Below are 57,671 nucleotides of genomic sequence, written 5' to 3'. Positions count from 1 at the left end.
ACACGGTTATTCTGCCTTATTTTCGACACGCCGATCCCCGCCAACCTTTTGAAGGGTCAACAACATAAGCGGAAATTGGAAATTAATATCAGGGAGTGGAGACCCACCCCCTACAAATTATCTGCTTAATACTGTGCAATGCACAAAGCGCTGAGCTTACGAATATTAAGCGCTAAGCGTGCTGCTTAGATTTTGCCTACTAGGTCAAGTGAAGGTGCTAGTGTTGCTTCGCCTTCTTTCCACTTAGCTGGGCAAACTTCACCTGGGTTGTTTGCAACGTACTGAGCAGCTTTAACTTTACGTACTAGGTCATCTGCGTCACGGCCGATACCTTCAGAAGTGATTTCCATCGCTTGGATGATGCCTTCTGGGTCAACAACAAATGTAGCGCGGTCAGCAAGACCCATGGTTTCACGCATACAATCGAAGTTACGAGTGATTTCGCCTGTTGGGTCGCCAATCATTGCAAATTTGATCTTGTTGATCGTGTCAGAAGAATCGTGCCATGCTTTGTGAGTGAAGTGAGTGTCAGTAGATACTGAAAATACTTCTACGCCACGTGACTGAAGTTCTTCGTATTTGTCAGCGATGTCGCCAAGCTCAGTTGGACAAACAAATGTGAAGTCAGCTGGGTAAAATACGAAAACTGCCCATTTACCTTTGATGTCTTCGCTGCTTACGTCTACGAACTCGCCGTCTTTAAATGCAGTTGCTTTGAAAGGTTTGATAGCAGTATTAATCAATGCCATGTTTAATTCTCCATTTGGTTTAAATTATTTTCGCACGTTAAATACATGCGAATACAAACTTTACGTTTATTGTGTCGACATGGTTTTGCAGTTTTGTGAATATAATCACTTGTCGCAAAATTCATGTCTCTTGAAACTGGTGATAAGAATAGCGCGCACAATCACAAAAAACTAATTGGTAAAAATGAATCGCTTAATCAGGTTATTGAATTGAACGATGAAAATTGAGTCAAAATAGATTGATTGCATTGCAATACGGTTTCAAGGGCTAAACCCTGCTGAATGAGAAAACTATGACCCATTCCCGACTACAGCGCATCTCAGACGAACTAATGCTAATCGATGGACACTCGCCATCTCGCACTTTGGCAAAGCATGCAAAAATGGAAGCCAGCCCCTTTGTTTTCTACAGAGGCAGTGCGCAGTTGTTTTACGCAGATATAAAATCTGGCCTTATCAATTTTCCTAAAGAATGCGAGACAATTCCCCTCACTAGCGTGATGGGAGACTGTCATACCTCTAATTTTGGTTTTCTCACAGAAGAAGGGTCTCACGGAGATACAGTGATCTTCTCACCCAACGACTTTGATGATGCGTGTGTCGGCAAAGCACATTGGGATGTGCTCCGTTATCTCACTTCATTGCACCTTGCCCAGATACATTGCCTGGGCACCGTTGATGGAAAGTATGCGTGCGATAACATAGACATCACTAAACCTGTTGTCAGCCACCAGCAGGTTATTAATGCGCAATACGCATTTATTGAGCGTTATGTAGAAACCTGTAGCAAGGTAGTAGAAAACGCTATGGTGATTAACGAAGCCATAGACTATTGCCCAAATGCGGTGCCAAGCAAGCTGACCAAACTATATAAAAAAGCCAAAGCCCGCAGTGCAGGAGGAGAAGACTTCACGGTTAAAAGTGCGCTGGCTAAAGCCGTTCATTTTGATGGCAAGGCCTTGGGGTTTAAGGCCAACAGTGAGAAATTTTCTACCCTAAGCCCACAAGAATACGCCACGCTACTAGAAGCTTTTGCTCCCTACATGGACGATGCGGTAGTCGATATAGTGAAACGCCTTGATGCGGGCACTGGGTCGGTAAATATGGCGCGCTACTACTTTTTAGTAGGACCAGCAAAACCACATAATTCAGCAAGCTTTGCGCATTGTCATATTGTAGAAGTTAAGCAACAACGTGTTGCGGCGCCTATTTATTACTTCCCCGATATTAATCCAGTTAATAAATTAAACGCTGCGCATCTTACTGCCCGCTGCCAACGTAGAATGCAACGAAAACCCGACTTAGTGCTTGATGAAGTTAAGTTTGAAAACGCCCATTATCTGGTTCGCTCCAGACATCACGCCAAAGTGGGAGTCGACCCTCAAGACATTGCAATGGGTAATAAAGCAATAAATGGCGGATTTGAATATTATGCTGAATTGTGCGGATACAGCCTTGCGTTAGCCCATTGCCGTGGTGATAGAAGAAGCACACGATTTGCTTCATCAGCGTCTACATCCTTTTCTCAAGTAAAAAGCCTGCTTGTGAAAATAGCAAATCTTTATACAGAACAAGTAGTTGATGATCATGCGCTGTTCGCTCGTGCGCTGAAATAAAGATATCAACAAAAAGCGTATTTTTTACCAGGCGAACTGTTGTCATAGACGTGTCGTTAGCATTATTTAACACCTATATTAGCTTTTGGTTAAGAGTTAAAGGCATGAGTAAACTTACCTGTAGATGATAAGAACCTGATATTTAAGCAATATTTTAAAAACAGCTTGAATAAGGTTAAGTCATTCCTATCCATTACAAATGCCCTTAGTGTAGTTCAAGCAATAAGAAAATTGCGCTTCACATATCACTCTGTTTTTTCTATTTCGACAAAAGCAGAAACAGTAATTATGTGAATTAAAAATAATGAAAACTACAAAGGGAAAATGACGTGAAAACATCATTAACTTTACTATCTGCAGGAATCATTTCTGCACTTTCTTCAACCGCCATCCAAGCTAACGATTTAGTCATTAGCGGTGTTATCGATGGACCGTTAAGCGGTGGTGTTCCAAAAGCCGTAGAACTATTCGTTGTCAACGATATTGCTGATTTATCTGCCTATGGCATAGGCAGTGCAAACAATGGTGGCGGCACAGATGGCGAGGAGTTTACTTTTCCAGCTGGAGTTTCTGCAAGCGCTGGCAGCTACATCTACGTCGCCTCAGAGGTTGAAGGTTTTACTGCGTTTTTCGGTTCAGCGCCAGACTACGACACATCGGCAATGGGTATTAATGGTGACGACGCAGTTGAGCTTTTTAAAGATGGCAGCGTTATTGATACATTTGGTGACATCAATACCGACGGTAACGGCACTGCATGGGAATACCTTGATGGGTGGGCGTACCGTACGTCAGGCCAAACCGCAAACGGCGGCAGTTTCGAAGTAGCTAACTGGTCTTACAGTGGTGTTGACGCGCTGGATGGCTCAACCACTAATACAGACGCTGAAACGCCTTTTCCTGCTGGTACATTTACCACTGAAGGTAGCGATGACGTTGTTGAAGTGCCAGAAGAGCCCGCTGTTGAACTAGGCATTTGTGGCGCAGAGGCAACACTAATTAGTGCTATTCAGGGCAGTGAAAGCAGCTCTGCTGAGGTAGGCAACAGCGTTATAATTGAAGCTATTATAACCGGCACACGCGCTGGCGGCTTCTTTGTCCAAGAAGAATCGTCTGATTACGACGCTGACGACGCTACGTCTGAAGGCTTATTTGTAGAAGGTTCCGTTGACGTTGAAACAGGTAACCTGGTTCGCCTTTACGGTGAAGTAGAAGAAAACTACGGTATGACCACACTTGCTATGGATAGTGATGTGGCTGCACTTGACTGTGGTACAGCGGATGCTGTAGCAGCGGTAGAACTTTCTATGCCGTACGAACTTGACCTTGAAACCGTTGAAGGAATGGTTGTTAGCGTGACTGATGCAACAGTGACAAGTACAAACAACCTGTGGCGTTTTGGTGAAATCGTTGTTAGCGATACAATTAAACGCCAACCAAGCGACGTAGCTGCGCCTCTGTCAGAAGCTTATACTGCGGCAGAAGAAGCGAGCGAGACAAGCCTTCTTACCATCGAAGATAACAGCAGCTCGCAGTACCCAGATGCTCTTAATTACTTCCCTACTTTCAGCTACGCTAATGCCATTCGCATTGGTGATTCGGTTTCTGCTGCTGGCCCACTAAACTACAGTTTTGGCACTTACAGAATTAATCCAAGCGACGTTATCGAAGTAACGTCTTCTCGCGAAGCAAACCCAGTGGTTGCAGAAGGTAACCTATCTATTGCTACGTTCAACGTGCTTAACTACTTTAATGGTGAAGTAGATGCAAATGGCGACGTAACTTTCGATTATGACGAAAACCGCGGCGCAGACGATGAAGTGGCGTTTGAATTGCAACAGGGTCGTATCGTTGAAGCTATCGTTAACCTCAACGCAGACGTTGTCGGTTTAATGGAAATAGAAAACGATGGTTTTGGAGAAGATAGTGCTATCCAATCTTTAGTTAATGCTATTAACGCTGAACTTGGTGAAACCGAACAATACTCATTCATCGCTACCAGTGATGGCAGTGAAATTGGTACGGATGCGATTACTGTTGGCTTGTTATACAAAGCTTCAGTAGTAACCCCAGAAAACGACGCTATGATAGTCGCTATGCCAGAGCAACAAATTGATGAAGATAGCCTGGCACGCATGCGCCCAAGCCTTCTTCAATCGTTCGTGCACACTGAAAGCAGCAAGTCCTTCCTTGTGGCCGTGAACCATTTTAAATCAAAAGGCGGTCAATGCGCCGAAGACTTGGTAGAAGCGCCGTCTGAAATCACGACCATTCAAGGCAGCTGTAACGCACTTCGTGTATCGGCAGCTATAACGCTTGGCAACGCATTAAGTGATGAGAGCTTACCCGAGCGCAAGGTTATCTTAGGCGACTTAAACGCGTATAGCGCTGAAGATCCAGTAGCTGTACTTACCGATTACACACCTGAGTCTCGTGGATACACTATTACGACTGCGGTCAATACCGGTATGGATGAAGGCTCGTCAGTGGACGTAGAGTCTAGCTTCGGCTATCACAACTTGGCTGAAGAGTTTGATGCAGAAGGCTTCTCATATTGGTTCTACGGAACTGAACAGGTAGGTAGTTTAGATCACGTACTAGCAAGTGAAGCCATGCTTGAAGATGCCATTGACGGTGCTCACTGGAACATCAATTCAGTTGAAGCTTACCAGTTGCAGTACGATCAAGCGCTTCGCTATTACGCGGATGAAGACGGTTACGCTTTCACTGACGTTGGTCCATTTAGAAGCTCAGACCACGATCCCTTCATCGCCACCTTCGATTTACAAGCAGATGTCGTTGAAGAAGAGGAAGAAGCAAGCAATGATAGCTCAGGTGGAGCAATGGGAGGAATCCTTGCTCTGCTAGCTGCAGCGATTGGCTTTCGTCGTCGCACTTCTGCTGCTAATAAATAAAAAAAGAAAAGTTTAACTTCTTTTAAACGTTAAAGCTGCTCTGGTATCAGAGCAGCTTTTTTAGTTTTTGTCTCACAATTATTATAGAACTATGACTATAGGACGATTGAAAATGAATGTCAGGCGCTGCTCTGTTAAAAAGGTCCGCACACAGTGAACATGCAAAAAGTTAGACTTTTGCTACAACCATACCAACTAAATCAGCAGCATTAGTATCGTCGATTTCAATGCCAATACGAGCGATATACTGGTCGCGTTTATCTGCCTGAGTCGCCGATAGCTCTTCTGCACAGAGTAGTTTGGCCGCTCGCTGCGCTGACTTCATTTGCTCTTCACTTAGCCCACCATCAAGATGCATTTGAGTAATGACTTTAAGCAAGCTTAACGCAATTTGCTTGTCTTTTGGTGATAGCGTTAGCGCCTGCTGCAAATTGTTATACGCAGGGATAAGACGGTTTTCTTTGTAGTTCACTGCCGCCATTTGTTTTAGTTCTTTCGTGGTAAACTGAATTTCGGTACGCTCTATCGATTCTTGGTTAAGGTACTCATTTACCACTTGTGAAGTAAATGTATCGCCCTCAATCTGTTTTCTCAATTTATCCAAAATGCTGACACAGTGCTCACGCATGCCCAGCTCATGAAACGCTTTCATTTTGTCTAAACTGTCTTCCATCGATAGCCCATCGGTAGATGCAGTGCGCCCCTCCATTAATTTTTCAGCTTCACGCTTCTGGTCTTTTAGGCATAACACTCGCGATTTAACTACATCAATCTGCTCGGCGAGCTGATTTTGCATACCTTTTTGCTGCCTAAGTTCTTCCAGTTCATACTCTGCGCGCTTTAAGTACTTTTCACCTTCTGCATTACCTAAGCTTGTGGCCAAATCAATAGTTGAGCGAATAACATTAAGTGTTAGTTGCGGCGAATCGTGAATTGAATTTTTGGCAAACTTGGCCATATTTTGCACGGCAGAAAGCTGACCGGCTTTGTCGTGATTAAGTCTGGCGAGATCCCATAAACGCTTGTTGCGTTCAATGTTTCGGGGAGCAAGTCGACTTGCTTCTTTCATTTGCTCGTAAGCAATATCAAACTGCTCTTTTTCAATAAAGTATTGTGCGAGCAAATCAAAAGTTAGGAATCGCGTGTCGGGTCGCTGGAGCAGATCGTCAACCAGTAACTGTGCTTCTTCGAGTTCATCTTGACGCAGTAGCGAACGGGTAAGACCAATGTGAACCCATGCGTGGTCCATACTTTGTAAGAGTGTTCTAAAGTAATCCTCTGCCGTTTCATAATCGCGAAGCTGCAGCAAACAATCGCCAATAAGCCGCTTTATTCGGGTGTGGTATTCAGAAAGCGAGGGGTCTTTCAACTGTCGCTGCGCATAGTACATTGCGGTGGAATAGTCACCAGCATGCATACAATGCAACATTTTATGAAGCTTTAGTCTAACTTGAATAAGGTATTCCAGACGAGATTCAATCTTGTTGCGTTGTAGTGGCTTAACCCAAAAGTCATCGGGCTGTAGCTCTACAATACAGTTAACGAGTTCTGGGGAGGTCTCTGCACTGAGAAAAATTACCGTCGTGGTGTCATTGATGTGATTGAGGTGTTTTAATTCTTCGAAAAGGTGAAAACCATCTTTATCGTGACTTACGTTAAACGCGAGTAAAACAAAATCATATTGTCTTGCCGAACAAAGCCTTTTGGCATGAAATGCATTAAATGCACTACTTACGTTTTTAATCCCAACTTCATGTAATGCTGATGCAACAACATCGTGCACTAGCCCTTGGTTATCAATAACCAGCACGTGTAGCTCTTCTCTTGGGGTGGGGGCGGGTATTTTTTCCAGCATTAGCCAATCACTTCTTACATCTTTTCCCTAAGCAACACAATAGCGTAAGTGCAGCCTATTGTGGATAACACTATGCATCTGTGAAACATGGCTTCTAACTGCACAGTCAGCGCGTAACTTGCCAGCGCTTATGCCACGCGTTGATTTTAAGCCATGCTTCATAACAACAGATATATAGCAAAACCGTATTATACATAAGTATTGTTTTTTAGATACTAGCGTGGTGGGTCGATGTTATCGTTAACACTACCATTTACCCTGAACCACCCTGCAACAGAATGACGCGGTCTTACCGCAGGCAATACTTCGTGGGGAAAGGCTTCACTGAGAAACACCACGAATGTGCCTTTATTTGGTAAAATTTTTGTGCCTGTTTCGTCATTATCATTAGCATAAAGCACCAATTCTCCACCGTCGTCTTCTTGCCATTTATCATTTAAGTAAGCAACGATTGACAGTACACGATTGCCCTGCCCTTTAAACGCATCTACATGGCGTTTGTAAAATTTACCGGGTTCATAACAGGCAAAATGACTTTCAAAAGAAAAAAGCCCCATAAAAAGCGAACGATTTATGTATAGTTGCATGGCTTCACACCACGAAAGCCACAAGGCCCCTTCTTCAGAAGACCCTGTGATCCAGCAAATTTCGTCTCCTCGCACTTTTTCAGCTTGTTGATAATTTTCTGCTCGACCAATGCCTGCTCTTTTGTATTCAGCTTCGGAAATTGATTTCTGGCAAGACAAAAGTGCCTGAGTAATAAAATCAGGTAAACCATTCTCTTGAATAGAAAAGCCTTTAGTGACTAAGTCATCAACGACATTTTCAAATATGGCTTCATCGAAAACATGTAGAGGCTGATAGGACGCAAGTTGTTCTCTATTCATCAGAGTATCTTTACCTTTAAGCGGTTGACTAACCGTGCAGTTAGGGTGCTTGTATTCGTTAAAAAGTTTGCGAACTTATACTCGGGGTTGAGCCCTATGACAATTGCATCGCCACTTATTTTCTGCGCTATTTTTTTATCGATAGAAGAAAATTTTTTTGTCGTTCGACTTGACGATGAAAAGTCGCACGATTCTTGCTTGATTCATATTCATTGATGCACCAGTAAATTCCATAAAAGGTGAACTAAATCAATAAGTAATCCGAGGTATATATTTTAAGAATGTTGAGTGAAAGCGCTTTTCACGTTTCCTCGTCACCTTTGTCTCATTCTTTGAAACACGCGGCTGCATTTAACAGTTGAAAAACCACTTGCAAGGCGTTTAAGTAGAAATATACAAATTACGTATCAGAATTTTTTAGCAAAAAGAGTAACCCATGAGTCAAGATCAAACACAGATAGAAGAAACAGAGCATCATCTAGACTTAAGAAACTTGAGGTTGGACGACTACAACGACGTAAAAGCGTTAATGGATAAGGTATACGCTAACGTTGGAGGCGCATGGCCTTATTCTAACTACAAAGCGCAAGTTACCACATTTCCTGAAGGGCAAATATGTATTGAAGATAAAGGGAAAGTCGTTGCTTTTGCCATTTCAGTTATTGTTGATTACGACCAGTTCGGTGATAAACATAGTTACGATGAAATAACCGGTGATGCCTATCTAACAACGCACGATCCGAATGGTGATGTGCTTTATGGCGTAGAGGTAATTGTTTGCCCAGAATACCGCGGCCTTCGCTTAGGCCGGCGTCTTTATGAAGCGCGCAAAGAACTATGTAGAAACTTAAATCTAAAATCAATTATGGCTGGGGGCCGTATACCCAATTATAGAAACTATGCGGATGAACTGTCGCCTTATGAATACATTGAGCAAGTTAAACTCAAGGATATTTACGACCCCATTTTGACATTTCAACTATCAAACGGTTTTGAAGTTAAGCAAGTAATGACCGCCTACCTCCCTGAAGATGAAGCATCGAAGGGTTATGCCACGCTGCTTCAATGGCACAACATTTACTACGAGCCTGGCACGCCGTCATTGATCGCTAGTAGAAAATCAAGTGCGCGCATAGGATGTATTCAGTGGCAAATGCGTTATTTTAATAATGTTGAGGAGCTGTTACAGCAGGTTGAGTACTTCGTCGACGCACTGTCAGATTATTCTTGTGATGTCGCCCTTTTCCCCGAATTTTTTAACGCGCCATTAATGGGTCTAAGTCCTTCCGATTCGTCCATCGATGCTATTTGGCATTTGGCTACTTACACTGATGAAATTTTAACTGCCGTATCGCATTTAGCGGTGTCATACAATATTACAATTATCGCGGGTTCAATGCCTGTGGTAGAAGATGAACAGCTCTATAACGTTAGCTATATTTGCAAACGGGACGGGACCATTGAGAGCCAGTACAAACTTCATCCAACACCTCATGAAAAAGAGGACTGGATCATGAAGGGTGGAAACAGCCTCAAGACATTTGATACCGACTTTGGAAAAATTGGCGTGTTAATCTGTTATGACGTAGAGTTCCCAGAGTTGGCGCGCATTCTTTCCGACCAAGAGATGCAAATCTTGTTTGTCCCCTTTTGGACGGATACAAAAAATGGCTACCTGCGTGTCCGTCGATGTGCACAAGCAAGAGCTATCGAAAATGAATGTTACGTAGCAATTGCAGGAAGTGTAGGAAATCTGCCCAAAGTTGATAACGTGGATATTCAATATGGACAGACTGCCGTATTTTCCCCTAGTGATTTTGCTTTCCCTCATGATGCTATAGTGTCAGAGACTACACCCAACACTGAAATGACGCTGATTGTTGATTTAGACCTAGACAAACTGACTAAATTGCAAAATGAAGGTTCAGTTAGAAACTACCTAGACCGACGTCGCGATTTATACCGTGTGGAGTGGATTGGCGATAAAAATTAACAAGATGTTTTTTCGCTAATAAAGCGGCTTAATCACTCGAATTTTAAATTCTTTGGCTTATGTTTATTGACATTCAACATAAGCCGTAGAATTTCCCTTAATTTAGCGATAACATGAATTCGTGCGCAAAGAAAAATGTGCTCTCTTGAACATATAGAAGATGTCGACACCATTAAGAGAGCGCTACATAAAGAGATTACAAATTTACTATGGCAAATAATTCTAAAAGCGATGAGTTTCCAACCATTAGATTGGATGAAGAAGACCGTCGAGACTACCAGACGAAAAGACAAGCGGCTCCAACAAAGGCAGCCACGTCCTCATCTCCCTCTTCGGCTAACCGTCGGGCATCAAGCAACGGCAGCAGCAATGGGCTTTGGATTGTATTAGTTGCTCTAATTGCGCTAGTGGCATGCGGAGGATGCTATTACTTGTTTACCATGCTTGAACAACAAAAAGCTGTGGCTGAGCAGGCCGAAAAGCGAATCATGCAGTTAGAGAACAAACTTTCCGCCACAGGCGAAGAAATTGGCGAGTCTACTGTTGCTTTGCAGGTTAAAGTGACCGAGTTGACTAACAAGACAAACGAGCTTTGGGAGCAAATGGATAAGCTATGGGCTTCAGCATGGCGTCGAAACCAACAAGAAATCGCTGATCTTGGCGACCGTGTAGGAAATGTTCAAACAGCACTTAATAAAAACATCAATGCCGTTTCTGATGATGTAAAGACGCAAACAGCGGCTATAGGTTCAGTTAAAAATCAATTAGCTTCATTGGCTGATGAGTTACTGGCTGTTAACGTTCAGTTAGAACAAGCGGCAAGCGACAAGCAGAGCGCGCAACAAAGCGTTCGTAACTTAACCGATAAGTTATCCGTATTAGAACAACGCAACACAACCTTGTCTGGACGCATCACCAGTTTGGAAAATGAAATCCGAGATATAGCCACCAAAGTTGTTTCAAGAAGCGGCTCAACGGGTGGCAGTGGGTCCGCCCCTTCTCCCTCAGGTAACTAATAACGCTTAACGTACGTGTTCCAAGAGTAACCAACTTAGCACAACAAGCGATGTACAGCGCATAATAAACAAAGGGGCGAATCGCCCCTTTCTTGTTGTCGTGGTAGAATTGCCCTCTTTTCAAAATCAATAGGACTTAATGCGCAATGAGTGAACAAGCGCCCAAACGTTTAAATAAATATATCAGCGATACTGGCCTATGCTCTCGCCGTGAAGCCGATAAACTCATTGAGCAAAATCGCGTTACCGTTAATAATCAGCCGCCGGAATTAGGTACTAAGATAGGCCCTAGCGATACAGTAAAAGTAGATGGTAAGGTTGTAGGTGCGGTAGCGTCAGACAAATCAGACCGCGTATATATTGTTTATAACAAGCCAATAGGTATTACTTGCACCACCGAACGTCATGTTAAAGGCAATATTATTGACGCTATAGGTCATAAAGAACGCATATTCCCCGTAGGCCGATTAGATAAGCCTTCTGAAGGGCTGATTATTCTTACGAGCGATGGCGATATCGTCAACAAGATCCTTCGCGCTGAAAACGCGCACGACAAAGAGTATGAAGTAACGGTAAACCAGCCAATAAGCGAGCGCTTTGTAAAACGAATGGCGCGGGGCGTTCCTATTTTAGGAACGGTAACAAAACCTTGCATCGTTAAACCTACCGGCAAAAACAAGTTTACTATCATTCTCACCCAGGGGCTTAATCGCCAAATACGCAGAATGTGTGAGTTTTTGGGTTACGAGGTCACCAAACTAAAACGAACGCGTATTATGCATTTGGAACTCAGTAATTTAAAGGCCGGTCAGTGGAGAAACTTAACTGAGCGTGAGTTGAAAATAATGCAAAATGCAGTTCGTTCCTCCACTAAAACAGCAGAGAAGGTCGATTCGCGTCATTAAACGCACGTCATCACACTTTGTGCGCAATGAGTGAACAAGCTCAAGAGCAGACGAAAAAAAAGCGCCCATTGGGCGCTTTTCTTGAAACCTAGTCTTATCGACGTAGACCTAGACGCTTGATAAGGTCAAGGTAACGCTCAGCGTTCTTGCCTTTAAGGTAGTCTAGAAGCTTACGACGTTGGCTAACCATACGTAGAAGACCACGACGTGAGTGGTGATCTTTCTTGTGATCAGCAAAGTGACCTTGAAGCTTGTTGATGTTGTGAGTAAGCAAAGCAACTTGAACTTCTGGTGAACCAGTGTCGCCTTCTTTAACGCCGTACTCAGCAATAATTTTCGCGGTTTCTGCTTTAGTTAGTGACATATCATTCTCCTAATATTAATGCTTCGCCGATCACTAATTCAGCAAAGCGGAATGAGCGCCGTATTATAATGACGTTTACAGACTTAGCAAGCCATAAACTGTCTTTATTTACCGGCGCAGCTACAATGGATAAACAACTCGACGTTTTGGGTTAACAAACACTTCTTGTTTAGGGATACCTTGGTCTTTCGGGTCAAGAACCCCTTCCCCTACGCCTAAGAAAAGACCACTGGTATCTTCGCCGTGGTAAACGCGGTAAGACGTACCTTCAATAAGTGATTCGCTACATACCCCTTTTACAGATTGACCGTTATCAAAGCGGTTTCTTTCCGCATCGTTAATAGTCACAAATGGTAAGCGACTTACAGCCGTATCCATAGGAATCAGTAAGTCATCGAGAGCTTTGAAGTCGCCTTCTTCCAGTGATTCCTGAATTTCAATCAACGTATCCAGCGAGACCATTTTATCAGTAGGATAGTCTGCTACTTCCGTACGGTGTAAGCGTGTCACGTAGGCGCCACAGCCAAGATTCTGACCTAAATCATCTACGATAGAGCGAATATAAGTGCCTTTGCTGCATTTAATGCGCATTTCTACAAACGGCAGTTCAACACGCAGTACATCTAATTCATACACTTCAATATCACGGGGTTCACGCGCAATTTCTATGCCCTGACGTGCATAGTGATAAAGCGGCTTACCTTGATGTTTAAGCGCTGAAAACATAGACGGGATTTGTTTGCTCTTACCTAAGAACGCCAAACATGCATCACGCACTTGTTCTTCGCTTACTTCAACAGGTTTTTCTTCAACTACTTCACCGTCCGCATCAGATGTGGTTGTGCGTACGCCTAATTGAGCAGTTACCTCGTAGGTCTTCTCAGCATCCAGAAGAAACTGAGAAAACTTGGTGGCTTCACCCAAGCAAAGGGGCAACATGCCACTGGCAAGGGGATCAAGTGCGCCTGTATGACCAGCTTTTGCCGCTTTGTACAGCCAGCGCACCTTTTGTAGCAATTGGTTAGATGACCCACCAAGCGGTTTATCAAGCAATACTATGCCGTTAATCTCACGGCCTTTACGACGTCTTGCCATCTACTCCTGCTCTTGTGATTCGTCTTTATCGCGCTTTGACTCATCTTTTGCGATGGTCTGTGACACAAGATTAGAGATACGCATACCTTCAACAATCGACTTATCTTCAAAGAAGTGAAGATCTGGTACTGAACGCATGCGAATACGTTTAGCTAGAATACTGCGGATAAACTTTTTGTATTCTGCCAGTTGTTTAATTTGCGCCTTACCTTCTTCTTCGGTGCTGTTGTAGATAGTCACAAAGATTTTTGCATGCGCTAAGTCGCGCGATACATCTACGTCAGAAACCGTGATCAAAGGCATATCGCCAACGCGGTGCTTGTATTCGTTTTGCAGAATGCTCGCCACTTCTTTGTGGACTTGCTGAGCGACTCTGTCGGTACGTGAAAATTCACGGGCCATTGTACTCTCCTTTCCTTATTTAACGCAGGGCATGCGTGAAATCTGTTTACTGTATACAGACAAAAACGGGAGCACTCGGCCCCCGTTTTTCACATGCCGAATTAACTAAGGCAATTAAATTTCGCGCTTAACCTCAACGATTTCGAAGACCTCGATTTGGTCGCCTACTTTCACGTCGTTGTAGTTCTTAACGCCGATACCACATTCCATACCGTTACGTACTTCTTGTACGTCATCTTTAAAGCGACGTAGTGACTCTAGTTCACCTTCGTAGATAACTACGTTGTCACGAAGTACACGGATTGGATTACTACGCTTAACGTTACCTTCAGTGACCATACAGCCCGCAATTGCGCCCAGTTTCGGCGACTTAAACACATCACGTACTTCTGCAAGACCAATGATTTCCTGCTTGAATTCTGGTGCAAGCATACCACTCATGGCTGCTTTCACTTCATCAATTAGGTTATAGATAACGCTGTAGTAACGTAGGTCAATTTCTTCAGCTTCTAGTACGCGGCGCGCTGTAGCATCGGCACGAACGTTAAAGCCTAGTACGATAGCGCCTGATGCAGCCGCAAGGGTTGCGTCAGTTTCAGTGATACCACCTACACCACTACCTACAATGTTCACTTTTACTTCAGAAGTAGAAAGCTTAACAAGTGATTCAGAAATTGCTTCTACAGAGCCCTGTACGTCAGCTTTAAGTACGATGTTAAGTTCGCTAACGTCACCCGACTCCATGTTCGCAAACATGTTTTCAAGTTTCGCTTTTTGCTGACGAGCAAGTTTAAGTTCGCGTTTCTTCTGATGACGCTTCGCTGCTACTTCACGCGCTTTACGCTCGTCTTTAACAACGGCTGCGTCTTCACCCGCTACCGGAACACCTGAAAGACCGAGTACTTCTACAGGCGTAGAAGGACCAGCAATCTTAATTTCATTACCGTTTTCGTCGCGCATTGCACGAACACGGCCGTACTCTTCACCACATAGTAGAATATCACCAGCGCGTAGTTGGCCTTCTTGAACCAATACAGAGGCTACTGGACCACGGCCTTTATCAAGGCGAGATTCAATAACTATACCGCGACCCGGGCCTTCAGCTACCGCTTTAAGGTCAAGAACTTCAGCTTGTAGAACGATAGCTTCAAGCAGTTCGTCTACGCCCATACCTGTTTTCGCAGAAACATTACAGAACTGATGCTCACCGCCCCACTCTTCTGAGATAACTTCTAGTTGAGATAGCTCAGTTTTAACGCGATCAGGGTCAGCTGTTTCTTTATCCATTTTGTTTACTGCAACGATAAGAGGTACGCCTGCAGCGCGAGCGTGCTGTACCGCTTCTTTCGTTTGAGGCATTACGCCATCGTCTGCAGCAACTACAAGAATAACGATGTCCGTCGCCGTAGCACCACGAGCACGCATTGCAGTAAACGCGGCGTGTCCAGGTGTATCTAGGAAGGTGATTTCGCCGTTCTCTGTTTCTACCTTGTATGCACCGATGTGCTGGGTAATACCACCGGCTTCACCGTCTGCTACTTTCGCGCGACGAATGTAGTCAAGCAGTGACGTTTTGCCGTGGTCAACGTGACCCATGATGGTTACAACAGGTGCACGTGTGGTTTTTTCACCGCCAGTGCCATCTGCCAACAATTCATCTTCTAGTGCATTGTCGTTCACAAGCTCAAATTTGTGGCCCATTTCTTCAACTACTAGGACTGCAGTATCTTGGTCTAGTACTTGGTTAATGGTGGCCATTTCGCCCATCTTCATCATCGTTTTGATAACTTCGTTAGACTTAATTGCAAGTTTGCTTGCAAGTTCGCCTACTGTGATGGTTGCGCCAAGCTTAACGACACGCTCTACAGGTGCAGCAGGCTTGTTAAAGCCTTGTTTTAGATGCTCACCCGCGTTTTTCTTTGACTTGCGACGACGGCGTGAAGAACGCTCAACCTGCATGTCTTCTTCGTCTTCTGCTTCTTGAGCATAGCGGTTAGAGTGCAAATGAACTTCTTCAGCTTCTGCTTTCTTACGTCGCTCTTCTTCTTCTTTCCAACGACGCTCGTTTTCTTCAGCAAGTTTACGTGCTTCATCAGCCGCTTTCTTCGCGTCTTCTTCAAGCTTCTTCTGTGCTTCTTCTTCTTGCGCTTTACGCAAACGCTCTTCTTCCTGACGAGCCGCTTCTGCTTCCGCTTTCTCAGCTTCAGTTAGTTCTGGTTCGTCTTTCTTGCGTGCTTCAGCTTCTTTCTTCGCTTGTTCAGCACGACGTGCGCGCTCTTCTTCAGCAGCTTTCTTCGCTTCTTCAGCTTTACGCGCTTTCTCTTCAGCGGCTTTTTTCGCTTCAGCTGCTGCTTTTTCTTCCGCTTCGCGCTTCAGACGTGCTTCTTCTTCAAGACGCTTCGCCTCTTCTTCCGCTTGACGCTGCTGCTCTTCAACGTCGCTGCGCTTAACGTATGTGCGCTTCTTGCGTACTTCCACTTTCACTTCTTTAGACTTACCAACACTTAATGTGCTGGTTGTCTTACGCTTAAGTGTCATACGCGTTGGTTCAGCTGCGCTGCCGTGTTGCTTACTTAAATGATCCAATAGTTTCTGTTTCTCGTCTTCGTTTACCTGATCGCCGGCACTCTTAGAGATACCCGCGTCTTTAAACTGGCCAACCAATCGGTCAACGGTCGTACCAATGTCGCTGGCGAGCTTTTCAATAGATACATCTGCCATTACGTAATTTTCCCCCTGTTGACCTTACTCTTCTTCACTGAACCATACAATATTACGAGCCGCCATGATTAATGCACCGGCTTTCTCTTCGTCTAGTTCATCGATATCACTGATATCATCGGTACCTTGTTCTGCTAATTCTTCCAGGTCGGTAACACCGCGGCTGGCCAACACATAGGCCACGTGTTTACTCATACCTTCAAGATTTAATAAGGCTTCTGTAGGCTCTGCACCTTCAAGCGATTCTTCGTTCGCCAGTGCACGCGTGGTTAGGAAAGCTCGCGCTCTGTTGCGCAGCTCTTCAACCATTTCTTCATCTAACCCTTCAACCGCTAGAAGTTCACTTGCAGGCACGTATGCCACTTCTTCTAACGTTGTAAAGCCCTCATCTACCAGGACAGACGCAAACTCTTCGTCAATGTCCAAACCAGCAGTAAATAGATCAAGTACCTTCGCGTTTTCTTCTTCGTGTTTCTTGTTGAGGTCGTCAACCGTCATCACGTTAAGTTCCCAGCCTGTAAGCTGGCTAGCTAGGCGAACATTTTGACCACTGCGGCCAATTGCCTGAGCTAGGTTGTCTGCTTCAACCGCTACGTCCATGCTGTTGCTGTCTTCGTCAACAACAATTGACGCAACTTCAGCAGGTGCCATTGCATTGATAACGAATTGCGCTGGGTTTTCATCCCATAACACGATATCAACACGCTCACCGCCAAGTTCACCAGATACAGCTTGGACACGTGAACCACGCATACCAACACACGCACCTACTGGGTCTAAGCGTTTGTCGTTAGTTTTAACCGCAATCTTTGCACGAGAGCCTGGGTCACGAGCAGCAGATTTAATTTCTAGTGTTTCTTCCGCAATTTCTGGCACTTCTAAGCGGAATAGTTCAACTAGCATGTCTGGGTGCGTACGGCTAATAAATAACTGTGCGCCACGGGCTTCTGGACGGATAACGTATAGAAGACCACGTACACGGTCGCCCGGACGGAAAGTTTCACGAGGAAGCATGTCATCGCGATAGATAACGCCTTCAGCGTTGTTGCCTAAGTCGATGATGATGTTGTCGCGGTTTACTTTCTTAACCGTACCTGTAACCAACTCACCTACTTTGTCTTCGTACTCAGCAATCATTTGCTGACGCTCAGCTTCACGTACTTTTTGTACAATCACTTGCTTTGCGGTCTGCGTAGTTATGCGGTCGAATTTAATAGATTCAATCTGTTCTTCCACATAATCGCCGAGTTGTATCTCTGGTTCGTCGATTTGTGCAGCAGAAATCGTAATTTCAGCAAATGGGTTTTCCTGTTCTTGATCATCAGGGATAACCAACCAGCGACGGAATGTATCAAAGTCACCAGACGTTCTGTCGATGCTTACACGAACTTCAATTTCGCCTTCGTTTTTCTTTTTTGTTGCACTAGCGATCGCAAACTCTAGCGCTTCAAAAATTTTCTCTCTAGGCACTTGTTTTTCATTTGAAACGGCTTCCGCCACTAACAAAATTTCTTTATTCATTTTCGCCTCTCTTTTGCTTTCGTCGATGAAAGCAGAGCTGTTCCGTTAATCGAACGTGGGAACAACGTTACCTTTTTCGATATTCGCCACAGCTAACTGGAACTGCTGGCCATCCACTTCAATACTTACGATGCCATTTTCGCACGCGAGTACTTTGCCTTTAAAATTACGTCTGTCATCCATTGGCATAGACAAACGAATTTGAACCACTTCACCCACAGACTCGATATAGTGCTTCTCTTTGAAAAGCGGTCTGTCCATACCCGGTGATGACACTTCCAAGTTGTATTCAGTGCTAATTGGATCTTCTACGTCCAAAATTGCGCTAACCTGATGACTTACATCTGCACAATCATCAACGGTAATACCGTTTTCATGATCAATAAAAACGCGAAGAATAGAATGCTTCCCCGCTCGTACAAACTCGATCCCAACCAACTCAAAACCCAGTGCTTCAACACCTGGCTCTAGCATTTCGGTTAGTTTCTCTTCAAGTTTTGCCAATGCAAACCTCCAAAAACGAAAAAAGGGCCTAAAGCCCACCTGTCATCACCCGGCTCAGCGAGGCTGACTCCAGGTTTTAATACAACAAAAAGCCCCGGACTAGCGGGGCTTTTATTAAAATTCTGAACCCATACCTGCCAACAAGGGCAGTTGCAAACTTATGGGTAAAACCACCGATAGGTGATAGCTTGCTAATGGTGAGTGCGTTACTTTCCTTTAATGAGGGAGCCCGCTCTCATCACTTGATGGACACATTATACGTTTAGGCGGCGCATTAAGCAACAGCGAAAAGGCATACGCGTTAGTCCTCATCCTTAAACTTGGCTTTTATGTCGAGAATTTTGGGCATAATTTCTATCATCAACTCGACCAGTTTTGGCTCAAAATGTTTACCCTTCTGACTTTCCATAAAATCGATGGTTTTTTCGATACTCCACGCGTCTTTGTACGGACGTTTACTCGTGAGCGCATCGAACACATCAGCAATGGCGCAAATACGCCCCTCAATGGGAATATCTTCACCGGCAAGCCTATTGGGGTAACCCGTCCCGTCCCATTTTTCATGGTGGGTTAGCGAAACAGACTTTGCAACTTTCAACAACAAAGAATCGCCGCAATCACCAATGATTTCCGCACCAATCTCAGGGTGGTTTTTCATGGTGGCAAACTCTTCGTCAGTGAGCTTCCCTGGTTTCAACATTATACTATCAGCAATACCAATTTTGCCGATGTCGTGCATCGGTGCAGCATGAAGCAGAATTTCAGCCTGTTTATCTGTCAGTCCATATGCTAGCGCTAGTTCTCGAGCATAGTGACTCATGCGCATGACATGCATACCCGTTTCATTATCTTTGTATTCTGCCGCCCTTCCTAAACGCTGAACAACTTGCAAGCGGCTATCCAGTAGTTCGTCTGCCTGTACCAAACTGAGGTGAGTTTTAACCCGTGCTTTTACAATGGCCGGAGATATTGGCTTAGTGATATAGTCCACCGCACCCGCCTCGAAGCCTTCAGTTTCTTCGTGTTCATCGTTTAAGGCGGTTACGAATATAACGGGGATGTGCTTTGTATCTGCTTGCTGTTTAAGCTGGCGGCATACTTCAAAACCCGTCAGTCCTGGCATCATAACGTCAAGCAATATCAAATTTGGCTGTCTAGTCTCAGTGAGCTTTAACGCTTCTTCGCCATTTCTCGCAAAAATAAGCTGATAATCATTAGCGAGAAGTTGCTTTAAAACCCTTAGGTTTACTGGCTCATCGTCAACGAGTAATAAAGTAGGTTTTGTGATTTCAATGTTTAACATGCCGCGTCTCTTGGCTACTTTAATTCTTGTATCAATGTAGAGATGCGCTCATGCGCCAACTCGAACTCAAAATCATCGATATCTAAGAGAATTTGAGTTATCTGTTCTTTGTGACTAGAACACCCAACCTCGCGTAAAAATGACAATTCATCTTCATCTACCATGTTTTGCTCTACACTATCGAGCATAGCCTCCAAATGACTCAGCAGCAATGCATTATCGATACTTTCATTAATGGCATTTTCGGCATACAGTGGCGATTCGCTAAGCATCAACTCGATTTTATCTAAGGAATCACGAAGACGGTTAACGTCTTCAATATTCACCTCTGATTTTACAGCCTGAGCTTCAATTTCCCTGGTCGTATGATAGAAGGTGGTTAAGCAGAGGTTACCCGATGTACCTTTTAAACCGTGTGAAAGTGTAGCAACCGCTTTATAGTCTTCACGAATTGCCGCCCCCATTAAGTCGTCGACTTTGTCCCTGCAGGTAGTAGAAAACTTATCCACCTCTTGTAGGACGGCCTCTTCACTCCCCCATAAATCGACGGCCTTCTTTAAATCCAACACGTTTTTATCAACTTTAAGCGTAGATGCTGGGGCATTTACTTCTAATGTGTCTGGCACCGAGTCGATCTGAAGCGTATCAATGTTAAGCACGCGAGCAATCTCGTCCATCAATTGAGGGAAATCGACGGGCTTATTGGCGAACCCTTCCATTCCCGCCTGCTGCGCGGCATGTTTGTCCTGTACTAATACGCTAGCAGTCAGCGCAATAATGGGCGTAGGTGGTAAGCTATTTTCTTTTTCAAACTCTCGACGCTGTTTGGCTGCCTCTAGGCCATCTAACTTAGGCATCTGTAAATCCATCAGTACCACGTCAAACGGCTTAGCGCGCATTTTGTCTAATGCAATCTGTCCATCTGTTGCCGTTTCTACACTGTGGCCAGCGCGTTTTAGCAGCAACGAAAGCAACTCAAGGTTTTGCTGCACATCGTCAACAACCAGTGCGGTTAACGAGGTTTCAATGCGTGCAGCTTTCGATGAGAACTCACTAGATACGTAATCATCAATTTCTACAACTTCTAAAGGAAGTCTGAAAGTAAAGGTCGTTCCTTTATCTTTTTCGCTAGTTGCAAAAATATTACCGCCCATCAGTTCAACTAACTGCTTGGAAATAGTTGTTCCCAGCCCCGTGCCGCCGTACTTTCGACTCATCGATGCATCTGCTTGAGAGAACGGGTCAAAAACGCTTTCTACTTGCTCTTGCGTCATACCAATGCCGGTATCTTTCACGTCAAAATACACATACTTTTCATCACTTTTGACATTGATAGTCACTTCACCCTCGTGAGTGAATTTAACGGCGTTGCCTATAAGATTGTTAAGTACCTGACGCATTCGCTCCGGTACACCTCTGTATCCGTTAGCTACCGAATCATCGACATTAAGTACAAGTCCAACTTTTTTGCGTTTGGCCTCCAACCAAAATGTTGAAATTACCAAATCCAACTCTTCGCGAATAAGAAAATCGCGATAATCTAAATCAAGCTTACCTTTATCTAACTTCGCACTATCAAGTATGTCGTTAAGAAGATGCAGCAATGAACGCGCGGAACGGTTTATTGTAGTTAGATGAGATTTTTGCTCTTCGCGTAGCGCTTCTCCTAACATAAGGTCGCTAAAACCTATTATTGCATTCATAGGCGTACGGATTTCGTGACTCATATTAGCAAGAAATGCGGTACGCGCAGCGGCAGCTTGCTCTGCTTTTTCCTTTGCCGCTTTTAATTCATTTTCCATCACTTTTCGATGTGTTATATCAGATATGAAGCCGTCAACATAAAGCACCATGCCATCATCGTCTTTGACCTGTACTCCATGCTCAATAACCCACTTCACCTCTCCGGATTTTGCGACGATTCTATATTCATATGAAAAGGCGCCTTCATCAGGACTAATAGATGAAAGGCGCTCTACGTCATCAGGATGGTAAAGATCTGTGAAAGAGCGCTTAGGATTGGGCAGTATGAAATCTTCAGGCGGGTATCCGGTTACTTCTGTTACAGCATCACTAATAAACACCATGGGCCACCCTGGCATACTTAAACAGCGATAAGCCATACCAGGAATATTTGAGATAAGGCTCCTAAACTTGGCTTCACTCTCACGCAGCGCATCTTCCATTTCTTTTCGTTTTCTAAGATCTGATGCAAAAGATACAAATACCGGCTTACCGTCTATTTTCGTGTACCCCACTCCTAGACGAACAGGAATTCGTTCGCCCCCTTTACGAAGCACCTCAACTTCTCTACCAGCACCTATTATTTGTTCGGTCGGTACCACACGCTGACTAAAGAAGTCATCACCATATAAGTGCCGCCTTTCATGGGGGACCATTTCGGCGGCGTGCATCCCAACTATTTCCTGTTGCGTGTATCCATAAATTTGCTCGACAGCAGGATTAGCCGTTTTAATAATACCTTTATCATCTACTGTAAGGATGGCATCGACGGCAGTGTCGGTGATAGCACTTTGAATTCTTTCACTTTCAATGGCGCGTATCATTACATCGCGGTACTTGAATAGTAGGCTAATGCCTAAAACAAGAATAATCAGTGCCAAGGTAACAATAGCGATTGAAATAGCGAGAAAAACAGCGATACCTGGTGACTGATTTGACGTCTCCAGCCCAGGTGGCAGAACGAACCTAGCAGCTGCCATACCTGTATAATGCATACCAGATATCGCTCCCCCCATAACAAGACTTGCTAGTAATACATGCTTGCCGAGCATCTTTCTGCTTTTGATTGCAGCTGTTATACCGAACTTGATCCACAGCGATAGCATTGCCAAGCCTACGGCAACCACAATAGACAGTGCAAACATACCAATGTCATAGCGAAGAAGTGGCGCCATCTCCATTGCGGCCATACCACTGTAGTGCATGGTACCTATGCCAGCCCCCATCAATACACCGCCTAATATTACTTCCGCGATACTTATACGTGTTTTAACTAAAAGATTAAGCGCGACCCAAGCTGCAGCGATACCTGGAATGGCAGAAAGTGTGGTAATTAAAGGGTCGTAATCTATCGGCAAGCAAAGATCAAACGCTGTCATACCTAAAAAGTGCATTGACCAGATGCCACCACCAAGCGCGATACTTCCTGTTCCTAATAACGTATTTCGTCGAAGTGCGTCGTGAGTAACAGAAGCTTGCCCCGCAACGTTAAACGCCATAAATGACGCAAACACGGCTACCAATAAAGATAAAACAACAAGAGGAAAATGATATGCCCCCTGAATTAAAGTGGCGTGCTCTTCGAACGTAAAAAAACGAGAAATCATAACGCGGCCAAACTACCTGTTAATTTAATTTTTAATAGAGGCGTGATCTTAACTTAGCACACTCGTTTGTTGGGTGTTCTAATTAATTCGTAGAAATTGATTCAAATTGCCGTGCAAATCAGCAAATGTTTAAGTGCATTAGCGCTAGAAAAGAAAAAACCCAGCTAATGCTGGGTTCTAAATGTGGTTGCGGGAGCAGGATTTGAACCTACGACCTTCGGGTTATGAGCCCGACGAGCTACCAGACTGCTCCATCCCGCGACTGTACGGCTTAGTTTTTGTTAACAAAACTTTTTGTTCTGGTTTTTCTAAATTGGTTGCGGGAGCAGGATTTGAACCTACGACCTTCGGGTTATGAGCCCGACGAGCTACCAGACTGCTCCATCCCGCGACTGTACGGTAAAGCCTGCATTTGCAGCGCTTTGAAATTCTGGTTATTTTCTGTGGTTGCGGGAGCAGGATTTGAACCTACGACCTTCGGGTTATGAGCCCGACGAGCTACCAGACTGCTCCATCCCGCGCCAGAAAATATACGCTTTAAACGTGGCGTTTAGTGCCTCGCTTCAACGTGGGGCGTATTATACATAGAGACTTAGTCAACACAAGTGCCAAGATAAGAAATATTTCATTTTTCTGACTGTTAGCAGTTTAATTAACCAAGATGCGCAAAGTTAGTACAAATTCCCCCCGCTTAAGGTCCTTTATTTTCAATTTCTAATTCGGTCTATTTGAATTTTTCCATTTTTTCAGCCAATGAAAAGTCTAATTCAGTGAGCCCATCAGCATCATGCGTGGTCAATGTCACCTCTACTTTGTTATAAACGTTGAACCATTCAGGGTGATGTTTTAGTTTTTCCGCCCAAATCGCGATTTGCGACATCCATCCAAATGCACGAATGAAGCTTTTAAACTTAAACGTCTTTTTAATGGTATCTCCACTTTGTTCCCAAAGTGCGTCATCACAGGCCAACGCATTGAGCGCATCTAATTTTTCACTAATTTCTTTTGCAGATAGCTTCGTTGCCATTCTTTTTTCCTTGATAAATATATGTGAGTTAACCGATTTGTAGATACTGTCTACGCGATAATGTAATAAATTGGTTTTAAGAATGGAAAATTAAGAGAAATAAAATAAGAAATGCTGTGGAGGCTATCCTTTACAAAAAAGCCTGCCTTTGGGGCTATTGCCAAAGGCAGGCTGCATGTTGCATTAAACGCTTAATTAAAACTCAATTGCTAAGCGTGCATAGATTTGACGGCCGCGAGGGTCGTGAACCTTAGAGTCAAAACCACTGTTGGTGAACAGTTGTGGAGGCTCTTCGTCAAAAAGGTTGATCGCGCCCAACGTCAGTACGTAACTTTGCTCGGTGTCATACAAACCACCTAAATCAATGTTGTATTGCGCATCTACCGTTAAGTGACTGTCAACCTCGTAAAAGCCACTAGAACATCCTCCAACGTTTGCTGTGCCGTCTGCGCAGTTTTGGTCATCGTCGTATGATGAAATATAGCGAAGGAATATATTCGCAGCATGAATATCATTTTGCCACGCTAACCCTAAATTAGCTCGTAATTCAGGTGAAGAAACACCAATGTTGTTGAAGTTGCGACGTCCAGCGCCATCAATGTTGCCCGCTTGTGGGTCCATCAAGTCATATTTCGTAATATAAGTTGCATTTAATGTAGGCGTAAAGTTACCAAAGTCTGTTTCAATTTTGTAACTGGTAACGAAGTCTAAACCTGACGTTTCCAATGAACTTGCATTAACGTAGGTGTTATTAACCTGAAGTACCGGACCTGACACCGGGTCACCCGCTCGAATTACTCGGTCAGTGTTAGTCGGGTCTTCATTAAGGACAGCTTGTGCGTTTTCTTGAATGATCAGGTCTTCAAACTCAAAGTTCCAATAGTCCAGCTCAACAGAAAAATCTCTGAACGGTTCATACGAGAAACCAATATTGTATGCCGTCGACTCCTCTGGCTTCAGGTCTTCATTACCAGATGTTCTTACCGCCACAAACGCCGTCGCTCCTTGCACAGGATCAATAAGCTGCTGCAATGATGTTGCGCCACCTTGCGCTAAGAATACCGTTGGCGCTCTGAACGATGTCGATATTGAACCGCGTAATGAAAACTCATCAGTAGCGCGCCATGATATAGCCAGTTTAGGGTCAACTGTACTGCCGATAGCGCCGCCGTAGTCTTCATAACGTACAGCGAGCTGTACGTCTAACTCATCGTTAATGGGCAATGCAAGCTCACCGAAAGCTGCCCATACATCTTGGCTACCATCTATATCGGGGTTACCAATTACGAAGGTGAAGCTGTCTTGGTTGGCCAAATCATCATAGTCTTGACTAAGCTGATTTTCACGATATTGAACCCCAAGTGCCAATGCCGCAAAGCCTCCGCCCATTTCAAATACATCGAACGATGTGAAGGCTTCGAATACTTCAAGATCTGCCTTCGAGTCAATAACCTCAGTGCCGGTAAAAGAACTGACTACGTACTCAGAGTTTGGTGCGGATGTATAAGATGTCGCAAATGGGTTGAAGAACTGACAGTCACCTACACCTGGAGAACCAGCAATTGGGTCACAATTTGAACCACCAAGGCCATAAAGCGCAAGCTGGAACTCAGTATTGAGTACATCAGGTACTCTAAATACAAAATCATTCACCGCACGCGTATAGCTCACTTCCCAGAAACCTGAGTCAGTGACACCCTGTAAACTTGTGCTAAAGCGTAAGGTATCTGATTCTGTGTTAGCTGGGTCACCAGGGAAACCGTTACCTTCAGCACGACCAAAAAATGCCACTGACTGGCCAAAAGGGTTCTGAGGGTGATAGTCAGGAACGATGGGCGAAGTCAGAATAGGAAAGCTCGGCGCGCCGCCGCGCTCGGCACGGTTTCTGGCCGTACTGAATTCAGCAGTCCAAGTAATGTCATTATCAAATTCATAGTCGGCGCGCACGTAGGCATTTGTTCTACTTTCATCAGCTACGTAAGAATAGAACTTACCGAAATCAAAACCACAAAAACCAACCTCTAAACCTGGAATTGTGCCGCTTGGCGCTAGCAAGTTTGGTGCGCCACCAAATTCTTCACAGCCATAAGGGTCAATTATTGGCAAAGGACCTGCGCCGGGAATATTTAAAAAGAAAGAGCCAGGGTTACCTAATGCACTGGTGTCGTCTTGTGGACGGCTCAGGCGTCTATCGCTAAGAAATAATGGTGAACGATTGGTGTAACTGATAGCAGCGAGCACGCTACCATTATCCCCTGTTGCACCCCATAGACCTTGTAAAATATATTCTTTGTTATCGCCGTGCGCGCCATCTTGATAGTCGACCGTTACCATTGCGCCGTCATAGTTACGTTTCGTTATGAAGTTAACTACACCCGCCACGGCGTCTGAGCCGTATAAAGCAGAAGCACCGTCTTTTACCACTTCCATTCTATCGATGGCTATCATGGGTACAAGTGAGCTTGTATCAACGAAATTTAAGCCTTCGTTGGTTGGCTGTGCAGTAACAACTTGACGTTTGTTATTGAGAAGAACCAAGGTTGATGCCACGCCTAAACCACGTAGGTTGATATTGGAGGTTCCCGCGGTGGCATTTTGCGTGAAGGCATCGGGGTTGTTCTCAGCACCTGTATTGATGGTTAGCGTCTGTGTGATGTCGGCGATATTTTTAGCGCCGATCGCGTCAATTGCAACGCTGTCAACAACCGCTAGCGGCGAAGGAGATTCAAAGTTTTCGCTTCTGCGAACAAAACTTCCGGTAACGAGAATAAGTTCAACGTCTTTCTTGGCATCTTGCTCAGATTCAACGTCAGATTCTTGGGCTGATGCGATAAAAGGAGAGCAAAATAACGCAGTACCGACCATAGCGGCAACTGCTGTCTTACGCGTTTTTAATTTCATAGTGTGATTCCAAATCTGGGCTTATCACTACCGGCACTACTACCCACACTTTCCGCTAGCAACAGGCTGTTCGATTTCGTGTTGTTATTGTTTGAAGATGACAGAATGTCTACCTACATGATTGATACTATGCTCGAATTTTATTTTTGTAAATTTATTGTGAATAATATGTTTACATTAATTTTACACATGGTCAGACCAGATAGACTTAAGGCTATAGAATCCAATGCCTCAGTCAGAGTTTCTAAAAAGCGTAGTGAGAAGATGTTTCTCTGTGTGCGTAATTTATTCACTTTTGCATTTTCAGCAAAGGCCACATTAAAAACTTAATTTATAAAAATCAGTAACTTGAGAATTTTGTTTTACGGAACAATTCTTGAATCAGCTTAGTTATAACTAAGTAAATGGTAATGAGGGTTATGGATTTTCCAAAGGTAGATGAGGTGTATAAGCTGCTAAGTTCGAAGCTTGAAAGCTGGATAGAAGGTGCAATCACTCTCCTTCCTAATCTAGTCGTCGCCTTTCTAATTGCCATATTGTTCGGCGTTATCGCAAAGGTGGTAGGTAACGTTGTTGGCAAGTTAATGCGGCGCACGTTTGAGTCGCGTCAAATTGCCGGTCTCCTCACTTCAATTATCAAATCCATTGTACTCTTGGCCGGCATATTTATAGCGCTAGATTTTGTCGGGCTCAAAGGCACAGTTACTTCATTGCTTGCAGGTGCGGGTATTGTTGGACTGGCCGTCGGTTTTGCTTTCCAGGATATGACAGAAAATTTTATAGCTGGGATAGCAATGGGGATCAGAAAGCCCTTCGAAATCGGCGATGTCATTGAGGCGGAGGGTGTCTTTGGAAATGTGAAAGAAATTAATCTTCGAAATACTCTCGTCGAGACCTTCTATGGCCAACTTGAAGTTATCCCTAACAAAATTTTATTCCGAAATATACTGACAAATTACTCCAGTTTAGGGTATCGAAGGATAGAGATCCCAGTCGGGATTTCTTATGCCGACGATATCGAGACAGCAGCTAACGTTATTACCAACGCAATGAACGATAAAGATTATGTGATCAAAAAAGATGAAACTGCCGTGTATGCAGAATCATTTGGCGACTCTAGTATTAATTTATTGCTGTGGTTTTGGATCCGCTACCCAGGCGAGCCAGGTTTTATGATGGTTAGACACGACGCCATCAATACAATCAAAACGGTGCTTGAAGACAACGATATTCTTATTCCGTTCCCAATTAGGACTTTGGACTTTAATGCCAAAGGCGGAGACAAACTTAATGCCATGCTGAAAGATCACAATGCGAAAAGTACTAGCAACAATTCAAATTCATCAAGTCAGCAGTCTGATGTAAAAGCAGGTGACACCCCAGATCAACCTGGGAACGAGTAAAGTAAAAGGAGATACAAATGAAAATATTAGATTCAAAATCACTTAAACACGCTTTCTTAGCTATGATTATCACAGCAAGTTTTGGAATCTTAGGCGGCTGCGCAACCATTGAAGGCGCCGGCAAAGATATCCAAAGCGCTGGTGAAGCAGTAGAAGAAGGTGCTGAGGAAGCGTCTAATTAAGCTTTAATTTGCTTATGTAAGATTAGCCTGATGCTTTTTAACAGAGTAACGCATCAGGCTTTTACATTTCTGTAGGTTACCACTTACAACAGCACCTATTTTTTAGGGTGATACTTGCTCTGTCTTTTGTGTAACGCATAGCAATAGACATGCTCTCACACTGCTAAACGTTATCCCGTCATTAGGGCTTGAGCACCGCTAGCATGAGAAACCCTCCAACCAGCGCAGGGTTACCACTTGACTTCAACAAACAACTCGCCTCAACTTTAAACAGCTTGCCTTGTGGCTTTTCGCTAACATCGACGAGTTTAAATTGATACTTAACTGCGTCGTTACTCTTGACCGGTTCAAGAAAGCGTAGCTTATCTATTCCATAGTTAATCATTGATGCGATGCGTTCACTTGGGGCAATAACCTCTGCGAATGCTTTAGGCATAAGACTGGCAGTGAGAAAGCCGTGAGCAATAGTCGTTTTAAATGGACTTTCATTTTCGCTCCTAACCGAATCTAGATGAATCCACTGATGGTCGCCTGTTGCATCTGCAAATTGATTAATCATGTCCTGTGTTACTGTTAACCATTCGGGTTGCGCAAGTGCATCACCTATCGCTAAATCTAAAAGTGTCTTCATAATTTCAGTCCAATCTCCGTTTATTAACGACAAAACTACTATTATTTAGTTGAATACTTCAATTAACTTTTAATAATAGGTATTTATAAATATTCTTGTTACACTAACGTAAATTATTCGTAGATGCTATGTAGCATGTCATCAAAGTGTTAGCCAAAAGCACTGTGGTGCAAACTAGTGCCTCTTCATCTATTGGCTATGTTCAGGGCACTCGCTCTTAAAGGATTAGTTATGAATCTCAATAGAATCGATTTGAACCTTTTTGCAGTATTCGACGCCATTTATACGGCAGGAAGCTTAACCAAGGCAGCAGATGTCTTGTGTATTACTCAACCAGCAGTAAGCAACTCTCTCGCAAGACTACGAGAAATGTTAAACGACCCCTTGTTTGTTCGTACTGGTCACAGCATGACACCAACACCTGTAGCCCAAAACATTATTGTGCCTGCGCGTCAAGCATTGGCATTGTTGCGTAAAAGCGTTCAGGAAAGTCACACGTTTGACCCTTTAACTGCCGAGAAGTCTTTCAATTTTGCAAGCAGAGATTTACTTGAAGCTAGTATTATGCCCCGATTGGTTGCTCGCCTTCAGAATCTAGCGCCCAACATTGGCTTGACCAACTATGAGATACCTAGAAGCCAAGTAGTATCTGCTATGGCAGCGGGTACATTAGATTTTTTTGCTGATGCATCTACGTTCACTGACCCTCACCTTTGCAAAGAGAAAATCGCACAAGACAGGTTTGTAGTACTTGCTCGCAAAAACCACCCTGCTCTAAAAAACGGCTTAGACTTAGATACATTTTTGCGCTTGGGTCATATTAACGTGTCTCAACGTAAATCAGGTGCAGGCCCTATTGATATAGCGCTAGACAAAATGGGCAAAAGAAGAAAAGAGGTAATGCGTGGTCAACACTTTTTAACGGTGCCGAGTACCATTGTTAAAACAGACTTAATAGCGTGTTTACCATTTCACTTGGCAAAACACTACGACCTTGCCATTTATGAAATGCCATTCGATCTACCTGCAGTAGAGTACTATTTGTATTGGCACGTCAGTGCAGACCACGACTACGCACACATGTGGATGCGCGAACAAATAATGGAAGTAGCAAGTAACTTCAAGCCTCACTAGCTTAAAAAGAACGCCCCATTAGGGCGTTCTTTTTGAATCAAACATGGTTATAAAACCTCATACCTAAGTATCACTCCCATCATTTCCAAAAATTAATTTTTTGCGTTTAATTAAGCCCGAACGAGCAAATAAACATTTAAAATACTTGAGGAATTAACCATGTTGAAAATCGTTAAAGCTTCTCTTGTTATCGCGGCGACACTAGGTGTATCGGGCGTGGCACAGGCTGATGTGAGCGAGGCGCTTGCAAACATTTGTACTATTGTACAAGCCGACGATAAAGGCGAATTACGTAAAAAAATGCGTTCTGTAGAGTCAGACTACCGCATGAAGCTAAAAGACTATTACTCAGGTATTAGCTGCAGTGGAAATAGCCTTATCCGCACGGCTCTTTTGAACAATGCTGTAGAAGCAGGTGAATTGCTGGTTAAGAAAATGCCAAAGAGCGATTTACAGGCACCTGAAGCTGACGGTAAAACGCTACAGGCTTGGGTTGCCGAAAACGGCTTACAGGATAACCCAATTGCAGCGGTGCTAAACGACCGACTGTAAAACAATTTCACACCATGTGAACCAGTTCAACATGGTTGCAGAGAAATCTGCACTTTAAGAAGCGACCTTCGGGTCGCTTTTTTCTTTGTGGCAGACACAAAAAAAGAGGGTAGCGCACTACCCTCTTTTCATTTCAGCTAACTTTGACTGACTAACTGGCTTTAGCCATAGCAAGCTTGGATTTAGCAAGTTCTTCACTTAACAAAAGCACAGGCTCGCTTTGATATATGCGCTCTAAATGAGACTGGTAGCAACCTGCAAACACTTCATTTTTAGCTAATTCACCAAACACCTCATCTATTTTAAGAAAGCTAAGCGCATTAACTTCATTTTCTTTTGCTGCTTTATGTAGCTTGTCAGCTAGAACGTCGTTGATTTCCAGAGGTTTCCCATCTTGCGACGCATGCTTGTCAGAGTAATATGCCCAGCAGGCTACGACTAGCGCACTAATGCTTACGTCACGCCCCGCAGCTAGGTTATCTCTTACTGTTGGCAGTAGAAATACCGGTAATTTGGCAGAACTTTCAAGGCAAATACGTGCCAGCGTATCTTTTATGAAAGGGTTTGAAAATCGCGAAAGTAACTTATCGCGGTAATCAAATACATCAATCCCTTCAACCTTATCTAACGTCGGCATGACTTCCTTTTCCATGAAAACAGACAGTAGCTGCTTAAGCTGCACCGCTTCTACGCTTTCATGAATAGTACTAAGGCCAGCAACCGAACCAACTAGTCCCAACACAGAATGCCCCGCATTAAGCATGCGTAGCTTAAGCTTTTCGTAAGGCGCCACATCGTTTACGAATTGTGCGCCAACAATGTCGAAAGAAGGCTTGGTGTTACAGAAGTCATCTTCAATAACCCATTGGTCGAAAGGTTCACATACCACTGGCCAACTGTCTTTTACGCCATGAGCTTCTAAAGTAGCGATATCCTCGCTGGTTGTTGCTGGCGTTATTCTATCTACCATCGAGTTAGGAAAACTTACGTTTTCATTTACCCAGGTCGCAAACGATTGATCGAACAACTCTATGTATGCAAGCAACATCTTCTTAAGCACATGACCGTTATGTTGGATATTGTCACACGACATAACAGTAAACGGCTTAATATTGCTTTCCTTACGCTTTTTAAGCGCAGCAACTAGATAACCAAAAACCAACTTAGGTTGTTTGGGGTTTTCAATGTCGTGAATTACATCGGAGTTCGTGGTAATGAACTCCCCTGTAGCCCCATCAAAGTTGTATCCACCCTCTGTAATAGTCAAAGATACGATGCGTACTTCAGGCGCAGCCATTTTTTCAATGACTGTTTGCGGATCGTCCGGCGCCATTAAAAAACCTGTCATTGCGCCAATCACTGATGCACTGCGAGCGCCGTCATTGTGCTTTTCAACCAAGGTATACAGGTTATCTTGGTCGTCGAACACTTTTTTCATGGCACGGTCATTTTCGCGAAGGCCGACACCGCAAATACCCCACGACAAATCGCCGGTTTTTGCCATCAATCTGTCTACGTACATGGCTTCATGCGCACGATGAAAACCACCCACACCAATGTGAACAATACCTGTTTGAACATTCTCCACATCATAAGCTGGACGCTTAACGTCATTGGGTAACAACGATAAGTTTGCTCTGTTCAATAAAATAGACGTTTGAGATTGCATAAGAACCTTATTAGCTTTGTAGCGCTTTTTGGCGACGCATCGCCCAATAAGCAGTAACGAAATAGATAACCGTGCACGCGAAACCAATGTTGAAGAATAAATCTCGGTTCCACTCATACACAGTGAGCGTGTCACTAAAAGAAAATGTTTTAAATGCCAGTGCTATAGAAACAACCAAGCTAGCCAATGAAGTTAAGCGCAATAGTTTAGAAACGGCGCTGATATCTTCAACGTGATCACTTGCTAAATCTGCTTCTCGCTGCTGATGTGCTTCAACACGGGCATCAAAAGCATTTAATTGTGCTTCTTGCTCGGGATATGTTTTCTTTGCGCCATATTTCGCGGCAAGAGCGATATACACAGCGATGGTAAAGAACCACGTAGGTATAAATAAATAGTAGAAAGACATAGCATCTAAAGCATTCAGACCAAAACCGAACACAAGCCCCAGCCCCCAGCTAGCTACCGCTGGTGTACTGTGAGTAAGGCTTTGGTAATGCGCCCAATAACGTGTAAACCCAATACGAGGGAAAATCATGTGTTCAGCAAACACAATTGCGCCTACGGGAACCACCAGTAACCCTGCATATGTCAACAGCGGCAATAATTTAGTGAATACGAATGGGAAGCACGCAATGACAACTGTAACCATACCAACAATCGCAGTGGTTTTAGTGCGTGATTTATCTTTAAAAATAGCTTGTGCCGCAAGCCCAGCACGGTAAAGGTTAGCATTTGCCGTAGTCCAGCCGGCCACGATAACGATGACGAGCCCAGACAAACCTAATGCATGGAAAGCCACGTCACCTGGGTCTAACTCAACGATAGATTTTTGTACAATAACCGCTGTTCCTGCGCCCATGATACCTGCTGAAATCCAAGCAACATAGTGACCGAATAACATGCCCGCAGATGTGCAAAGACCGTAGCGTTTGCGCTTAGCAAAACGCAGCAGCGCCATATCAATAAGACCAAAATGCGTTATGGTATTTGCTGCCCACGAGAAGCCAATAACTTCTAGTAAACCAATACCTGGTTCACCGCTTTGGGTTAACCCCGTCCATACCGATGTACTACCGATATGCATAAAGTCATCCCACGATGTTAAAAACGTTTGCCCTATTACAGACTCAGCAAGCGCAGGCATAAGAACAAGCGGACCGCAAATGAACATGGTGAACAACCACGGTGCACAAATACGAGAGAAATCGGATACGGCGTTAAACCCATACATGGCGACAAAAACAACAATGACGCCCACAGCAAATACCACGGCAACAAAGGCTAGATTTGTTGGATACCAATTTAACTGTGCAGGTATATTTAACGCAAAACGCACGGCTGTTGCCGATACAGTTATCATTGCGGCTGATATCACTGTAAAAATAACCACATTTGCCCAGTTATAGAGCTTGGTCATCGAATCGCCGGCTATTTTCTGAAGGTAAGAATACAGGCTTAAACGGGTTTCTACTGCGATAGGCGTAGTAATTAGCGTCCAGCTTAAAACGGCGAGTAAGTTACCGATGAGTAAGCCCAACAAAATGTCGGTCATGGATGCGCCAAGTGCAACAAAGGTTGCACCGAACACAAACTCAGTGGCGGCAACATGCTCACCGGCATATAAGCCCATGAAATGTTTCCAGCCTTTTAACTTATGTTTAGCGACGGGCAATTGTTCATCGCTTACTTGTGAAATATCAATATCGCTCGACGTTGACTTCATCTTCAAATCTCGTGTTGTAGGTGTTAGCCCCTTAGTCAAATCACTTACATGGGCATTCGCTCATGCTCTGGGACATTACTCATTTGCGTGAATATTTGCATAGGGAAATGGAATTGTAAACACCTATTAACAAAACAATGTGTCGTTTAGGCATACTTTTAACACTTATAGATTTGCTATTTCTTGCCACGATTGCGCATTAGGACGGGTATGATGTAGAACTTACGGGGGTTGGCACTTACATGATTGTTAATAAATTGGACGCCTAGACGGGTTCTTTTAATCATTCCTAATGAATCTTTCTCAAAAGGTAGAAAGTAAAGCATCAATTACTTTACACTTAGGCAAATGTTCACGTTACTTCACTGTAAACGTATAAACCTGACGTAGAGAGGTTTATTCGGGTTTGCCACGGATACCCTCTACTTAGTAGCAGTCATTAAAAGGAAAAACACTCTTTGCAACCAACTACCGTGGAACTCGTAATCTTTGATTGTGATGGTGTGCTTATTGATAGCGAAGTGCTATCCATGGAATCTTGGCAGGAAGTGCTAACAAACTACGGCGTTTCATTAACTAAGCAATATTTTATTGAACATTTCCTTGGCAAGAGTATGGAACACGTAGAATGGGTAGTGAATAAGGATTTTTCTCTTGAGCTGACTACAGCAATAAAAGCGGATTTTCAGGCGTTGCTCTTTAAAAAGTTTGAGGACTCGTTACAAAGAACACCCAGTATTACTGATGTATTATCAAACCTTCAAGCACTAAACGTTTTATACTGCGTCGCGACCAGCAGTTCACTTGAAAGAACAATAAAAGCACTTAATAGTACAGAGCTTCTCTCTTACTTTGACAGGCGCATTTTTACGCGATCTATGGTAGAGAAAGGCAAACCAGCCCCAGACTTGTTTTTGTACGCTGCTAAAAAAATGAATATCAAACCCCAGAACTGCTTAGTTATTGAAGATTCAAAACCTGGTTTAGCCGCCGCAATAGCAGCCCAAATGCCTTACTTCCATTATAAAGGCGGCACACATTTACTTGACCGTAGAGAAACCAATTTTTCATCCAAAACCAATACGCTAAATTCATGGGACGAATTCAACTCTCAGATTCCTGATCTTTTTAACGCGAGAAAAATAAATGAGTAAGAAAGCACAAAACGAACTCAACAAGCTAGATGAAGCCGCAAGAGCAGGATGGATGTATTACGTTGGGGGCAAAACACAAGATGAAATTGCGAAAACACTTAAGACATCGCGGCAAAGTGCTCAGCGTCTTGTAGCATTATCGATGTCTGAGGGCTTGGTTAAGGTGCGCTTAGAGCACCCCATAGCCAGATGCATGGAACTGGCGCAAGGCGTTAAAGAAAAATTTGGGCTTACGTTATGCGAAGTGGTACCTAACGTTGACGACGACCCTAACTCCACACAGGGTCTCGGCCAAGCTGGCGCTGCAGCCATAGAACGTGCCCTTAAATTTGATACGCCACAGACAATTGCCTTTGGCACAGGACGAGTACTTCGTGCATGTGCAGATGAATTATCTATTCTTCACTGCCCTCAACATAAAATAGTGTCATTAGTGGGCAATATTGCCGAAAACGGAGAGGCGACTCGTTATGATGTGGCTGTTCATGTTGCCGACCGAGTAAAAGCCCAGCATTATCCTATGCCAACACCAGTTATCGCGTCTTGTAAAAACGAGCGAGAGATTTGGCAGCAACAACAACACATTTCCCGTATACATACACTAGCAGAACAGGCGGATATTAGTTTCGTTGGTATCGGAAATTTAGGTAGCGTTTCGCCACTGTACAAAGACGGATTTATTGATGACGACGAACTAGGCGTACTGGCTGATTCTGGCGCGAGTGGCGAAATAATCAGCTGGATATTCAACGAAGAAGGCGCACTTATAAAATGCGATATCAATGAAAGAGTGACCAGCTTTAAGTTAAAAGCAACGCCAGAGAAACCCGTAATCGGTGTAGCAGCGGGCGACAATAAATTTAAAGCAATAAGAGGCGCACTTCGCTCTAAGTTCTTAAACGGGCTTATTACAACAGAGCGCACAGCGTCTGCGTTACTTGGCTTGTAAACGCGGTAATCAATGGGCATCACATACCTATCGTGTTGCGTGAAAAATACAGACAACAGCCCTCTTTTGCTTGTTATAAAAATAAAAAAACAACTTCAATACTGTTTTTTGTGCTTTTTTTGATGGCTTTTCAAGCAGCCACTTTGCCGGGAGCTCTTCCCTCTTAGCCCTTTAATACTAAAGGCTATAGCACACTCCAATCTATTTACACCTTTAGTATAAGGTATTAACCAATATACTTAGTTATTTGAGTGAATGTTTTTTAATCATCTTGGTTGTTTTTTAATTAGTCCCGAACAAACAAACCGACTAATAAAACACACGAAGGAAATTTAACCATGTTGAAAATCGTTAAAACTTCACTAGTAATTGCAGCATCTTCTTTGGCTTTCTCTAACACGGCACAAGCAGATGATATCAACCAAGCGCTAGCTAACATCTGTACTATCGTTCAAGCAGATGATAAGGGTGAATTGCGCAAAAAAATGCGTAGTGTGCAATCAGACTACAAACTTAAGCTTCGCGATTACTACTCAGGTATATCTTGTGGCGGTCAAAGCTTAATAAGAACTGCACTTTCAAACAATGCTGTTGAAGTTGGTACATTGCTTGTTAAGAAAATGCCAAGTAAAGATCTACAAGCACCAGAAGCTGACGGTAAAACATTACAAGCGTGGATTGCTGAGCAGGGTCTACAAAGCTCACCAATTTCAGCTGAGCTAAACGACAGAATTTAATACCTCTTTCACATTGCCATGTGAATCGATTCAACATGGTAGCAGCGAATGCTGCACTGAGAGGCCCCACTGCTACGGGGCCTTTTTTATTTTCTGTGGCCATGCTGCTACCGAACCGCACAGATAATTGCCAGCCCTCTCCCCAAGGGCGAGTCTAAATATGTCTAGACTTTTTGTTGTGTCAACTTGATCTAGAACCGACTGTCCCTGCGGTAAAACGCTGCGATTACAAAGATGTTAAGTCTCGATTAGAGAGTGATAACCTTTAAGCACAGTTATCATTAGCTTTGATACTTTCTTTTAAAGGCCTTGAAGGTGAAAAGCTATCAACGGGTAAACGTACGGAGCATTACCATTCCCCCGCTTTTGAGTTATCCGCAGTGAACCAAGTAGAAAAAGCACTTTGGCTTACCTTTTAGAATCGAAATTCCCAGCAATAAGTATACTTTGGTATACCTTGTTATTTTACGATATGTTTTTCAGCCACTTAGATTAAGGTTTAATACATCTCAACGAACAAACACAATCTCAATAACAACAACCGAAGGAATTTAACCATGTTGAAAATCGTTAAAACTTCTCTAGTAATTGCGGCATCTACTTTAGCTTTCTCTAACGCAGCTCAGGCTAATGACATCAACGAAGCGCTAGCAAACATTTGCACAATTGTTCAAGCCGATGACAAAGGCGAACTTCGCAAGAAAATGCGTAGCGTGCAGTCAGACTACAAACTAAAGCTTCGCGACTACTACTCTGGCATTTCTTGTAACGGCCAAAGCCTTATTCGCACCGCTCTAACTAATAATGCGGTTGAAGTGGGTACGCTTCTTGTGAAGAAAATGCCAAGTAAAGATTTGGCTCAGCCAGAGTCAGACGGCAAAACCCTACAAGCTTGGATTGCTGAGCAAGGTCTTCAAAGTTCACCTATTTCAGCTGAGCTTGACGGCAGAATTTAATACAACAATTTAGTCACACCATGTGATACACCGGTTCAACATGGTAGCGGCAGGACGCCGCACTGGAGGCCCCTTTTAGGGGCCTCACCCCATTCTAAGCCCTTAAAAAATCTATCACTTCTTTTTGTACCCATTCAGGCTTTTCCCTGTGTAACCAATGCGACCCGCTCGGATTAAACCGCTTTGTAATCAGCGGAACATAGTCTTCAATTTTATCTATTACGCTTAAATCAAATGCATCATCCTGCTCTCCCCATAATAGTAGCGTTGGGCAGTGAATAAATATCTCGGGTATACGAATACTATCTAACACCTTTTTAGATACATTTTTTTGAGGCACATGTTGTGGCATTTGCCGATAATAGTTGAGCATTGCATTGAGAATTTCAGGCTGGCGCCAATCGTTGAGTAACGCTTTTGAGTAGCTTGTTTCTCGTTCAAAAAGGCAGTTCCCTATCATGTCTTTCAATAGTTGAAAGTCCGTTTTTAAAAGCATGCGCTCTGCGTTCTTACCAATTAGCGTAGAGATATACTGGCTCTTTTCTCTTTGCATAGAAGAGGTCTTAATCGCATGTGTAAAACAAGATGGATGCGCAGCATTTACAATAATGAGTTTACTAATTAATGTCTGGTGAAAAGCGGCTAATGGCCACGCTATCGCCCCACCCCAATCGTGCCCAAACAAAATAACTTGTCGGCCTTTTTTAACTTTCTCGATAAACGCGGCCATTCGTCCAATAAGCAATGGGACTTGGTAATCTTTTTCATTGGGTAGTGGGCTTGATAAATGATAACCCGGCAAATCTGGAGCAATGATGTCTAGTGATGTCGGCAGCAGCGCCATTAACGCTTCCCACGTGCGCGCGTTCTCCGGGAAGCCATGCAGCATAATAACTAAAAGGTTCTCGGCGCCCTTTTCTTCTCGGGATAAATAATGAATGGAGGTCCCATCAACCATTGCGTATTTGGAATCAACCAATATGCTCACTTCCTCTATGTGATTTTAATAAACAAAAAAGCCGAGCAAAATAAGGTATCCGATGATTACTGTTTAAATCATTTTCCCGGCTACATTATTTTCTCGGCCTTTAGTGCACCTTTTCTTAACGCACGTGTCTGGCTTTTATGTCACTATTCGATAGCGAACATGCTCTCTGGCATAGACATTAGGTTGTCTGCACCTGACTGCATAGCTGAAACAAGCGAGCGAGTGCGGGTTAACAAACGGTCAAAGTAGAAGCCCGTTGTTAAGATTTTACTCTTATAAAACTCGGTTTCGGTGCTACCTGCATCAAGCTGTTCTTGCGCCTTCACAGCCATTTTTAGCCAGAAGTAAGCAACGGTAACGTAGCCTGAGTACATTAGGTAATCGACAGACGCTGCACCAATTTCATCTGGGTTCGATGCCGCAGCTTTACCGATGTCCATAGTAATCTGCTGCCATTCGTCAAGGTGAGAATTTAGAGCATTAGTCCAAGCACTAAACTGTGCGTTGTCACGAAGTGAGTTACAGTAGTCACGAACTTCTTGTACAAATACATTCAGAAGCTCGCCGTTAGAGCCCATTACTTTGCGACCCAGTAAGTCTACCGCTTGAATACCAGTAGTTCCTTCGTACATAGTGCAAATGCGTGTATCCCGCGCAAGCTGCTCCATGCCCCATTCTTTAATAAAGCCATGACCGCCGTACACCTGCATGCCATAACTCGTTGACTCTTGTGCTGTTTCGGTCAAAAACGCTTTAACGATAGGCGTTAAGAAAGCAAGCTTTGCATCAGCAACTTGCTTTTCGGCCGCATCATCGCTGTAAAGCGTAACGTCTACCATTTGCATACAGTACGCCGCTAACGCTCTGTTGCCTTCAGCAAACGCTTTTTGAGTTAATAGCATACGACGTACATCAGGATGCACAATAATGGGATCTGCCGGGCCTTCTGGGTTTTTTCGGCCAGTCAATGAACGGAACTGGATACGATCTTTTGCGTAGCGTAACGCGCCTTGGAAGGCCGCCTCAGACGCAGCTAAGCCTTCAAGGCCTGTGCCAATACGCGCCGTGTTCATAAAGGTAAACATACAGTTTAGACCACGGTTAGGTGGGCCTATCAAATAACCTTTTGCGCCATCGAAATTGATCACACAGGTTGCGCTGGCTTTAATACCCATTTTGTGTTCTATGCTTCCGCAGCTCACCGCATTGCGGTCTTGCTTTTCACCGTCTTCAGAGACATTGAATTTAGGCACAACGAACAAAGAAATACCCTTGGTACCTTCTGGTGCGTCAGGCAAGCGAGCTAACACAATGTGTACAATATTTTCAGACATATCGTGTTCACCAGCAGAGATGAAAATCTTTGTGCCCGTTAAACTGTACGTACCATCTTCTTGCGGTTCAGCGCGGCACTTCAACATACCTAAGTCTGAGCCACAGTGTGCTTCAGTCAGGCACATTGTGCCTGTCCACTCACCGCTGATCAGCTTTTCAAGAAACATTTTTTGCTGCAGTTCCGTGCCGTGAGCTTTAAGGGTTTCCATACAGCCCTGACTAAGACCAGGGTACATCGCCCACGAGTGGTTGGCACCAGAGAACCACTCAGCAATAATAGAAGACAACGAATAAGGAAGCGCTTGGCCACCGTACTCTTCTGGGTGCGACATACTCGGCCAACCACCGTCAACATAGGTTTGATAAGCTTCTTTAAACCCTTTTGGCGTAGTGACTTCTCCGTCAACCCACTTACACCCTTCTTCATCGCCAGACGCGTTGATAGGTGCAAGCGTGTTTTCAGAAAACTTAGCCGCTTCAGCGAAAATCGCCGAAACTAGGTCTTCCGAGGCTTCGTCGAAACCCAGTTTTTGATAGTGATTTTGATAATCTAGTAGCTCATGTGTTACAAACATGGCGTCACGTTGAGGAGCTTTATAACCTTCCATACCCAATACCTATATTACTTCAAATAGACCAGCAGCGCCCATGCCGCCACCGATACACATGGTGCAAACAACATATTTCGCACCGCGTCGTTTACCTTCGATGAGTGCGTGACCCACCATGCGAGCACCGCTCATGCCGTATGGGTGACCAATAGAAATGGCACCGCCGTTTACGTTTAATAATTCGTCTGGAATGCCCAACTTATCGCGGCAATACAGTACTTGTACCGCAAACGCTTCGTTAAGCTCCCATAGACCGATATCGTCCATGGTTAATCCATGTTGCTTTAATAGCTTAGGAATGGCGAAAACTGGGCCAATTCCCATTTCATCTGGCTCACAGCCTGCCACTGCAATACCGCGATAAATACCAAGAGGCTGAGTATTACCTTTTGCAGCTGAGTGCTCATCCATAATCACTGTCGCGCTGGCTCCATCAGAAAGCTGGCTTGCATTACCTGCGGTAATACAACCACCTTCTATCACTGGGTTAAGTGCTTTAAGCCCCTCTAGGGTTGTTTCTGGGCGATTGCCCTCGTCTTTCGACAAAGTCACTTCTCGCTCAGAGGTTTCACCTGTTTCTTTATTAAATAAGGCTTGCGTTGCTGTAATAGGTACAATCTCATCATCAAACTTGCCCGCTTCTTGAGCCGCTGCTGTGCGCATTTGGCTTTGGTACCCGTATTCGTCTTGTACGTCACGGCTAATGTTGTAGCGCTTACCCACCACTTCCGCAGTTTGTAGCATCGGCATGTAAATATCTTTGTGCTTAGCAACCAGTGCAGGGTCTACTGCACGAAACATATTCATATTTTTGTTTTGTACTAAAGAGATTGAATCTAAGCCACCCGCAACCATAATGTTGGTATCGCCTGTACGAATTGAATTCGCTGCGGTAGCAATGGCATACATGCCAGAACTGCATTGGCGGTCGAGCGTCATACCCGCCACAGTAACGGGTAAACCTCCAGCCAAGCCAGCCAAGCGGCCAATATTCATGCCGCCACTGCCTTGGGTTAATGCTGCGCCCATTACCACGTCATCGACACTGGCTGGGTCGATCCCTGCGCGTGCTACTGCGTTTTGAATAGCATGGCCACCTAAAGAAGGGGCTGGTAAATTGTTCAGTGCACCTTTATAAGCGCGCCCGATTGGCGTACGTGCTGTACTTACGATTACTGCATCGCGCATTTTCATGTTCCTTTCAGTTGGGCTGAAAGTTCAGCCAAAGTTTAGCTAGGCCTATGTGCTTTTTCTCGAAGTTACCTAGCTTTACCAAATTCGGATGTCGGGTCACGAGAGCTATAGCTAGCTCTCACCGTCGATTAATTCTCGCTAACGAGAGCTATGTCTACTTCGCTTTATAGCTCTTAAACGTGCCGCCGCTTTGGGCCAATTTCACCAACAAATCACTTGGTTCAAGCCACATTTTTCCGTAGTCACCTAATTGATCACGATAGGTAGTCAGCTTATCTAAAATAGTGCCTAGCCCCACTTCGTCGGCATATTGCATAGGGCCGCCGCGATACACAGGGAAGCCATAACCGTAAACATAAATCACATCGATATCGCTAGATTTAGCTGCAATGCCTTCTTCTAAGATGGCAGCACCTTCGTTAATCAATGAGTACATGACGCGAACCAGAATTTCCTCATCGCTAATGTCTGAACGCTGAACCACACCTAAGCGCTCTGCTTCTTGCTTAGCAATTTCTAGTACTTCTGGATCTGGGACAGGAACTCGACTGCCTGGTTCATAGTTGTAAGCTCCGCGTCCGGTTTTAAGTCCGTTGCGCCCCTTTTCTACCAAGCGATCTGCCACTGCACCGTAAGCGGGGTCGTGTGCAATGTGCTCTTGTCGAGACTGTCGTACATAGTAGCCAATATCTAAACCAGCCATATCACCCATAGTGAACGGCCCCATTGGCATGCCAAACTTGGTTAAAACGCGATCAACTTGCTCAGGTGTTGCTCCTTCAAGCAGTAAGCGGTTAGCTTCACGGCCGTAAGGCTCAATCATACGGTTACCCACGAATCCGAAGCAAACGCCTACCAACACCGCCACTTTCTTAATGCGTTTAGCCATCTTCATGCAGGTCTTAATGACTTCAGCAGATGTCTTCTCTGCCTTAACCACTTCTAGCAGTCTCATCACATTCGCTGGCGAGAAGAAATGAAGACCAATCACATCTTCAGGACGCGATGTGGCTGTCGCTATTTCGTCAATATCCAACGTCGAAGTGTTCGAAGCCAAAATAGCGCCTGGCTTACACACTTTATCTAGCGTCGAGAATACGGTTTTCTTTACTTCCATCTTCTCGAAAACGGCTTCGATGACGAGATCAACATCAGCTAAGTCGTCATACGACGTAGTACCTGAAAGCAGTGCCATGCGGCTCTCGACCTGCTCTTGGGTTAACTTGCCCTTTTTCGCTGAGTTTTCGTAGTTCTTTCTAATAAGCGCTAATCCCTTCTCTAGCGCTTCTTCTTTGAGCTCAAGCATTGTGACTGGAATGCCGGCATTAGCGAAGTTCATAGCGATACCACCGCCCATTGTTCCCGCGCCGATAATCGCAACTTTATCAATGTTGCGCTCAGGAGTATTCTTGTCGAAATCGCTCACATGACCTGCTGCGCGTTCAGCAAAAAAGAAATGCTGCTGGGCACGCGCCTGTGGCGTATTCATACACTCCATGAAAAGCTTGCCTTCATTTTTAAGGCCATCTTCAAAAGCGAGCGTGTAAGCTCCGCGTACCGCTTCGATACATTTTAATGGAGCAAAAAAACCACGAGTCGCTTTTTTAGTTTGTGCAGTTACTGCATCAAACACCGCCTGCGTTTCGTCAGACATGGACAACGTGATATCACTGGTGCGTTTAATCGCTTTATCTGGCGTTAATGCTTGTAAATACGCTTTTGTATCTTCAAGTAAATGCTCAGGCTTATCGGAAATTTTGTCGAAGACACCTGGAAGCTTAACCACCGACGTTGGCTTGCCTGTTACGATCATTTCTAACGATGTTTGTGCGTCGGCTAATCGAGGAAGGCGCTGAGTACCGCCTGCGCCCGGTAATATGCCTAGATTTACCTCTGGAAGACCCACTTTATTGTCGGCAAAGGTGATGCGATGATGGCAAGCTAACGCCACTTCTAAGCCACCACCGAATGCTGGTCCAGGGAGAACAGCAACAACTGGCTTAGACGCATTTTCAATCTTGTCTAGTACCTCAGGTAGCATGGGAGACAAATCGCCACCAGAGAATTCGCTGATGTCAGCTCCACCCGAAAAAATAGGTAGTGAAGAAGTAATAACAATGGCACTGACGCTATCGTCATCTAGTGCATTGTTTATGCCTTCTATCAACCCTACCCTGATAGCGCGTGACAGCGCATTAACGGGCGCACTTTGCATTGTCAGCGTGGCAACACCCTGTTGTACTGCATATTCTACGGCTTTATTTTCCATCTCAGTCATAACCATGTCCTGTTTATCACGTTAACTGGATGTTATTGCAGTGTTGTCAATCATCCAAGTTTATTGGTGTTATAGACATTTATCATAATATTTAATATTGACCGCCAGCCCCTTTGTGAATTCATTTCTCTGCGCAGAGCCTGTCCTACCTTGCCTAAGGTTTATTTGACAGAAAATAAAACCGGTGTTTTTGTTAATTTAGCAACACTTGTTATTACATTTTATTTACAAAAGGATGATTGGCTATGCAAGTGCTTAGAACACCGGAAAGCGCCTTTAATAAAATCACTGACTTTCCTTACCCACCCCGCTTCACTGAAATAACTGACACAGTGAGCGGTGAAATAAAAATGGCTCATTATCAATGTGGACCTAAAGATGGACCTACCGTGCTATTAATACACGGCGAACCGACGTGGGCTTATTTGTACCGCAAGATGATGCCCATATTGGCTGATGCGGGATTCAATGTCATCGTGCCCGATCTCATTGGCTTTGGGCGCTCAGATAAACCAGTAAGAAAAGAGGATTACTCCTACGCTCGTCATGTGATATGGATAAAAGACTGGTTTTCACAGGCTACTAAAGGCCCTGTTACACTATTTTGTCAAGACTGGGGAGGTTTACTTGGCTTGCGGCTTGTTGCCGATATGCCTGAGCGTTTTTCAGGTGTCATGGTATCTAATACTGGACTGCCCACCGGCGACCATGTGCCTAGTGATGCTTTTATCAAATGGCGTCGTTTCTCTCAGGACGTGCCCGAATTCCCCACTTCAACCATTATTCAAAATGCAACAACCACCGAATTAGACGAAGCAACGCTGGCTGCCTACGACGCTCCCTTCCCTGACGAAAACTACAAAGCGGGAGCCCGCATGTTTCCTCTTCTAGTTCCTACAAGCCCCGATAATGCTGAGGCGCAGGCAAATAGACAGGCATGGGAAAAACTGAAGCAATACAATAAACCTTTCATTACGGCATTTGGTGATAGCGACCCTGTCACCAAAGGTGGAGAAAAAGTATTTCAAAAGCTCGTTCCCGGCTGTAATGGCATGGCCCATACACAGATAGAAAACGGTGGTCACTTTATTCAGGAAGACCAGGGGGAACTGCTGGCCAATTTGCTTGTTCAGTTTATCCAGAATACGCAGCTTAAGTAACAAGACTTTCAACCGACATGAAACTATTAACTATTAGGAGATAACCATGGACGCTCTGCTCGACTTTTCAGGACAAGTTGTATTAATTACCGGCGCAGGCAGCGGTTTTGGCCGCTTGTTATCGCTAGGTCTTGCCAACCGAGGAGCGAAACTCGTTCTTTCAGACATTAACGAAACCGCACTAGAGGAAACGAGAAAAGATGTAAAAGCACTCACTGATGTCGTGGTACTAGCGGGTAATATTGCCAGCGAGTCGCTAAATAAGGCGCTGGTTGAAAAAGCCATGGAAACCTTCGGCAAACTGGATATAGCCGTAAATAATGCAGGCATAGCGCATAACCCTGCACCAATTCATCAAATGACAGAGGAAATCATGGATTCGCAGTTTGCCGTGAATGTGAAAGGCGTTATGTTTGGAATGAAGTACCAGATACCCGTTATGCTGGCACAAAAGCAAGGTCACGTTCTAAATGTTAGCTCACTTGCGGGCTTGGGCGGAGCGCCAAAGGGAGGTGCGTATGCTGCAGCAAAACATGCCGTGTCAGGGATAACCCGCACTGCCGCGGTGGAATACGGTCGAAAAAATGTTCGCGTTAATGCAATCTGCCCATTCTATAGTCCAACCAACATATTGAATGTAGATGGGTATAACACCCCTGAAGCTCGCGAACAATTAGGCCTGGGCAGCCCAATGAAGCGACTTGGCGAACCACAGGAAATCGTTAACACCATGATGCTGATGCTTTCCCCTGGCAACTCTTACATGAACGGACAAACCATAGCAGTAGACGGAGGCGTTACCGCATGGTGATGTATTGCTTGAAAATAGGCATAAAGGTATATAAAAAAATACCCTTGTATAACACCTAATGTATCGATTCCATCCTACATTCGGTGTAATAAAAGAGAACAAACAAAGCCGATGAATGGGGTGGGTGCAACCACCTCAGCCATCGACATCGAATTAAGTAGTGTTTAATCAGTTTGTCTAGCGTTCACTTTGAACAAAAAAGAGAAAAAATGTGATGAACAAGCCAAATAAAAACAGTTTCTTAGCTATCGCACTTTTTTTAGCTCATTCGCTGATGAATTCTAGTTTCGCGCAAGAAGCCCAACCTACGCTTGTAAATATGAAGGAAGTGCCGTCATCCCAATTACTTAAGAAGCAACGCCAGAATAAACCGCTAGCACTAAGCACAGTGAAGCGCGGTACCAATGCCTCGCTTCAAAGTACCAAACAGTCGAAAAGCCAGTACCTTATTCACAGCATACTGCCGAATGATCGCTTCAGTGCGAAGTAATTCCTAGTCTAGAACCCGACATTCAGCTTACCCCTCAACAAAATCGCTCCACAATAATACCTCCATCATAGCGCATTTATAATAATGCCAATCAAATGACATTTGCGACATTTAAGCCTATTATACTAATTACGTATAGCGCGACACCATTGTGAAAACTACCTTTAAGGCTAACACCGGTAGATAACGTCATAAGAAAAGAGGTGAGCATGTTATTAAAACCAAAACATATCGCGTTATTGTTTACGCTGGCAATTGCTGTGTCTGCTATGGGATAGGTACGAAGACGTTTCAACATAGAAACGTCTTTTATAAGCAGTTTTTAATCGCAGTTCTTTCTTGCTTACATGAAGCAACATGTTATTTGTAAGGTTAACGTTTGAAGAATTCAAAACTTAGCGGATAGGCCCACAGCTCACCTTTATTTGCTTTAACCGCTGCCACAATAGCAAAGACGAAATTCATCAGACCTAGAACGATAAAGCCCAGCGCTCCTATAATTATGAACGTCAATATAAAACAAATAACCGAGTATATAAGTAAGCTTATTAACCAATTCGCTGTCACCCTGCCGTGCTGGTTGATTTCTTCGTTCTGATCTTTGTGAGCAATCCATAACACGATAGGCAATATGACTCCCAAACCAGGTATAACGAAGCTGGATAATTGAGAAACATGAATAAGCGTGCAATAGCTTCTAGCGTTTAAACCCCAGTAGAGTGGTTCTTCCGTTGACATAATCGTCCTTTTTATAGCGTTGGTTTGATTTGATAAATATAGGCGTTTTCAGTGTGACCGCCATCAAGCTTAACAGGAGCAATGACCCGCTCATATTGATCACCTTCAAACTCATCCAGCATGGCCCAGTTCTCGGCAAGTTGAAAAGACGTTAGCATCATGCCCTTCACCTCTTCTTTTGATTTGGTTAGGTCAGAAATAACAATTCCTGGAAAGCCCATAGCTGCTCCCCACCCTTGTTGAACTAAGTGCCCTTCTACCGTACCAGACTGCCACTGGCCATCAATATGAGCGACGATATGATGATTTGGGCAATTAGGAGCAAGGCTTTCATAGATAAACAACCTTTCTAAATCAGGTGTAGCAGACGTTACATTGTCATTGTTTTTCATTACTTTGACCCATTATTAAAAAACTTTTCGTCAGGTGTTGAGGCAAATTTAAGAACAGGCCCCATCCGTTCGCTTTGCTTGTTATAAATTGCCTAAAAAAACCAGTGCTTTTGTGAGAGTAATATCGAATTTGTTTTACAAAAGCAACACAGCGTTACACAATGCTAACGCATGTCTATGTGAACGTCGATTCACTTTAAAATCAAAATAATTAAAGGACAAAGTATGCTCAATCGTAAACGCACTCTTCTGGCGGCTATGGTCAGCCTATCATTCTTAGGATGTGGCGAAAGTACTACTCAGACAGAAATCAAACCAGAACTCACCGCACAAGATGCAAAACAGTTCTTAGAGCAAGCACAAAATGATATTGCGAAAATGCAAGTTCCTGCCGCGCACGCAGAGTGGAGCTACGCCACCAATATCAACTTCGATACAGCTGCAGTTAGTGCCTACTTTAACGAAGTACTTTCAACGAAAGTGGCTAAGCTTGCAAAAGAAGCGGCGAAGTTTAACGATGTGGACGTGGATACTGATACTCGCAGACAGCTTGATCTACTTAAAAACAGTTTAACAATGCCGCCGCCGGCAGATGCACAAAAAGCTGAGCGTCTTGCAAAGATTGGTTCTGATTTAAGTGCCATGTACGGCTCTGGCGAGTATTGCGGCGAAGATGGTACGTGTAAAAGCTTGGTCGAAATGAGCGCAGAAATGGCTACCCTACGCGATGCCGATAAATTGTTAGAGTATTGGACAGGCTGGCGTGAAGTATCTAAACCTATGGCGCCACTTTATGCCGAACAAGTATCACTTGCCAATGAAGGTGCTGCAGAACTTGGCTTCGAAAATGTCAGTGCTTTGTGGCGTGGCAAATATGACATGCCAGCTGACGAATTTCCGAAAGAGTTAGATCGTCTATGGACACAAGTCGAACCCTTTTACGAGTCACTTCATTGTCATGTTCGAGCAAAGCTTGGTGAACATTACGGCGAAGATGTGGTACCACAAGATAAGCCAATTCCTGCGCATTTATTAGGTAACATGTGGGCGCAGTCGTGGGGAAATATTTACGATATCGTTAAACCTCAGCAAGAAATGAAAGTGCCTGATGTTACAGGCGCATTAGCTGAACAAGGGTATGACGAAATCGCCATGGTTAAACAAGCAGAGTCATTTTTCTCATCGCTTGGCTTTGAAGAACTTCCAGATACCTTTTGGGAACGCTCTATGTTTCAAAAGCCTGAAGGCCGTGACGTACAGTGTCATGCTTCTGCATGGGATTTGGACGATAAAGACGACCTTCGTATTAAGATGTGTATCCAGAAAACAGGGGAAGAATTTAACGTTATTCACCATGAGTTAGGCCACAACTACTATCAACGCGCTTATAAAGACCAGCCGCTTCTTTATCGTGGTTCAGCCAATGACGGGTTTCACGAAGCCATTGGTGACACCATTGCACTATCCATAACGCCTAAGTATCTCAAACAAATCGATTTGATTGACGAGATCCCAGACGCATCAAACGATATTGGTATGTTGATGCAGGTAGCACTGGATAAAATTGCTTTTATTCCTTTTGGGTTGATGGTAGATCAATGGCGCTGGAAAGTGATGTCAGGTGAAGTAACACCTGAACAATACAATCAATTATGGTGGGAATTGAGAGAAAAGTATCAAGGCGTCATGGCCCCTCTTGAGCGCAGCGCTGATGCTTTTGACCCCGGAGCAAAATATCATGTGCCGGCTAATGTGCCTTACACGCGTTATTTCTTAGCGCATATTCTTCAATTCCAGTTCCACAAAGCCTTGTGTGACATTGCTGGTGATGAGGGTCCATTAAATCGCTGCTCTATTTATGGAAGCGAAGAGGCTGGTAAAGCATTAAATGAAATGTTGGAAATGGGCATGAGCCAACCGTGGCAAAATGCATTAGAGACATTGACAGGCTCACCGCAAATGGACGCCAGTACCATTGCCGATTACTTTGCGCCGCTAAAAACATGGCTTGATGAACAAAACGCATCCCGCCAGTGTGGCTGGTAGCTCGCTCTGGTACTTAAGTCACAACACAGTTGTGAACACTTTTAATAGACAAAGCCCCTTACCACGGGGCTTTTTTAAACAAATTAAACTTTTGTTCTATTGAAAGTCCCCTGAATTAGCGTAGTTTTTATACATGAATTATTTTTAACGTTGCCACACTATGCGCCGTCCTTCAGCGTACCTATTCTCCATCTTCGCTTTATTGGTTAGCTTTAACTTTGTCGCACGAGGTGAAATAGGTGCTCCAGCCTTTCATACCTTTGACATGGAAAGCGGTATCACACACGTTACTGTTTCTGATATTGCTGAAGATAAATATGGTTTTTTGTGGCTGGCCTCTCAATCAGGTATAGATAAATTTGACGGTTATACCTTCAGAAATTTTGGAATGTGGGGAGATGACAAATCTACAGGCCTTCAAACTTTAAGTGCGCTTCAATTAGAAGCAAGCCTAGACGGCGAATATATTTGGGTGGGCACGTTCAGCGGACTAAGTCGCTTAAATGTAGACACAGAAAAATTTAAACATTACTCACTTCCGGTGTCGTCCCCCTTTAGCAAGCAAGTCATCAATAGAATAAAAACGACATACGATGGCACCTTGTGGATAGTATCTGAGCGAAATTTGTATCGGTACTATGAAAAAAACGACAGTATTGAACTCGTCAGTTATCTTCCCGATACAACGAGTACACTCACTGATATAGAGTTAATCGGCAACACTCTGTACGTTACCTCCACCTCTGGCCTTTATAAGCTCGATACTATTAAAAATTCATTAGTACTTGTTGCGTATGAAGGTGTTAACTTCACCAGACTTGTCGCTGCAGAGCGTTCACGGTTCTGGTTAGGCACTTCTACTCATGGTATCTGCCTGTTTAACCCCAATGTTGAACCCGAGCCAATAACTAAACAATGTACGAGTGAAATACAAGGATTGTCTGACAATTCGGTAACGGATATTCTACTACAGCGAAATGGCGATTTATGGGTTGCGACCGAACGAGGTTTAAACCTTTTAAAAGCCCATAGCCCTTATACAGTATTGCACTTCCCAATAAGTGATAAAGACTCAGGAGACGAGCGCGTCTCAAGCCTTTATCAAACTAAATCCGGCCTTGTCGTAGTGGGTACGAAAGACGACGGCTTTGGTATAAGTAACCCAGAACTCAGCAACTTTTATACAACTGAAGTGGGTGGTGGCCGGATAATTGGCTCTATGGCCTCGTTTAAAGAGAATAAAGTATGGGTAGCGAATGAAAAAGGGTTGTGGATTTACGATACGGTTAACAAGACGTATGAAGGGCCATTTACTTCCAATAACGCACAGAAATCCGACAACAAAGCAAGTGATAAAATCACCAGTACTTTCTATGATTCAAACAACGATACGCTTTGGCTAACGACTCGCAGCGGACTAGCGATATTAAACAGTAAAACAAACCAACTTGATATTGTGGCGTTACATGGTAAGTCCGGCTACAGCATTAATATGGACACCCAAGGCGATATTTGGTTTGGTGGATATAGCGATGGTGTTTTTGTGTATCGGCCTTCTGAGGGGCGGGTAATACAACAGTGGCCGCTTTCCCTTACTACTCGTATTCTTTTCGAAAATGACGAAAGTGCATGGCTAAGTACTGTAACGGGGCTGCATTTGGCCAACAAGCTCACCGGTGAATTAACAAGTATTAGTGATCATACCGACAAAATTACAGACAGTACGGTGGTAACGTGGGTTTCACGCTCTGAGCGTGGTGGCTATTGGATAGGGACTCAAGCTGATGGCTTGTATTTTGTCACAAAAAATAACGATGACTTATCAACCATAACAGTGACGCAAATTACGCCAGAGAGTAGATTGAGCAAAGTATCAATTGGGGCAATTGTTGAAGACGATGAGTACGGGTTGTGGATTTCTACTATAGAGGGAATAACTTATCTAGCGCCAGATCTTTCTACACTTTATCACTATGGCGCAGAAAATGGCGCCCTTTCCAAGGGTTACTATATCGGCTCTGTTGCCACAACCCAAAATAACACTATTCTTTTTGGCGGTGCAGAGGGGCTCACGCAGTTTGTTCCGTCAGAAGTTGCAAACGTGAAATGGTCGCCTGCTGTTCACCTGACGAAGGTAGAGACAGTAAGTCGAGATGAACAAAATGGTACTAGTGTGCAACAACGCCTTAACTTAGGCGAAAAGATAGAACTCACTCATAATAATATTGCCCTTTCCATTGAGTTCGCAGCCACAGATTTTATGAATGCTAATGAACTGCGCTATGCATACAAGCTCGTTGATTTCGAAAATAACTGGCGATTTACTGATTTTAAGACGCGAGTGGCAACCTATACAAATCTAGAGCCTGGGCGATACCGTTTTACGGTAAAAGCGATAAATCAGGAGAATGTATGGAGTAGCGACGAAGCTCAACTCGAAGTTATAGTGATTCCGCCTTGGTGGGACGAGCCTATTTGGCGTGGCGCATTAGGCTTAAGTATTCTCTTCATCATCTCTTCAGTAATCTGGCTACGAATTTCGACGCTGAAAAAACGCTCTGCAGAACTGGCCCTTAAAGTAGAGGAAAAAACACGAGACCTCGAAGCAATGATAGAAAAACTTACGCATTTATCGACTCAAGACTCGTTAACTGGGCTTAAAAATAGGCGTTATTTCACACAGAGAGCCAACGCAGAGTGGCAAGAATTTAAACGGCATGATCGTACCTTTTCCTTGCTTATTGTGGATATAGACTTTTTCAAGAATATAAACGATGAATACGGCCATCATGTAGGCGATGAGGTTTTAGTAAAAGTAGCCAAAACTTTGGAGAAAAACCTTCGAGAAAGCGATGTTATTGCACGCTGGGGCGGAGAAGAGTTTTTGATATTGTTACCCTCACTCAATGTACAAGAAGCTTACTGGGTAGCAGAAAAGTTACGTAAGTGTGTTTCGGAACAAACTATTGAAAGCCCTCCTCACTCAATTAAGGTAACCATAACGTGTGGCGTTGCTGACATCAAAGATTACGATAGCGTAGATGCCTGTATTCACGCTGTAGATAAAAAGCTGTATGTTGGGAAAGAGTCTGGTCGAAACGCCGTGGTGAAATAATATCAATCCGCAAGCGCTTGGCTAACTCAATCTGGCTTTTTTGCATTTATTCTTTTATGCAGTCAATCTCTTTGTCATGTAATCCATCGCAGTCATTGATCACTTGTTGCGTTTGCTTCTTATAAAACCTTGTAACGATAAACATTTTTAATTGCAAGGAGGATAGTGTTATGGCTAACGTATTAGTGATTGGCGCTTCAGGACAAATTGGGAAGCAAGCAACGGTAAAACTTCTAGACGCAGGGCACAAGGTTTTAGCTCCCGTAAGAAGCCCAGATAAACTGTCAGATATCCAAAACGCCAACCTCACAGTGGTTGAGCAGGACTTAGAAAAAGATTTTTCAGCACACTTTGAAGGCGTGGACGTTGCGGTATTCACAGCAGGTTCAGGCGGTAGCACCGGCGCAGATAAAACACTTATGATTGATCTTTGGGCGGCCCGCAACGCGGTTAACTATGCAAAAGCGGAGGGGACACCCAAATTTGTTATGGTTAGTTCTATTGGTGCAGACGATCCTGACGCCGTGGAGTCAGCAATAAAACCATACTTGGTTGCCAAACACATGGCTGACGAGCATCTAATCAACAGCGGCTTACATCACGTAATTCTTCGACCTGGGACTTTATTAAATGAACCGGGTAAGCATTTAGTACGAACTGATATGCCAAGCAATAGGGACGATGCTGTTATACCAAGAGAAGATGTAGCGACAGCTATTGTCGAAAGCGTTGCAAGAGAAAGTAATGCTGACTTGATCACCTATTTGTTCAAAGGTGATACACCAATTTCCCATATTTTCTAGGTGATCGACGCCCTCTCTTTTGCCAATACATTATTGAGTCTATTCAAGCTAGAGAGGGCTTATTTCTTACTTCTGTCGCCGGTTAATATACTGCCGACTTAGGTGGTGCCCAGAATAGGCGGTATCACGTACTAAATATGTGCCTACTTAGAGGCTAGAGATAGTCACCTACGGTATCAATGACTGGCTAACCCAGTTGCCATTTCCGTCTTTTTGATGCCACTCTCGACTTTGAGGGTTACCTCTCAAATTCAGGTAGTCTACATTATCAATAGCCAGCATGATCACGCAAAAGTGAGGTGGAACTACACCAAAATCCCCTTCAACCTGTAGTGCCGAACCATCGTTTCTTGGCGTGCCGGGCTCGCCCCACAAAAACTGCTTTTTGCCTGCATCTGACAATTTATTCCATTGCTGAGTAACTAAGTCAGCATCTTGATGTAACGTTATTATTGTTGCAGTACAAGAGAAGCGATATTGCTCCCTAGTTTTAGAAAAATACCAACACACCTGCGAGTGAGGATTCTGGCCAAGCTGGTCATATTTATCTGAGCGGGTATCAGAAATAACCACCAGTTGGTTGTCGTCGGTGATCCCTCTAAAAACCACGGTACGGCAGTACGGTACACCACTACCGTCCACAGTAGCTAACTGAAAGTAACGACTTTCTGGCATACTGCGGGTTTGGTGAAGACTCTTTGTCAACCCTTGTCGCCACTGGGGCATAACCACCTCCGAGAGTAAAATCGCCTGTGTTTAGCGCTACGCGGCTTTCTTCTTCGCGGCTAAAGAAAACAGCGTGTAGAAGTTTTGCGTGGTAATTTCCGCGAGCTCTTTTACCGTCACGCCTTTAAGCTCAGCAATAAATTCTGCCACTTCTACAACGTAACCTGGCTGGTTTTGTTTACCTCGATGAGGAACTGGCGCAAGCCATGGTGAGTCAGTTTCAATAAGTAGTCGCTCTAAAGGGATCGCTTTTACCACTTCACGCAATTCATCTGCTGAATTAAAGGTTACGATGCCTGAAATAGAGATATAGAAGTCCATATCTATTGCTGCCAGCGCCATGTCTAATGACTCAGTAAAGCAATGCAAAACACCTTTGGTGTGCGCAGCTTTGTGTTGGCGGAGTAAGTTAATGGTGTCTTCCCTTGCATCCCGCGTATGAATAATTAGCGGCTTTTTAGTTTCGTTAGCTACTTTAATGTGGTCGACGAAAGACGTCAGCTGGATTTCTTTACTTTCCGGGCTATAAAAATAGTCCAGCCCAGTTTCACCAATGGCTACCACTTCTTCACGCTGCGCCTTCTCTAGCAGTTCTTCATAGCTACACGCTTCATCTTGATGTAGTGGGTGCACACCACAAGATACTGATACATCTTCAAACTGACTTACAGCTGCTAACATGCTGTCGTAATCACCAACAGATACGCACACACAAAGGAAGTGTTCAACACCTCGGGTTCTTGCGAAATTTAAGGTTTCAGCCAGCTCTTCTGGCCCTTGCTTAAGTCGGTCTAAGTGACAATGAGAATCTACGAACAAACTACACCTGTTTTAAAAAATTACTGTCAGACAAAAGGGCTTCGACAAGCCAGCGTTTGCCTATTAACGTTGAAATTGTTTTAGTAACCCAAAAAGTACCATTGATTTGTTTACACCTGCGTGCTGCAGCGTTTTTACCGCATCAACACACGCTTCATAGCGTTTAAAATCAACAGCCTGTTGACGTTTCATGTATTCGTCATGGGCCATCTGTTGACACCACAATGCGATTTGAGGCGCATTGTCCTGCCACTTATTCGCAAGCGTTTGTACTTGCAAATTTGCATCGCCTGCTAAGAGCGCCTGCATACCATCGCTAAAATTGCGATAGCTAATGTCTTCTTCACCACTAAGCGCCTCCTCTACACGAAGAGGGGCATAGCCATAGGCAGCCAGCAATGCCTCGCTTGCATCTTCTACGCCCTTAGCGTTTAAGTAGTTCAAACTATCTGACACTGACGGGAGCGAGAGTATCTGCCGTTCACATCGACTTAATATGGTCGGCATAATTTTATTGATACTGTCAGTGATCAGCAGTAAGAAGGTATTATTTGTGGGTTCTTCCAAGGTTTTCAACAGTGCATTAGCTGCCGCTTCCGTCATGGTATCGGCACGAGGGATCAACAACACTTTATTGCCCCCCATTTGCGCAGTACCTGAAAGCTTGGCTATGCCTTCACGAATCTTATCCACCCCTAGTTGCTTTTCACTTTCTAAAACATGAAAGTCTGGGTGGTTTCCAGCTTGCCTCAAATGGCAACTTTGACACTGCTCACATGGCCCATTTATGCTTGACTGCTTACACAATAGCGCATTGCTTAACCCTAACGCGAGTTGGTATTTTCCAATTCCCTTTGGCCCTGTCAGCAATAAACCATGGTGTAATTTTTTTGCCATATATCGCGACAATAACGTCGAGAACGTTTTAGCAAACCAAGGCATTACTTGCATTAGCCTTTCCCCTGCTGGCTTCCGTTTCGCGCCATGTTAATGCTTTCGCCACTTGTGTTCGTCACATAGTCATTGATAACCGCAATCACGTCTTGATGTACCTTTTCCATAGGCTGCATTGCACTAACCACGACGATAGATTCATCTTGCTTAGCAAGAGACAAGTATTTTGCACGGGTTCGCTCGAAAAAGGCGAGCCCGGCTTGCTCAATGCGGTCAAGCTCCCCTCGCCCACGGGCGCGCTCTAGTCCAACCGCAGGCTCGACATCCAGATATAAGGTTAAATCTGGCTTAAACCCTTTGAGGGCTATATCGCTGATGGCCGTCATCGTTTTTCCACTGACGCCCCGACCACCGCCTTGATAGGCTTGAGATGACAGGTCGTGTCTGTCACCTACCACCCATGTACCAGCATCAATTGAAGGTAAGATCTTATTGGTAAGTAATTGCACACGAGCCGCATACATAAGAAGCAGTTCAGTCTCCTCACTCACGATCTCATCCCAGTCGTGTTTTACACATTCTCGAATGGCTTCTGCCATAGGTGTGCCGCCTGGCTCACGAGTTTGCTCAACGCGCTTTCCTGCACCTTTTAATGCTTGAACGATAAGCCCAATCACTGAGCTTTTTCCTGCCCCTTCAAGGCCTTCAACTACAATAAACTTTCCGCGCATTACTTTTTAAACTCTGTTTTTATTTAGCTATAACGTATCGGTTGTCTGCATCAATACGGCTATCGTTTTAACTGGTATTTTCGCACAGCTGCATTGTGTTCAGCTAGTGTCGTAGAAAATTGGTGGCTGCCATCGCCCTTCGCCACAAAATAGAGTGCATCCGTTGTCAGTGGGTGCAACGCAGCGTGAATGGCGGCCTTGCCTGCCATCGCGATAGGCGTTGGTGGGAGCCCTTTAATAACATAGGTATTGTAAGGCGTTGCTGTTCGCAAGTGCTTACGGGTAATGTTTCCGTCAAAGGTTGGGCCGATACCATAAATCAC

General features: G+C 44.2%; 47 protein-coding genes and 3 tRNA genes (2 of these 50 cut by a window edge). 19 read left to right on the top strand and 31 right to left on the bottom strand.

Going from position 1 to position 57,671, the window contains the following annotated elements; genetic code table 11:
- On the bottom strand, positions 1-4 hold the beginning of the coding sequence (gene ahpF, locus AC27KT_RS05505; RefSeq protein WP_487128073.1) for an alkyl hydroperoxide reductase subunit F. Its footprint begins 1,586 nt before the window's first position; only the first 4 of its 1,590 coding nucleotides appear in the window; the start codon lies at positions 2-4; its stop codon lies off the left edge, out of view.
- A 181-nt stretch (positions 5-185) separates the two neighbouring features.
- Positions 186-743, bottom strand: a complete 558-nt coding sequence (gene ahpC / locus AC27KT_RS05500) for an alkyl hydroperoxide reductase subunit C (protein ID WP_425291745.1) — start codon at positions 741-743, stop codon at positions 186-188.
- A gap of 299 nt (positions 744-1,042) precedes the next feature.
- Here ahpC and AC27KT_RS05495 point away from each other — a divergent pair, with 299 nt between their 5' ends.
- Both AC27KT_RS05495 and AC27KT_RS05490 read left to right on the top strand, forming a co-directional pair.
- A complete protein-coding gene (locus tag AC27KT_RS05495; RefSeq protein ID WP_487128071.1) occupies positions 1,043-2,365 on the top strand; it encodes a DUF2252 family protein in 1,323 nt (440 codons plus the stop codon).
- A gap of 329 nt (positions 2,366-2,694) precedes the next feature.
- Positions 2,695-5,280, top strand: coding sequence for an ExeM/NucH family extracellular endonuclease (locus AC27KT_RS05490; RefSeq protein WP_487128069.1), 2,586 nt, complete (start codon positions 2,695-2,697; stop codon positions 5,278-5,280).
- Between the two features lie 169 nt (positions 5,281-5,449).
- Here the strand turns inward: AC27KT_RS05490 and AC27KT_RS05485 are convergent, their stop codons facing one another.
- Positions 5,450-7,135: a response regulator gene (locus AC27KT_RS05485; protein ID WP_487128067.1), complete on the bottom strand. Its 1,686-nt coding sequence runs from the start codon at positions 7,133-7,135 to the stop codon at positions 5,450-5,452.
- 215 nt (positions 7,136-7,350) lie between these two features.
- On the bottom strand, positions 7,351-8,022 hold the full coding sequence (locus tag AC27KT_RS05480) for a 2OG-Fe(II) oxygenase (RefSeq protein WP_487128065.1): 672 nt from the start codon (positions 8,020-8,022) through the stop codon (positions 7,351-7,353).
- 436 nt (positions 8,023-8,458) lie between these two features.
- Between AC27KT_RS05480 and AC27KT_RS05475 the strand changes: the two genes are divergently transcribed.
- From AC27KT_RS05475 to AC27KT_RS05465, 3 genes are all read left to right on the top strand, one after another.
- Positions 8,459-10,015 carry a bifunctional GNAT family N-acetyltransferase/carbon-nitrogen hydrolase family protein gene (locus AC27KT_RS05475; RefSeq protein ID WP_039222014.1) on the top strand — a complete coding sequence of 519 codons (1,557 nt, stop codon included), beginning with the start codon at positions 8,459-8,461 and terminating at the stop codon, positions 10,013-10,015.
- A gap of 209 nt (positions 10,016-10,224) precedes the next feature.
- Positions 10,225-11,031, top strand: coding sequence for a hypothetical protein (locus AC27KT_RS05470; RefSeq protein ID WP_487128063.1), 807 nt, complete (start codon positions 10,225-10,227; stop codon positions 11,029-11,031).
- A 146-nt stretch (positions 11,032-11,177) separates the two neighbouring features.
- Positions 11,178-11,936, top strand: a complete 759-nt coding sequence (locus AC27KT_RS05465; protein ID WP_487128061.1) for a pseudouridine synthase — start codon at positions 11,178-11,180, stop codon at positions 11,934-11,936.
- A 94-nt stretch (positions 11,937-12,030) separates the two neighbouring features.
- Here the strand turns inward: AC27KT_RS05465 and rpsO are convergent, their stop codons facing one another.
- From rpsO to AC27KT_RS05400, 13 genes are all read right to left on the bottom strand, one after another.
- Positions 12,031-12,300, bottom strand: a complete 270-nt coding sequence (gene rpsO, locus AC27KT_RS05460) for a 30S ribosomal protein S15 (protein WP_012518257.1) — start codon at positions 12,298-12,300, stop codon at positions 12,031-12,033.
- Between the two features lie 120 nt (positions 12,301-12,420).
- Complete coding sequence (gene truB, locus AC27KT_RS05455; protein WP_487128058.1) at positions 12,421-13,395, bottom strand: tRNA pseudouridine(55) synthase TruB; 975 nt, start codon at positions 13,393-13,395, stop codon at positions 12,421-12,423.
- Entirely contained in the window at positions 13,396-13,797 is a 402-nt protein-coding gene (rbfA, locus tag AC27KT_RS05450; protein ID WP_014998173.1) for a 30S ribosome-binding factor RbfA, read from the bottom strand.
- Positions 13,798-13,911: 114 nt separating this feature from the next.
- Positions 13,912-16,518 carry a translation initiation factor IF-2 gene (gene infB / locus AC27KT_RS05445; RefSeq protein WP_487128055.1) on the bottom strand — a complete coding sequence of 869 codons (2,607 nt, stop codon included), beginning with the start codon at positions 16,516-16,518 and terminating at the stop codon, positions 13,912-13,914.
- A 24-nt stretch (positions 16,519-16,542) separates the two neighbouring features.
- Positions 16,543-18,039 (bottom strand): transcription termination factor NusA, encoded by a 1,497-nt coding sequence (gene nusA / locus AC27KT_RS05440; protein WP_039224077.1) that lies wholly within the window; start codon positions 18,037-18,039, stop codon positions 16,543-16,545.
- Between the two features lie 45 nt (positions 18,040-18,084).
- On the bottom strand, positions 18,085-18,543 hold the full coding sequence (gene rimP, locus AC27KT_RS05435) for a ribosome maturation factor RimP (protein WP_014949254.1): 459 nt from the start codon (positions 18,541-18,543) through the stop codon (positions 18,085-18,087).
- 301 nt (positions 18,544-18,844) lie between these two features.
- A complete protein-coding gene (locus tag AC27KT_RS05430) occupies positions 18,845-19,846 on the bottom strand; it encodes a response regulator (protein WP_487128052.1) in 1,002 nt (333 codons plus the stop codon).
- Between the two features lie 14 nt (positions 19,847-19,860).
- Positions 19,861-23,196: an MHYT domain-containing protein gene (locus tag AC27KT_RS05425; RefSeq protein ID WP_487128050.1), complete on the bottom strand. Its 3,336-nt coding sequence runs from the start codon at positions 23,194-23,196 to the stop codon at positions 19,861-19,863.
- Positions 23,197-23,380: 184 nt separating this feature from the next.
- Positions 23,381-23,457, bottom strand: a tRNA-Met gene (locus tag AC27KT_RS05420).
- Between the two features lie 53 nt (positions 23,458-23,510).
- Positions 23,511-23,587: transfer RNA gene (locus AC27KT_RS05415), tRNA-Met, on the bottom strand.
- A 53-nt stretch (positions 23,588-23,640) separates the two neighbouring features.
- Positions 23,641-23,717 (bottom strand) — tRNA-Met (locus AC27KT_RS05410).
- A gap of 203 nt (positions 23,718-23,920) precedes the next feature.
- Positions 23,921-24,223, bottom strand: a complete 303-nt coding sequence (locus tag AC27KT_RS05405) for a 4a-hydroxytetrahydrobiopterin dehydratase (RefSeq protein ID WP_487128048.1) — start codon at positions 24,221-24,223, stop codon at positions 23,921-23,923.
- Between the two features lie 195 nt (positions 24,224-24,418).
- Entirely contained in the window at positions 24,419-27,124 is a 2,706-nt protein-coding gene (locus tag AC27KT_RS05400; RefSeq protein ID WP_487128046.1) for a TonB-dependent receptor, read from the bottom strand.
- Between the two features lie 419 nt (positions 27,125-27,543).
- On the opposite strand from AC27KT_RS05400, the gene AC27KT_RS05395 reads away from it, so the two are divergent.
- Complete coding sequence (locus AC27KT_RS05395; RefSeq protein WP_487128044.1) at positions 27,544-28,527, top strand: mechanosensitive ion channel family protein; 984 nt, start codon at positions 27,544-27,546, stop codon at positions 28,525-28,527.
- Positions 28,528-28,544: 17 nt separating this feature from the next.
- Positions 28,545-28,709 (top strand): entericidin A/B family lipoprotein, encoded by a 165-nt coding sequence (locus tag AC27KT_RS05390; protein WP_487128042.1) that lies wholly within the window; start codon positions 28,545-28,547, stop codon positions 28,707-28,709.
- Between the two features lie 181 nt (positions 28,710-28,890).
- On the opposite strand, the gene AC27KT_RS05385 is transcribed toward AC27KT_RS05390, so the two are convergent.
- A complete protein-coding gene (locus AC27KT_RS05385; RefSeq protein WP_487128040.1) occupies positions 28,891-29,340 on the bottom strand; it encodes a MaoC family dehydratase in 450 nt (149 codons plus the stop codon).
- Between the two features lie 231 nt (positions 29,341-29,571).
- Between AC27KT_RS05385 and AC27KT_RS05380 the strand changes: the two genes are divergently transcribed.
- Positions 29,572-30,474, top strand: coding sequence for a LysR family transcriptional regulator (locus AC27KT_RS05380; protein WP_474872801.1), 903 nt, complete (start codon positions 29,572-29,574; stop codon positions 30,472-30,474).
- Positions 30,475-30,633: 159 nt separating this feature from the next.
- Positions 30,634-31,026: a DUF3718 domain-containing protein gene (locus AC27KT_RS05375; RefSeq protein ID WP_039224051.1), complete on the top strand. Its 393-nt coding sequence runs from the start codon at positions 30,634-30,636 to the stop codon at positions 31,024-31,026.
- Positions 31,027-31,177: 151 nt separating this feature from the next.
- On the opposite strand, the gene AC27KT_RS05370 is transcribed toward AC27KT_RS05375, so the two are convergent.
- Both AC27KT_RS05370 and AC27KT_RS05365 read right to left on the bottom strand, forming a co-directional pair.
- Positions 31,178-32,695, bottom strand: a complete 1,518-nt coding sequence (locus AC27KT_RS05370) for a mannitol dehydrogenase family protein (protein WP_487128037.1) — start codon at positions 32,693-32,695, stop codon at positions 31,178-31,180.
- A 10-nt stretch (positions 32,696-32,705) separates the two neighbouring features.
- A complete protein-coding gene (locus AC27KT_RS05365; RefSeq protein WP_487128035.1) occupies positions 32,706-34,421 on the bottom strand; it encodes a purine-cytosine permease family protein in 1,716 nt (571 codons plus the stop codon).
- A 458-nt stretch (positions 34,422-34,879) separates the two neighbouring features.
- Here AC27KT_RS05365 and AC27KT_RS05360 point away from each other — a divergent pair, with 458 nt between their 5' ends.
- The 4 genes from AC27KT_RS05360 (at position 34,880) to AC27KT_RS05345 (ending at position 38,217) form a co-directional block, all read left to right on the top strand.
- The gene (locus tag AC27KT_RS05360) at positions 34,880-35,575 is read left to right on the top strand and encodes an HAD family hydrolase (RefSeq protein ID WP_487128033.1); all 696 of its coding nucleotides are present in this window, start codon (positions 34,880-34,882) and stop codon (positions 35,573-35,575) included.
- On the top strand, positions 35,568-36,524 hold the full coding sequence (locus AC27KT_RS05355) for a sugar-binding transcriptional regulator (protein ID WP_487128031.1): 957 nt from the start codon (positions 35,568-35,570) through the stop codon (positions 36,522-36,524). The genes AC27KT_RS05360 and AC27KT_RS05355 overlap by 8 nt, the downstream gene beginning before the upstream one ends.
- 338 nt (positions 36,525-36,862) lie before the next feature.
- Positions 36,863-37,261, top strand: a complete 399-nt coding sequence (locus AC27KT_RS05350; protein WP_039224045.1) for a DUF3718 domain-containing protein — start codon at positions 36,863-36,865, stop codon at positions 37,259-37,261.
- A 557-nt stretch (positions 37,262-37,818) separates the two neighbouring features.
- Positions 37,819-38,217, top strand: a complete 399-nt coding sequence (locus AC27KT_RS05345) for a DUF3718 domain-containing protein (RefSeq protein WP_474872798.1) — start codon at positions 37,819-37,821, stop codon at positions 38,215-38,217.
- 94 nt (positions 38,218-38,311) lie between these two features.
- On the opposite strand, the gene AC27KT_RS05340 is transcribed toward AC27KT_RS05345, so the two are convergent.
- The 4 genes from AC27KT_RS05340 to AC27KT_RS05325 all read right to left on the bottom strand — a co-directional run bounded on the left by AC27KT_RS05340 (position 38,312) and on the right by AC27KT_RS05325 (position 44,623).
- A complete protein-coding gene (locus AC27KT_RS05340) occupies positions 38,312-39,196 on the bottom strand; it encodes an alpha/beta fold hydrolase (RefSeq protein ID WP_487128028.1) in 885 nt (294 codons plus the stop codon).
- Between the two features lie 152 nt (positions 39,197-39,348).
- The gene (locus AC27KT_RS05335; RefSeq protein ID WP_487128026.1) at positions 39,349-41,148 is read right to left on the bottom strand and encodes an acyl-CoA dehydrogenase C-terminal domain-containing protein; all 1,800 of its coding nucleotides are present in this window, start codon (positions 41,146-41,148) and stop codon (positions 39,349-39,351) included.
- A 9-nt stretch (positions 41,149-41,157) separates the two neighbouring features.
- On the bottom strand, positions 41,158-42,339 hold the full coding sequence (locus AC27KT_RS05330) for an acetyl-CoA C-acyltransferase (RefSeq protein WP_487128024.1): 1,182 nt from the start codon (positions 42,337-42,339) through the stop codon (positions 41,158-41,160).
- Positions 42,340-42,499: 160 nt separating this feature from the next.
- A complete protein-coding gene (locus AC27KT_RS05325) occupies positions 42,500-44,623 on the bottom strand; it encodes a 3-hydroxyacyl-CoA dehydrogenase NAD-binding domain-containing protein (protein ID WP_487128022.1) in 2,124 nt (707 codons plus the stop codon).
- A gap of 245 nt (positions 44,624-44,868) precedes the next feature.
- On the opposite strand from AC27KT_RS05325, the gene AC27KT_RS05320 reads away from it, so the two are divergent.
- The 3 genes from AC27KT_RS05320 to AC27KT_RS05310 all read left to right on the top strand — a co-directional run bounded on the left by AC27KT_RS05320 (position 44,869) and on the right by AC27KT_RS05310 (position 47,084).
- Positions 44,869-45,783, top strand: coding sequence for a haloalkane dehalogenase (locus AC27KT_RS05320; protein WP_487128020.1), 915 nt, complete (start codon positions 44,869-44,871; stop codon positions 45,781-45,783).
- Between the two features lie 46 nt (positions 45,784-45,829).
- Positions 45,830-46,594: an SDR family NAD(P)-dependent oxidoreductase gene (locus tag AC27KT_RS05315; protein WP_487128018.1), complete on the top strand. Its 765-nt coding sequence runs from the start codon at positions 45,830-45,832 to the stop codon at positions 46,592-46,594.
- A 214-nt stretch (positions 46,595-46,808) separates the two neighbouring features.
- Positions 46,809-47,084, top strand: coding sequence for a hypothetical protein (locus AC27KT_RS05310; RefSeq protein WP_487128155.1), 276 nt, complete (start codon positions 46,809-46,811; stop codon positions 47,082-47,084).
- A 372-nt stretch (positions 47,085-47,456) separates the two neighbouring features.
- Here AC27KT_RS05310 and AC27KT_RS05305 read toward each other — a convergent pair whose 3' ends face one another.
- Both AC27KT_RS05305 and AC27KT_RS05300 read right to left on the bottom strand, forming a co-directional pair.
- Positions 47,457-47,822 carry a DUF4870 domain-containing protein gene (locus AC27KT_RS05305; protein ID WP_487128016.1) on the bottom strand — a complete coding sequence of 122 codons (366 nt, stop codon included), beginning with the start codon at positions 47,820-47,822 and terminating at the stop codon, positions 47,457-47,459.
- 11 nt (positions 47,823-47,833) lie between these two features.
- Complete coding sequence (locus tag AC27KT_RS05300) at positions 47,834-48,214, bottom strand: gamma-glutamylcyclotransferase family protein (protein ID WP_487128014.1); 381 nt, start codon at positions 48,212-48,214, stop codon at positions 47,834-47,836.
- A 225-nt stretch (positions 48,215-48,439) separates the two neighbouring features.
- Here AC27KT_RS05300 and AC27KT_RS05295 point away from each other — a divergent pair, with 225 nt between their 5' ends.
- The 3 genes from AC27KT_RS05295 (at position 48,440) to AC27KT_RS05285 (ending at position 54,178) form a co-directional block, all read left to right on the top strand.
- A complete protein-coding gene (locus AC27KT_RS05295; protein WP_487128012.1) occupies positions 48,440-50,260 on the top strand; it encodes a M2 family metallopeptidase in 1,821 nt (606 codons plus the stop codon).
- 160 nt (positions 50,261-50,420) lie between these two features.
- Positions 50,421-53,375 (top strand): ligand-binding sensor domain-containing diguanylate cyclase, encoded by a 2,955-nt coding sequence (locus tag AC27KT_RS05290; protein WP_487128010.1) that lies wholly within the window; start codon positions 50,421-50,423, stop codon positions 53,373-53,375.
- A 170-nt stretch (positions 53,376-53,545) separates the two neighbouring features.
- Positions 53,546-54,178: an SDR family oxidoreductase gene (locus AC27KT_RS05285; RefSeq protein ID WP_487128008.1), complete on the top strand. Its 633-nt coding sequence runs from the start codon at positions 53,546-53,548 to the stop codon at positions 54,176-54,178.
- Positions 54,179-54,346: 168 nt separating this feature from the next.
- On the opposite strand, the gene AC27KT_RS05280 is transcribed toward AC27KT_RS05285, so the two are convergent.
- From AC27KT_RS05280 to mltG, 5 genes are all read right to left on the bottom strand, one after another.
- A complete protein-coding gene (locus tag AC27KT_RS05280) occupies positions 54,347-54,904 on the bottom strand; it encodes a pyridoxamine 5'-phosphate oxidase family protein (RefSeq protein WP_487128006.1) in 558 nt (185 codons plus the stop codon).
- Between the two features lie 36 nt (positions 54,905-54,940).
- Positions 54,941-55,723: a TatD family hydrolase gene (locus tag AC27KT_RS05275; protein ID WP_487128004.1), complete on the bottom strand. Its 783-nt coding sequence runs from the start codon at positions 55,721-55,723 to the stop codon at positions 54,941-54,943.
- A gap of 63 nt (positions 55,724-55,786) precedes the next feature.
- On the bottom strand, positions 55,787-56,674 hold the full coding sequence (gene holB, locus AC27KT_RS05270) for a DNA polymerase III subunit delta' (RefSeq protein WP_487128002.1): 888 nt from the start codon (positions 56,672-56,674) through the stop codon (positions 55,787-55,789).
- Positions 56,674-57,348, bottom strand: a complete 675-nt coding sequence (gene tmk / locus AC27KT_RS05265) for a dTMP kinase (protein ID WP_487128000.1) — start codon at positions 57,346-57,348, stop codon at positions 56,674-56,676. Before tmk ends, holB begins: the two co-directional genes overlap by 1 nt.
- 59 nt (positions 57,349-57,407) lie before the next feature.
- Positions 57,408-57,671, bottom strand: the 3' end of a protein-coding gene (gene mltG / locus AC27KT_RS05260) for an endolytic transglycosylase MltG (RefSeq protein WP_487127998.1). The gene runs 756 nt beyond the window's last position; only the last 264 of its 1,020 coding nucleotides appear in the window; its start codon lies beyond the right edge, outside the window; it ends in the stop codon at positions 57,408-57,410.

The sequence above is a fragment of the Alteromonas sp. 5NW40-0090 genome, from assembly GCF_057552975.1.
This window is presented reverse-complemented; position numbering and strand designations above follow the sequence as displayed.

Excerpts from the sequence above, each read along its gene's own strand:
- AC27KT_RS05495 (WP_487128071.1), top strand. The coding sequence starts at position 1,043 with ATGACCCATTCCCGACTACAGCGCATCTCAGACGAACTAATGCTAATC.
- AC27KT_RS05485 (WP_487128067.1), bottom strand. The coding sequence starts at position 7,135 with ATGCTGGAAAAAATACCCGCCCCCACCCCAAGAGAAGAGCTACACGTG.
- AC27KT_RS05480 (WP_487128065.1), bottom strand. The coding sequence starts at position 8,022 with ATGAATAGAGAACAACTTGCGTCCTATCAGCCTCTACATGTTTTCGAT.
- AC27KT_RS05475 (WP_039222014.1), top strand. The coding sequence starts at position 8,459 with ATGAGTCAAGATCAAACACAGATAGAAGAAACAGAGCATCATCTAGAC.
- AC27KT_RS05470 (WP_487128063.1), top strand. The coding sequence starts at position 10,225 with ATGGCAAATAATTCTAAAAGCGATGAGTTTCCAACCATTAGATTGGAT.
- AC27KT_RS05465 (WP_487128061.1), top strand. The coding sequence starts at position 11,178 with ATGAGTGAACAAGCGCCCAAACGTTTAAATAAATATATCAGCGATACT.
- rpsO (WP_012518257.1), bottom strand. The coding sequence starts at position 12,300 with ATGTCACTAACTAAAGCAGAAACCGCGAAAATTATTGCTGAGTACGGC.
- truB (WP_487128058.1), bottom strand. The coding sequence starts at position 13,395 with ATGGCAAGACGTCGTAAAGGCCGTGAGATTAACGGCATAGTATTGCTT.
- rbfA (WP_014998173.1), bottom strand. The coding sequence starts at position 13,797 with ATGGCCCGTGAATTTTCACGTACCGACAGAGTCGCTCAGCAAGTCCAC.
- infB (WP_487128055.1), bottom strand. The coding sequence starts at position 16,518 with ATGGCAGATGTATCTATTGAAAAGCTCGCCAGCGACATTGGTACGACC.
- nusA (WP_039224077.1), bottom strand. The coding sequence starts at position 18,039 with ATGAATAAAGAAATTTTGTTAGTGGCGGAAGCCGTTTCAAATGAAAAA.
- AC27KT_RS05430 (WP_487128052.1), bottom strand. The coding sequence starts at position 19,846 with ATGTTAAACATTGAAATCACAAAACCTACTTTATTACTCGTTGACGAT.
- AC27KT_RS05425 (WP_487128050.1), bottom strand. The coding sequence starts at position 23,196 with ATGATTTCTCGTTTTTTTACGTTCGAAGAGCACGCCACTTTAATTCAG.
- AC27KT_RS05405 (WP_487128048.1), bottom strand. The coding sequence starts at position 24,223 with ATGGCAACGAAGCTATCTGCAAAAGAAATTAGTGAAAAATTAGATGCG.
- AC27KT_RS05400 (WP_487128046.1), bottom strand. The coding sequence starts at position 27,124 with ATGAAATTAAAAACGCGTAAGACAGCAGTTGCCGCTATGGTCGGTACT.
- AC27KT_RS05395 (WP_487128044.1), top strand. The coding sequence starts at position 27,544 with ATGGATTTTCCAAAGGTAGATGAGGTGTATAAGCTGCTAAGTTCGAAG.
- AC27KT_RS05390 (WP_487128042.1), top strand. The coding sequence starts at position 28,545 with ATGAAAATATTAGATTCAAAATCACTTAAACACGCTTTCTTAGCTATG.
- AC27KT_RS05385 (WP_487128040.1), bottom strand. The coding sequence starts at position 29,340 with ATGAAGACACTTTTAGATTTAGCGATAGGTGATGCACTTGCGCAACCC.
- AC27KT_RS05380 (WP_474872801.1), top strand. The coding sequence starts at position 29,572 with ATGAATCTCAATAGAATCGATTTGAACCTTTTTGCAGTATTCGACGCC.
- AC27KT_RS05375 (WP_039224051.1), top strand. The coding sequence starts at position 30,634 with ATGTTGAAAATCGTTAAAGCTTCTCTTGTTATCGCGGCGACACTAGGT.
- AC27KT_RS05370 (WP_487128037.1), bottom strand. The coding sequence starts at position 32,695 with ATGCAATCTCAAACGTCTATTTTATTGAACAGAGCAAACTTATCGTTG.
- AC27KT_RS05365 (WP_487128035.1), bottom strand. The coding sequence starts at position 34,421 with ATGAAGTCAACGTCGAGCGATATTGATATTTCACAAGTAAGCGATGAA.
- AC27KT_RS05355 (WP_487128031.1), top strand. The coding sequence starts at position 35,568 with ATGAGTAAGAAAGCACAAAACGAACTCAACAAGCTAGATGAAGCCGCA.
- AC27KT_RS05350 (WP_039224045.1), top strand. The coding sequence starts at position 36,863 with ATGTTGAAAATCGTTAAAACTTCACTAGTAATTGCAGCATCTTCTTTG.
- AC27KT_RS05345 (WP_474872798.1), top strand. The coding sequence starts at position 37,819 with ATGTTGAAAATCGTTAAAACTTCTCTAGTAATTGCGGCATCTACTTTA.
- AC27KT_RS05335 (WP_487128026.1), bottom strand. The coding sequence starts at position 41,148 with ATGGAAGGTTATAAAGCTCCTCAACGTGACGCCATGTTTGTAACACAT.
- AC27KT_RS05330 (WP_487128024.1), bottom strand. The coding sequence starts at position 42,339 with ATGCGCGATGCAGTAATCGTAAGTACAGCACGTACGCCAATCGGGCGC.
- AC27KT_RS05325 (WP_487128022.1), bottom strand. The coding sequence starts at position 44,623 with ATGACTGAGATGGAAAATAAAGCCGTAGAATATGCAGTACAACAGGGT.
- AC27KT_RS05320 (WP_487128020.1), top strand. The coding sequence starts at position 44,869 with ATGCAAGTGCTTAGAACACCGGAAAGCGCCTTTAATAAAATCACTGAC.
- AC27KT_RS05315 (WP_487128018.1), top strand. The coding sequence starts at position 45,830 with ATGGACGCTCTGCTCGACTTTTCAGGACAAGTTGTATTAATTACCGGC.
- AC27KT_RS05310 (WP_487128155.1), top strand. The coding sequence starts at position 46,809 with ATGAACAAGCCAAATAAAAACAGTTTCTTAGCTATCGCACTTTTTTTA.
- AC27KT_RS05305 (WP_487128016.1), bottom strand. The coding sequence starts at position 47,822 with ATGTCAACGGAAGAACCACTCTACTGGGGTTTAAACGCTAGAAGCTAT.
- AC27KT_RS05300 (WP_487128014.1), bottom strand. The coding sequence starts at position 48,214 with ATGAAAAACAATGACAATGTAACGTCTGCTACACCTGATTTAGAAAGG.
- AC27KT_RS05295 (WP_487128012.1), top strand. The coding sequence starts at position 48,440 with ATGCTCAATCGTAAACGCACTCTTCTGGCGGCTATGGTCAGCCTATCA.
- AC27KT_RS05290 (WP_487128010.1), top strand. The coding sequence starts at position 50,421 with ATGCGCCGTCCTTCAGCGTACCTATTCTCCATCTTCGCTTTATTGGTT.
- AC27KT_RS05285 (WP_487128008.1), top strand. The coding sequence starts at position 53,546 with ATGGCTAACGTATTAGTGATTGGCGCTTCAGGACAAATTGGGAAGCAA.
- AC27KT_RS05280 (WP_487128006.1), bottom strand. The coding sequence starts at position 54,904 with ATGCCCCAGTGGCGACAAGGGTTGACAAAGAGTCTTCACCAAACCCGC.
- holB (WP_487128002.1), bottom strand. The coding sequence starts at position 56,674 with ATGCAAGTAATGCCTTGGTTTGCTAAAACGTTCTCGACGTTATTGTCG.
- tmk (WP_487128000.1), bottom strand. The coding sequence starts at position 57,348 with ATGCGCGGAAAGTTTATTGTAGTTGAAGGCCTTGAAGGGGCAGGAAAA.